Genomic DNA, 57,480 nt, shown 5'->3' with positions numbered 1-57,480 from the left:
TGATGTCGATCGTGGGCTGGGGCTACGGGCTGCTGCATCTGCTGCGCATTCTTCTGGCCGAACGCCGCGCGGGCAAGGGGCCCACATGGCACGCATGGTCATGCTTTGCCGGGCTTAGTTTTGGGTTGATCGGCCTGTTGCTGATGGCTGCATTCCTGCACGGTGCGGGGCCGTGGTCGGTCGTGGTGTCGATCAAGCTGGGCACCTTCGCCGTGCTGCTCCCGATCTACTCCACGGTGGCACACCGCATGTTCCCATTCTTTGCGGGCAACATTATCCCCGGCTACCGCGCGTGGCGGCCAATGCTGATGCTCAGCCTGATGTGGGTGCTGCTGCTGGCGCATTTAGTGCTGGAACTGGCGCACGCCAACCGTTGGCTGTGGCCGGTAGACGCGGCGATGGCGCTGGGCAGCGCCTATGTGCTGTGGCGCTGGTGGCCGCGCGGCAAAGCCCCCGGCATTTTGTGGGTGTTGTTTGCTGGTTTCGCGTGGCTGCCGATTGGCTTTGCGCTGTTTACTATTCAAAGCGCGGTGTACGCATTTGGCGGCGAATTTATCTTGGGCCGCGCCCCGCAGCACGCCATTTATATCGGCTTCTTCGGCAGCCTGCTGGTGGCGATGGTCACCCGCGTGACCCAAGGCCACTCGGGCCGCCCCATGTTGATGCCGGGTGTGGGCTGGTTTGCCTTTGCCCTGCTGCAGCTGGTGGTGATCACGCGCGTCGTAGCGGAAATAGCGCCCGATGGCTATTTCTGGCAGGTTGTGGCGGCGGCAGGCTGGCTGATCGCCTTCCTACCGTGGGTGCTGCGCTCACTGTCTATCTATTTGCATCCGCGCGCCGACGGGCGTCCGGGCTGAGGCTTTCCGCATGTCCCCTTTGATGGAGTTTTACCCGCAGATCAAGTGGGTGCATTACCACTCGGTGCTCTGTAGCGGCCTGATCTTCGCCCTGCGCGGCGGCGCCTCGCTATTGGGTGCGAAATGGCCGCAACACTGGCTGCCCAAATATGGCAGCTACACCATCGACACCATTTTGCTGACCTCGGCCACGATGCTGTTCTCGATGCTGCTACCGCTGGGTATGTTCGCCAACGGCTGGCTCACCGTGAAACTTGCACTGGTTGTGCTGTATGTGGTGCTGGGTGTGTTTGCCATGCGCCCCAAACGCACGCAAAAACAGCGTGCGGTGTTCTATGTTCTTGCCCTCGCCACGTTCGGGTTTATTTACGGCGTGGCGCGGATGCACCATCCGCTGGGCTGGCTGCTATTGCTGCGCTAACCCCCTTTCTCTCTCACATTAAAGACTCCTGTGGACGCCTTGACGCCCTCAAACATGCTGGATGCCTGCTTCCTTGGCCCGTACGGTGAAAACGACGGTTTATTAGAAAAACTTGTGGTGGAATTTTTGCGCGACCACGTGTACTGGCGGCGCAATTTCCACCCAGAAGACCCGCCAGCTATTTCCACAGCGGCAGCGCAGCACTCGGAGTATCAAGCATTCGAAGCCAAGATGCGGCGCGAACTGCACCAACTCTCGGCGGCGCTCAAAAAATCTGTCCCCTTCCATAGCCCACGCTATATCGGGCATATGACCTCGGACTTGCTGCTGCCGGGGATCGCCGCACAGATTTTGACCCTACCTTACAACCCCAATAACGTCACCGAAGACGCCGCACCGGTGACGGTTGAACTAGAGGTCAAAGTAGGCCTGCAGCTGGCCAAAATGCTGGGTTATGTCAGCGACCCGGATCAGCCTAACTGCGCGTTCGGCCACCTTAGCTCGGGTGGTACCGTGGCCAATTATCAAGCCCTGCGCCTAGCACTAGCACTCAAAGCCTTCCCTGTGGCACTGCTAGCTGCGGGTGTGCCGGAGCTTGCGCTACCCGAAGACGACTGGAGCGCATTCAACCTGCATCCCCACGCGGTTACCGCGCTGGTGGAGCAATGGCAGCAGTGGCTAGAAGCCGCCAGCCCCGCCGACCGCAAGCACTGGCAAGCGAAGGTGCGCGAAGCGCGCATCGAGCATCTGGGCCTTACCGCATTCTTTGCCGCGCACCCCACGCTGAAAGTTCCAAAGGTGCTGGTACCCATCACCGCACACTACTCGTGGAGCAAAGGCTGCAAGCTGCTGGGGCTTGGCCGCGCGCAGATGGAACTGCTGCCCGAGTGCGGTATGCGCATTGATACCGCCGCGCTGGAAGCTACGCTAAAGCGCTGCCAAGACGAACACCAGCCCGTGTTGCTTGCGGTGGGCGTAATGGGTACCACCGAGTACGGCACGATCGACCCGATTGATGCGCTTGTGGCCGCACGAGAGCGTTTTTCCGCACAAGGTTTTGGCTTCAGCGTGCACGTCGATGCCGCTTGGGGCGGTTATCTGGCCACGCTCTTCCGCAACGAAGATGGCAGCCTGCGCACACAGGCCGAAGTAGCCTCAGGCTTCAACGCCTTCCCCACCACCGAGGTGTACAACGCCATCGCGGCGATTGGTGAAACCGACTCGGTGACGGTGGACCCGCACAAACTGGGCTACCTGCCCTACGGCGCGGGCGCGTTTATCTGCCGCGATCACCGCGCCATTGGCCTGCTCTCGGAAGAGGCCGATTACGTTTTCCACGGTAGCGCCAAGCAAGACTACATGAGCCGCTACCGTGGGCTGGGGCAGTTCATACCGGAAGGCTCTAAATCTGGCGCTGCGGTAGCCGGCGTTTACGTCACGCATAAAGTCTTGCCGCTGGATCATGCGCATTTTGGCAAGCTGCCCGCGCAAACCATCCACTTCACTGAAATTTTCCACGCGCGCGCACTGCAGTTTGCACACGAGATGCGTGATGTGGTGCATGCGGTGGTGCCGTTTGCTCCCGATAGCAATCTGCTGTGCTTTGCGTTGAATCCTGTCGGCAACCACCGTGTGGCGCAGTCCAACGCGTTTGTCAGCCAACTGCACGATGAACTGCGTAGCGACCCCAGCCAACCGCTACAAAATAAGCAGTTCTTCGGCTCGGCCACCACACTGCGCCCAGACGTATTGGGCGAAACGGAAACGCAGCGCATTCTCAATGCACTCGGCCTAGACCCAGCCACGCTGCATGAAGACGGTGGTGAGAAGCTGATGATTTTGCGCCACACGTTGATGAATCCGTACCTGATCGACCACACCAACGGCATCAGCTATATCGACCTGTATTTCGAACACCTTGCCTCACGCATCCGCAGCCTACTGACGAAATGAAACAAATGCGTATCATGGGAAGGGAATTTACAAATAACCGTTCGCCATGACCGCATCATCAAATCGACTTTGGGTTCATAACGCGCTGGCCTTGCTGGAACAGGAGGCCACGCGCTCGGCTGATACACACCTGTTCCGCTTGGATTTTCCGGGCTTTCCGGGCATCGCGTTTTATTTCAAAGATGAGTCCAGCCACCCCACTGGCAGCCTAAAGCACCGCTTAGCACGTTCGCTGTATTTGTATGCGCTGTGCAATGGCAAGCTCACACCGGGGCAGACCGTGGTGGACGCCTCTTCCGGCAGTACAGCGATTTCAGAAGCATGGTTCGCACGCCTGCTAGGCCTACCGTTTATCGCAGTGATGCCTGCCTGCACCGCGCCGGAGAAAATCCACGCCGTACAAGCACTCGGTGGGCAGTGTGACCTCGTAGAAGACCCTCGCCAAGTCCACGCACGCGCTGCGCAGCACGCTACGAACGGAGCCTGCCACCTCGACCAATTTGGTCTTGCCGAACGCGCTACCGATTGGCGCGGCAATAACAACATCGCCGAATCCATCATCGGTCAGTTACGCCGCGAACCTCAGCCCATCCCCACGTGGATCGTCTGCGGCGCAGGCACCGGCGGCACTTCAGCCACCATCGGCCGCTATCTGCGCTATCGGCGGCTAGAAACCCAGCTCTGCGTGGCCGAGCCCACCGGAAGCAGTTATGTGCACGGTTGGCGCACGCGTGACCGCAGCGCCACGGCCAGCCAGCCTACGCTTATTGAAGGCATCGGCCGCCCCAAAGTGGAACCGGGGTTTTTATTCGATGTCGTGGACGCTGTGAGCGAAGTGGACGACGCGGCTGCAATCGCCGCTACGCTGGTGTTGGAAGATCACCTTGGCACACGCTACGGCGGCTCGTCGGGGGTGAACTTTATCGGCTGCTTGCAGCTGGCCGCACACATGCGCCAAAACGGCCAGCAGGGCAGCATCGTCACCCTGCTCTGTGATCGCGGCAAGCGCTATATGCAGACGCTATTCAACGCCGACTGGCGGCAGGCACACGGCGTGGATATTGCGCCGTGGCAAGAGCACTTAGCCACTACGCTTGTTACCGGCGAGTGGATGCCCGGTTAATCACGCGGGCATCCCCAATTCACAGCGCGGAGATTACTCCGCGTCGTCATCATTCCAAGTGGCGTCGTCAAACAGCTGCGGATAACGTGCCAGTGCCTGCTGCATGGGTGTCAGCTCGGCCCTGGTAAATTTGCCTTTGCGCGCCGCATCGGCACCGGCCATGAATTTTCCAAGCAGCCCATGCAGCGCTGCATCGGCGTCGGGCTTGAGCTTGCAATTCGCCACCATGTTTTTAATCGCGGCATCGATCTGTTCCACCGCGTTATCGCGCTGTGTAGCGTCGAGGTGCCCCATTTCGTAATGATTCAATAGCTCAGTGGCTTCGCGAATATCGCGCATACCTTCACGCAGCGGTGCATCGGTGGCCCAGCGCTGCGCGGGGGCTTTGGTTTCCGCCGCCTGTCTATGCGCCGCGTGATCGGCATGCTGCGCGTGTTGGGCATGCGCAGCGTGGTCTGCGGATTGCGCCAACACTGGCGTGGCCATCAGTGAAGCCGAAAGGATCAACAAGGGGGCAAGCAGATTTGTCGCCATTGCAGTTCTCCAAAACACGTTATGAAATTAATTGTTCCGATTGGTCCGCCAAAAAATGCGCACCAAGGCTTACCGTGCGGCGCTGTGCAGCGCGCAATAATTCTTGCGCCAACTCACCCTGCCAGCCTGCTTCTGCAAACGCGGCGCACTCTTGCAGCCCTTCTGCCAACCCTGCACGGGTTCGCAGCGGGCCCATAAACTGCATCATCAAACCACGCAGCGCCTCTAATTCTACTGCAGACAAGCTCTCGCGATGCCGCTGTGCACTCGTTGTTGCATCGGTTTCAGCCGGGTTAGACAGTTGTTGAAGCTGCGCGCCTAAGCGCCGCCCAAACACCACGCCTTCCAGCAATGAATTGCTGGCCAATCGGTTGGCACCGTGCACGCCATTGCAGGCCACTTCACCCACGGCGTACAGGCCCTCCACCGAGGTGCGGCTATCTGCATCCACCGCCACCCCGCCCATGTGGAAATGCGCCGCAGGTGTGACTGGAATCGGCTGCACGCGCGGGTCAATTCCGTGATCCATGCAGGCTTGAAACACGGTGGGGAATTTATGCAAAAACGCAGCGCCGACGGTATGCGCATCCAGCACCGCGCCGCCTGCTTGATTGGCCTTCCATACCTGCCGCGCCACGATATCGCGTGGTGCGAGGTCGCCTAGCGGGTGCACGCCCTGCATCAGTGAACGCCCCTTGCTATCACGCAGGGTTGCACCCGCGCCGCGCAGTGCTTCGGTAATTAGCGGAAGGCTGTGCAAGCCTGGCAGCGCCAGCGCAGTGGGGTGGAACTGCACAAATTCCACATCGCGCAGCGCCGCGCCTGCGGCCAATGCAATCGCTAGACCGCTGCCATCAGCATCGGGTGGATTACTGGTTTGTGCAAATAATCCGCCAATGCCGCCGGTGGCAAGCACAACGGCGCGCCCTGCAATTTCTTCACGCTGTCCATCGGCATTGATCATGGCGATGCCGCACACGCGGCCATCACGCAGCAGTACGCCATCCACCTCAACACCTGCACGGCGCGTGATATGCGAGGATGCACGCGCTTTAGCCACCAAGGCTTCCATCACCTTCGCGCCCGTGGCATCACCGCCTGCGTGCACGATGCGTGGGCGGTCGTGGCCGCCTTCACGCCCAAACTGCAGGCGGCCATCGGGGTTGCTATCAAACGCCACGCCAATGCTTTGCAGCCAGTGCACCGCATCCGCAGCACTTTGCGTGAGCAGATCCACAACCGCCGGGTCGTTGTGCTGGCTACCCGCCACTACTGTGTCGTGCGCGTGCGCCTGCGGCGTATCGCCTGTATCAAGCGCAGCCGCAATGCCGCCCTGCGCCATCGCGCTGGCAGCACCTTTCGCCCCCGGTGCACGCGTGAGCAGTAACACCGGCGCAGGCGCGGCAGCAAGGGCCGTGGCCAGCCCCGCAATTCCGCCGCCCACGATAATGATGGGCGAAGACGTGCTCACACTTTATCGCCGCGACCAACCGCCAACATGCGATCGAGCGAACGCCGTGCGCCAATCACATCTTGTTCGGAAACATGAATTTGATTGCTCATATTGAGCAAGACTTCATAAATCTTCGGCAGCGTGATCCGCTTCATATGCGGGCACAGGTTGCAGGGCTTGATGAATTCAATTTGCGGAAAATCATTGCGCAGATTATCGGCCATCGAGCACTCGGTAATCATCGCCACACGCTCGGGCTTTTCCTTCGCCAGCCATTTACCCATAGCACTGGTAGAGCCCACGAAGTCGGCTTCCGCCAGCACTTCTGGCGGACACTCGGGGTGCGCCACGATCTTGGCTTTGAACTGCTCGCGGGTATGTTTGGCTTCCATTCCGGTAAAGCGCTCATGCACTTCGCAGCAACCGTCCCACAGCACTAATTCGATATCGGTTTGCTTGGCCACCCACGAGCCAAGGTAACGGTCGGGAATGAAGATCACTTTATTGGTGCCAAATTCTTTCGCCATCGCCTCGGTGACCTGCACCGCATTGGCCGAAGTGCAGCACGAATCCGATTCTGCTTTCACCGCGGCCGAAGTATTGACGTAGGTCACCACCGGCACACCGGGGTGCTTGGCCTTCAGTGCGCGCACATCTTCAGCGGTAATGGACGAGGCCAGCGAGCAGCCTGCTTCCATATCCGGAATCAACACGGTTTTATTCGGTGCCAGCACCTTCACACTTTCCGCCATGAAATGCACGCCGCACATGATGACGATTTCGGCATCGCACTTGGCCGCCATCTGCGCCAGCGCCAGCGAGTCACCGGTGATATCGGCCACGCCATAGAAGATTTCTGGCGACTGATAGTTATGCGCCATAACCACCGCACCGCGCTCTTTCTTGAGCTTGTTGATCGCATCGATCCACGGCAGATGCAGCGGCACTTCCATGCACGGAATCAAACGCTCCAGCGTTTGGCTGAGTTCCGCATATTGGGTTTCAAATTCAGGTTGCCAAGCAGGTGCAAGAGAAGCGTTCATGTGTCTCGACGTTGGTGAACAAAAACAAGTTAAAACAAAAATATGGGGGCGATCATGCGCCCGAGGCTGCGTACTATACCTTGATCCAGATCAGCGCTTGTTCATACCCCTTGGCGCTGCTGCACAAACTGCCGCGCGCGCCAGCTAGGGCCGCACAGAACAGCCAGCGTTACCAGATACGCCAGCACCAGCCCCACGCCCGCCGCGTGTGCGGAAACAAAACCACTTAAGGCCATCAACAAAAGTAATGCTGCAAGCAGGTGTAGCGCCAGCGCAAGGGCCTTATCGCGCTGCGGCACCAAGAGCTGCACACCGGGCAAATGCACGCCGCGCCCGCAGCGCCGCTGTAGCTCGATCCAGCCCAAAAACGCGATGATCTCCAGCTGCATCCCCGTGATCAGCAGCGGAAGCCCAATCATCAGTGCTAAAACACCAACCCATAGTGCCGTGCCCTCCTCCACAAGCAGCACACAGCACGCAGCGGCTAGGCTTGCCTGCCCCGCCATCCAAAAATAGGTGAGCGGCGCTTTGCGCAGACGTGGCGCACGCAGCTGCCGCCATAGCCCACCCACCGCGAAATACAGGCCAATGCCACCCACCATAAAACGTAGCGCGGTATTGAGATAACGACTCTCCAACAAAAACAACGCCGACAGCAACGCGCCATACAACAGCCCCTGCCAGATGCCTTGACCGCGCTGCGAGGCAGGCGCAACGCCTTGAAACATCGGCCCTACCACACGCGACACAGCCGCGAGCAGCCCCAACACCCACCCCAACAGCCCCCAGCTCGCGTGTACATCGGTTAGTGCAACAAGTGACGGGCCGCCGCTAGCCCCGAGCAAACGTAACGTCAGCATTACACCAAGCAGCGCCGTGAAAAGACTGGCCAACACCGCAAAGAGCAGCCCTTGCCGTAAAAACCACTGCCCTGAGTCACACCGCACCCCGGGTATTACCAAAAAACAGAGCAGCAAAAAGGCGGCAAGCAGTAGCCCACCACCCCATATCGGGGGCAGCAGCGCAGGCCAGCGCAGCGCCACCACCAAACAAGCGGCCCCGACATTCAAGAGCGCATACAGGGCCAATGCGCCAACGCGGCCGCCGCGCACCGGCATTCCCGCCGCCACAGGCAAAAATTGCAGCAAGCTCCCCAGCATGGCATTTGCTAAAACGCCAAGCGTCATCATATGCACCAACGCCAAGGTGTTACCGCTCCAGCGCGATACCAACAGCGCAGCGCCATCAACAGCGACCAAAGTACCCGCCAGCACGCCCCACACCGAGGCGCTCAACAAGAACACCCGTGGCGCCCACGCTACCGGGGCTTGCTGCATCGCGAGTTTCGTCACGCTGCAACCTTCACGCGGGCGGGCCTATCAACAACACGCGCGCACTGCCATCGGCGCAGACTTCGGTCTGCCAACGCAAGCCGCGTGCTTGCAGCAATGGGAATAGCGGCTGCGGTACGAATGGCGTCAATACCAACACGCGCTGCCCCGGCTGCAGCGCATCGGCCGCCTGCAATGCGCGTTGCATGGGCTCTGGCGCAGGTAGATGACGCACGTCTAGCGTTTCGCACAACGGTTCGTTTTCGATCTCATTCATCCCAAGATTATCGTTCGTTCTTGTACGCAGTTCGCGCAGAGTGTGAAAACAATCAAGAACCACGGCTCAAATTAGCTGAACATTTGCCAACCTTGGGCCACAATAGGGGCTCGTTCCACCCCTGAAACCTTCGCCCTATTGATGCAAGTCAAGCAGTGCTGTCCTAACCGATTGGTTTCCTACGTATTTTGATCTGAATCAAAGTTTTCACCCACTTAGATCACGATCCTTGCCCCCGCATTCACAATTTAAATTCCAACCTAAAAAGGTACCCCCACGATGAAATCTGCAGTCCGGTACGCCACCCTTGCCCTGGCCGTTATGGCCACGCTTGGTCTGTCCGCCTGCCGCATCGAACAGCCGAACCCGGCGCCGAGCGGAGCTGTCCCTCACGAAGAAACCGGCGGCTCCGCCAAGGGCGACTTCGGCCCACCCGTTGGTGAGCCCATTGAGGCTATTTTGACCTCGCCGCCAAATGTGCCGCCGCCGACCGGCCGCAGCACTCCGGCCAAGGTCATCGTCACGCTCGACGTGATCGAAAAAGACATGGAAATCTCCGAAGGCGTGAGCTACACCTTCTGGACCTTCGGTGGCACCGTACCGGGCAACTTTATCCGCGTGCGTCAGGGCGACACGGTGGAATTCCACCTGCGCAATATGCCCGACAGCAAAATGCCGCATAACATCGACCTGCACAGCGTCACCGGCCCCGGTGGCGGCGCAGCGTCCAGCTTCACCGCGCCTGGCCACGTCAGCCGCTTCACCTTCAAGGCACTGAACGCCGGTATCTTCGTGTACCACTGCGCCACCGCGCCGGTGGGTATGCACATCGCCAACGGCATGTACGGCCTGATCTTGGTTGAGCCGCCGGAAGGCCTGCCGAAGGTGGATAAAGAGTTCTACGTGATGCAGGGCGACTTCTACACCACCGGTAAATACCGTGAAAAAGGCCATCAGGGCTTTGACATGGAAAAGGCCATCGACGAAAACCCCACCTACGTGCTGTTTAACGGCATGGAAGGCTCGATGACCGGCGATAAGGCGCTGAAGGTCAAGACCGGCGAGAAGGTGCGCTTGTACGTCGGCAACGGCGGCCCGAACCTCGTCTCCAGCTTCCACGTGATCGGCGAAATCTTCGATAAGGTTTGGTACGAAGGCGGTACCCGCTTCCAAGAAAACGTGCAGACCACGCTAATCCCGTCGGGCGGCGCAGCGATGATGGACTTCCATATGGAAGTGCCGGGCAGCTACGTGCTGGTGGATCACAGCATCTTCCGCGCGTTCAACAAGGGCGCCCTTGCCATCCTGCAAGCCGAAGGCAAGGAAAACAAAGCGATTTACTCTGGCAAGGAAGTGGATACGGTGTATCTGGGTGACCAGGCCGCTGGTACCGACCGTACCCCTGTGGCCGCTGCTGCTGCCGCTGCCGCCTCGGGCAAGCTGACCAAGGAAGAGCAGATCGCCGCCGGTAAGGTACTGTTCTCCGGCACCTGCTCCACCTGCCACCAGCCGGACGGCAAGGGTATGGAAGGCGTGTTCCCGCCGCTGGCTGGCTCGGACTACATCAAGGCCAATCCGGGCCGCGTGCCGGAAATCATCCTGCACGGCCTCGTAGGCCCGGTGAAGGTGAACGGCAAGGACTACAACTCCAACATGCCGCCGATGAGCCAGCTGACCGACGACGAAGTGGCTAACATCTCCACCTATGTGCTGAATAGCTGGGGCAACCCAGGTGGCCAAGTCTCCAAGGAGCAGGCGGCCAAGGCGCGCGCCACCAAGCCGGCAAACGCCTCGGACGGGCACTAAGCCATGCGCCGCGCCCTGTTTGCTCTGCTCATCGTCCTCCCTGCTGTCGGCCTCACCGCCGGCAGCACGGCAGCGCAATATGCAAGCCTACCGGGCGGCACGTTCAAATCGGTTCTGCGTTTTGAAGACGTCAAAACCGGGGTACGCATCAAGCCATTTGCAATGATGCGCACCCCGGTGACGAACGCGCAGTTCCTTGAATTCGTCAAAAAGAACCCAAAGTGGCAAAAAGGCAAAGCGCCAGGTGTCTTTACCGAATCGCGCTACTTAAACGACTGGGCAGGCCCTGTATCGCTAGGCCCCAAAGCCCTCCCTGACCGCCCCGTTGTGTGGGTGAGCTGGTTTGCCGCCAGCGCCTACTGCGAATCACAGGGCGCACGTCTGCCTACTTGGAATGAGTGGGAATACGCCGCCGCGGCCGATGAAACCCGCCGCGATGCGCGCCAAGACCCCGCGTGGCGGGAACGCATTTTGGCGTGGTATTCCAAATCGTCGAAATCCAACCTGCCACGCGTTGGCCTGCAGCCCGCAAACGCCTATGGCCTGCGCGACTTGCACGGCTTGGTGTGGGAGTGGGCCGAAGACGCCAATGCGTTGATGATGGACAGCGATAACCGCAATCAAGGCGACCCCAATAAAGCCAAATTCTGTGGCGCAGGGGCACTCTCCATGGACGACCGCGAAAACTACGCGGTGATGATGCGCGTGGCGATGCTGTCATCGCTAGAAGCCCACGACGCCACTGCCAATATGGGCTTTCGCTGTGCAAGGAGCACCCCATGAACCGTCTTTTCCGCGGCCTTGCTGCCGCAGCACTCCTTATTTTTGTTGGCTCGGTGAGCGCCGCACAACCGGCCAAACCCCTGCCTTCTGATTCTATCTATCAGCTTCCGCTACCGCTGACCACCAGCCAAGGACAAACCCGCGACTGGCGCAGTCTGCGCGGGAAACCGCAGCTGATTTCCATGTTTTACACCTCCTGCCAATTTGTTTGCCCGCTGATTATCGAAACCGGCAAAGCAGTAGAACGCCAGCTCACGCCCGACCAGCAAAAACGCCTTGGTATTACCTTTATCAGCATGGATCCCGCGCGCGATACGTCCGTCGCGCTGAAGAACATGGCGGACAAGCGCAAACTAGACCCCGCGCGCTGGACGCTTGCGTCACCAAAAGCCAGCGACGTTCGCGCTGCTGCTGGCGTGCTTGGCATCCGTTACCGCCAATTGGCCGATGGCGAGTTCAACCACACCAGCGTCGTTATCTTGGTGGATGCTGAAGGCCGCATCTTGGCGCGCAGCGAAAAAATTGGCAGTAAGCCCGACCCGGCCTTTGTGGCCGAGGTACGCAAAGCCATTGGCGGCTAATTGAAACGACCGATTACGCAGTGTTGCGGCGGCGCGGTTCCGGGCTAAGCCCACCGCCGCCGTTGGCGGCTAAGCACAGCGCTTCAGCATCAATAATACGCACGCGACGCCCGCGCACCTCGATGATACCGTCGTCATGCAGGCGGCTAAAGCCACGGCTTACCGTCTCTAGCACCAGCCCCAAATAGCGCGCGATCTCATCACGGCTCATCGGCAGCTGGAAATCATCCGCCGGGCGGCCAATGCGGCGATAGCGCTCACTTAGACCATGCACAAACATCGCGATGCGCTCACTGGCTTGGCGCCGCGACAATACGTCCAAATGATCGTGATCGCGGTCGGCGCTCTGCCCCAACACGCGCAGCAGCTGGGTTTGCAGGCTGGGGAGCTTGGTAGAAATCGTAGCTAATTGGGAATACGGCAACTCGCACACACGCGCATCAGACAGCGCCACTGCTTCGCAGCGGTGCTGGCCCGTGCCAATGGCGTCCAGCCCGAACAACTCGCCCGGCAAATGAAAGCCCAGTACGGATTCTTCGCCCGCGGCACTGATCATCACCGTCTTGAAGCTGCCCTCACTGGCCACGTATACCGCACGCAGAGGATCACCCACGCGAAACAGGCTTTCACCCTTCACCAGAGGCTTGCGTCGCTGCACGACGGTGTCCAAGCGCCCTAAATCTTCCGCATTCACACCCGTAGGCAAACACAACATTTGCAAGGAGCAATCCGCACAGGTTCGGCGCAACCGTGCAAGATTCAGCGGAATTGGTTCACTCATGCCCTGCACATCCGAAGAAGCCAAGGTTACAATTATCGCCGATACCGCTGAAAATTTCTTGCATCGTGTCGCTACTATAGGGCTCGATAGGCGGCGTCTATTTGATTTTGGTCAAGCTTTTCTTTGAAAAGTCCACCATTATGTGTTCGTTCACCCCCCGGAGACCCGTATGCAAGCCAACATCGGCACATACAACGACAAAGTCGTGCACCAGTTCGCAGTTGCCACCGCGTTCTGGGGCATCGTGGGCATGGCGGTCGGCGTTTTTTGCGCCGCCCAGCTGTATTGGCCCGCCCTTAATTTCGACATCCCTTGGCTGACATACAGCCGCCTGCGCCCACTGCACACCAACGGTGTGATTTTTGCGTTTGGTGGTTCGATCCTGTTTGCCACCTCGCTGTATGTGGTGCAGCGCACCTGCCACGTGCGCCTCATTTCCGACAAGCTGGCCGCCTTCGTGTTTTGGGGCTGGCAGGCCGCCATGGTCGGCGCGGTAATCACCTTGCCAATGGGCATTACCCAAAGTAAGGAGTACGCCGAGCTGGAATGGCCGCTGGATATCTTGATTGCGATCGTTTGGGTCGCCTACGGCTGGCTGTTCTTCCGCACCATTGCCATGCGCAAGGTCAAGCACATCTATGTAGCCAACTGGTTCTACGGCGCCTACATCATTGGCGTGGGCTTGCTGCATATCGTCAACAATATGGTGATCCCAGCCGGGATGTGGAAGTCGTACTCGCTGTATAGCGGTGCGGTCGATGCCATGGCGCAGTGGTGGTATGGGCATAACGCCGTGGCGTTCTTGCTCACCGTCGGCTACCTGTCGATGATGTACTACTTCGTACCGAAGCAAGCGCAGCGCCCGATCTACTCCTACCGCCTATCCATCGTCCACTTCTGGGCGCTGATCTCCATCTACATGTGGGCCGGCCCGCACCACCTGCACTACACCGCGCTGCCGGACTGGGCGCAGTCGGTGGGCATGGTGTTCTCGGTGATCCTGCTGGCGCCCAGCTGGGGCGGCGCGATGAACGGCATCCTCACGCTCTCGGGCGTGTGGCACAAGCTGCGCACCGACCCGATCCTGAAGTTCCTGATCGTGGCGATCAGCTTCTACATGATCGCCACCTTCGAAGGCCCGCTGCTGTCCATCAAGACGGTCAACTCGCTCTCGCACTACACCGACTGGACTGTGGGCCACGTGCACGCCGGCACCCTCGGCTGGGTGGCGATGATCTCGATCGGCTCGCTGTATCACCTGTACCCGCGCCTACTCGGCATGCAGAACATGTATTCCACCAAATGGATCGATGCACACTTCTGGATCCATACCATTGGCGTGGTGTTCTACATCGTATCGATGTGGATCGCGGGCATCACCCAAGGCCTGATGTGGCGCGCCACCAATGCCGACGGCACGCTGACCTACAGCTTTGTGGAAAGTTTGGTGGCCACCTATCCGTACTACTTGGGCCGCTTGGCCGGTGGTTTGCTGATCCTATCCGGTATGGGCCTGATGGCTTGGAATATGTGGCGTACTTGGCAGCAGGGACGCGGCGTCGTTCAGCATCCGGTTCTAGCCCCTGATACCGCCGACGTGGTTGCTTGAGGACGACATCATGGGAATTGCACACGAGAAAGTTGAAAAAAATATCGGCCTGATGGCCGTCTTGGTGGCCATCGCAGTGTCGCTGGGTGGTTTAGCTGAAATCGTTCCGCTGATGTTCCAAGCAGAAGCGATCCAACCGCTCCCGGGAATCAAACCCTACCCGGCATTGCAACTGGCTGGGCGCGACGTTTACATTCGCGAAGGCTGCTACGGCTGCCACTCGCAGATGGTGCGCACACTACGCTTTGAAACCGAGCGTTACGGCCACTATTCGATGGCGGGTGAGTCGGTCTATGACCGCCCGTTCCAGTGGGGCAGCAAGCGCACCGGGCCAGATTTGGCCCGCGTCGGTGGCCGTTATTCGGATGACTGGCACCGCGTTCACTTGAACAACCCGCGTGACGTAGTGCCGGAATCGAACATGCCCGGTTTCCCTTGGCTGTCGAAGAACCTGGTGGATGGCCCAACCATTCAGAAGCATATGAAGGCGCTGCAGCGTATTGGCGACCCCTATACCGACGCGGAAATTCAGGCGGCGTCGGCGGCTGTGAAGGGTAAAACCGAGATGGACGCAGTGGTGGCCTACTTGCAAGACCTTGGTAAACACGCGCCGCGTGGGGAGTAACGGGCATGATCTCAGGCATCGTGACAACCCTATTGCTGCTGATCTTTGTCGCCCTTTGGGCCTGGGCTTGGCAGCCGCGTCTGCGCAGCAGCTTTGATGCGGCCGCGCAATTGGCCGTGGATGATGAAATACCCGCTGGCGAGCAAATCGCCAGCAACGATGGGAGGAACAACGCATGACCACCGTATGGAATTGGTACGTCATCGCACTGATTTTGTTTAATCTGCTTGGCATCACATGGCTACTGTGGTGGACAGCCAAGCGCCGCCCCGGCGACCCCAAGCCGGAAGACACCAGCCACTACTGGGACGGCGATATCACCGAGTTCAACAAGCCGATGCCGCGCTGGTGGATCAACGGCTTCTACATCGCCATCGTGTTTGCCTTCGCCTATCTGTTCTGGTTCGGCGGCTGGGGTACCTACGACGGTTTTGGCAAGTGGAGCTCGAAGGCCGAACACGACAAGGAAGCGGCTCTAGCCACCCAGCAACTGGAAAAAACCTTCGCCCCGTATAAGGGCCAAGCGATCGACGTGCTGGCCGGTAATGCCAAGGCCGTTGCCTTGGGTAAATCGATCTTCGCCAATAACTGCGCCACCTGCCACGGCTCGTCGGCCAAGGGTGCGGTGGGCTATCCAAACCTCACCGATACCATCTGGCACTGGGGCAGCTCGCCCGAACAGATTCTGCACACAGTGAAAGATGGCCGCGAAGGCGTAATGCCGCCGTGGGGCACGGTGTTGGAAGGCATGGGCGGCCCGGACGCGGTCGATTACGTCATTGCGTATGTGCATCAGCTGGGTGAAAAAGACGGCGCAAACCGTACCGATTTCGCTGCGGCGCAGGGCAAGAAGCTGTACGAAGGCGTATGCGTGGCCTGCCACGGCAAGGAAGGCAAGGGTGACCCCAAAGTAGGCGCCCCCGACCTCACCGACAGCTATTGGCTGTATGGCGATAGCCGCGAGGCTCTACACGAGACGATTGCCAAGGGTCGTCACGGTGTCATGCCTGCATGGGGTACAGTATTGGGCGATACCCGTTCGCGTTTGGTGGCTGCGTATGTCTGGTCACTGTCGCATTCAACAAAATCAGGTAACCTAAACGCACAATGACCAACCCAGCCACTCCGGACTTCGACCATCCCCCGCGCCCTATGGCGCAACGGATTGGGGCCATCCTCTGGCCCAGTTTTTTCGCAGCCGGAGTGGCCACTATGGTCTTCTTTGCTTTCGTCGATCCGTTACAATTACGCGATCTGACGTTCCCACATTGGGACATCAGCCGAGGGTTGGGATACACCCTCGGCTTCTTTACTTTCTGGCTGGCGACAGCGTCGTCCAGTCTGTTCACCTGGATCCTGTTGCGGCCTGCCAGCCGCTTCAATGGGCCTAAGATCAAACGGTAACTGCTGTGAGTAAACGCATTGACATCGACCTGCTGGACACCGGCGGCGATTCCGTTTACGTGAGTGAACGTAAAGTTTACCCACGCGATATTTCTGGCCGCTTCGACCGCCTACGCAGGCTGGCCGTCTTCTGGCTATTGGGAATGTATTACATCTTCCCGTGGCTGAGCTGGGATGGGCGTCAGGCTATTCTGTTCGACCTTCCTGCACGTAAGTTCTACGTATTTGGCCTCATCTTCTGGCCGCAAGACTTCAGCCTGCTGGCATTGCTGCTGATCGTACTGGCCATGACCTTATTCTTTGCCACTGCGCTCGCTGGGCGTTTGTGGTGCGGCTACGCTTGCCCGCAAACGGTGTGGACCGAAACCTTCATGTGGATGGAGCGCTGGACCGAAGGCGACCGCGCCAAGCGCATGAAGCTCGATGCAGGCCCGTGGAACCGCGAGAAAGTGCTGCGCAAAGGCAGCAAACATTTCTTATGGCTGGTGTTCGCGCTGTGGACCGGGTTCACCTTCGTCGGTTTCTTCACCCCCATCGTGAGCCTGTTCCAACGCGGTCTTGCTTGGGATTGGAATGGCTGGGAAACCTTCTGGGTGTTCTTCTACGCCCTCGCCACTTGGGGCAATGCAGGCATTCTGCGCGAGCAGGTGTGCAAATACATGTGCCCCTACGCGCGCTTTCAAAGTGCGATGTTCGACCGCGACACTCTGATCATCGCCTATGACCCAATGCGCGGCGAGCCACGCGGCCCACGCAAGAAAGGCGTGCTCAGCGTACTCGAACGCGCACGCGGGCTGCTGGATATTCGCACCGCTTACGACTACGTCTTCCGCGCCAGCAAACACCCCAGTGCTGCGGCCTCGCGGCTACAAGCGGGCGGCACCGTGACGCTGGCGGAAGCCGGTGCCGACGCCGCGCCACTGCCCAAGTTTGAACAAGACGAACTGGGCGACTGCATCGACTGCGGTATGTGCGTGCAAGTGTGCCCGGTGGGGATCGATATTCGTAATGGCTTGCAATACGAATGTATTGCGTGCGGCCTGTGCATCGATGCCTGCGACGATGTGATGGACAAGATGGGCATGCCGCATGGCTTGATCCGTTACACCACCCAGCAAGCGCTGGATGGCCAACCCACCAAGGTGTTGCGCCCACGCATCATTTTCTACGGCGTGCTGCTCACCGCGCTGGTTTCGGCATGGACATGGGGCGTGTTCCATCGAAGCACCCTTATTGCCGACGTGCTGCGCGACCGCAATACCCTATTCCAACAAGTAGGTAACACCGTATCGAACGGTTACACCTTGAAACTGGCCAATAAGACGGAAGTGGACCGTTTTTACAAGGTGCATATCGTTTCTGCCGAAAAACTGCCGTTTACGCTAAAAGACGCACCGCTTGAAGTGCAGGTGCCCGCTGGCAGCGTCATTGCTCAAATCGTCGAAGTGGATATCCCCACCAGCGCAAATGTGAAGGGTCGTCACGACGTCACCTTCGTGGTGGAAGCCAGCGATGGCAGCACCAAGGTGAAGGTCGATACCACCTTCTTCGGCCCGATCTAACGCGTTAAGGACACAACAATGGAACAAAAATCTTCCCCATGGCGGCAGCCGGTCGTTTGGCTGATGATCGTGCTGGTGGGTGCCGTCGTCGTTGGCAGTGTAGTGATGCTGAAAGTCGCGGGTAATGGCGACAGTTTGGACGCGGTGCCAGACAAGGTGCAGCGCGTAGGCCAAATGCAACAAGCCGACGTAGCCCCTGACACCGTTGCCGCCAAACGCAAACTTGCCGCTATTTTGCATGTCGATGACGAACACGGTTTTCTTGAAATTTTCCCCGTGAATGGTGATTTCGACCGCAGCGCGCCGCTGCGCCTCAAACTGCATCACCCCATCCGGGCCGAACAGGACATGACCGTGGAGTTTGCGCCTACCGCCACCGGCTGGCGGGCCGACACCAAACTGGCCACCGATCACGATTGGCTGCTGCAACTGGAAGCCAGCAAAGACTCCGAATGGCGCCTGCGTGGCCGCCTTCCTTCCGGACAACTTGCAGCCCAGCTGCGCCCTGCGGTAGGCGATACCGCAGAGCCTTGATGCCGTGAACACCTCGGCAGGGAGCTGCCACCACTGCGGCGAAGCGCTGCCCCCCAACGCCGTTACTGCCACGCTGGACGGCACGCTTTACGGGTTTTGCTGCGACGGCTGCGCCGCCGCCTCGCGCTGGATTACCGAGGCGCACCTGCAAGACTATTACCGCCTGCGTAGTGCACCTGCTGCGCGTGTGGATACTGACGCGCCCTCGCTTGCGACATGGGATCGTGAAGACCTACTCGCCAGCCACACGCGCGATGTAGAAGGCGGCCGCGAGATCACCGTACTCACGGACGGCATGCGCTGCGCCGCCTGCGCGTGGCTGATCGACCGCGCACTGGCCAGCGAAACCGGCGTGCTGGATTCCACCGCCAATGCCATTACCGGGCGCATTCGGATTGCGTGGAATCCTGCCCAAACACCGCTTTCCAAATTACTCGCACGCTTGGCTGCGCTGGGCTATCGGCCCTACCTTGCCACCGGCGAAGCGCGCGAAGCCGCGCGGCGACGCGAACGCAACCGCGACCTGATCCGCATCGGCCTTGCCGGTATTGGCGCGATGCAAGCGATGATGTTTGCCGAAGCGTTGTACCTCGACACGCGTGGCGAAATGCCACTGCCCACCCGCGACTTTTTCCGCTGGATCACGTTTATGGTGTCCACGCCGGTGGTGTTCTGGGCAGGTTGGCCCTTTCTGCTAGGCGCGTGGAATGAACTGCGCGGCCGCCGCTTGGGGATGGACGTTCTCATTGCAGGCTCTACCCTGCTCGCTTGGGCAGTGAGCACGATTGAGACCATTCGCGGTGGCGTGCATGTTTGGTACGACGCCGCCGTGATGTTCATCTTTTTGCTCTTAGTCGCACGCCAGTTAGAACAGCGCGCGCGCGGCATTGCCAGCGCGCAAGTCGATGCTTTAGCACGCGCCAAACCTGCCTTCGCCACGCGTGAATTAGCCGACGGTGGGCGTGAATCGGTGCCTATCGATGCCCTCAATGTGGATGACATCGTGCGCGTGGCCGTGGGTGAGCCCGTTCCCGCCGATGGCGTACTGCTTGATGATGACGCCTACTTCGAAGAATCACTGCTCACCGGTGAAAGCGCTGCGGTTGCAAAACGTCACGGGGATGCCGTCTATGCTGGCACCGCCTGCCGCGAACACGCCGCGCGCATCCACGTTACTCGCGTGGGCAGCGGCACCCGCCTTGCCGAATTGGTGCGTCTGGTGGAAACCGCGCAAGCGCACCGCCCCGCGCTGGCGCAAGGCACCGAACGCATCGCCGGCTGGTTTGTAGCGGGCCTGCTGCTTGCCGCAACGGGCGTATACGCATGGTGGCGTGTGCACGACCCTTCGCGTGCGTTTGAGATCGTGCTTTCGCTGCTGGTGATCAGCTGTCCTTGCGCGTTGTCGCTTGCGGTTCCCGCTGCGCTGGCCGCAGCACACGGCGCACTGGCGAAAATTGGCGTGCTGGCGGTGCAACCCGACGCACTCGACCGCCTTGCGCAAGCGAGCGATCTCGTGTTCGATAAAACCGGCACGCTCAGCGACGGTAAGCCCAGCCTGCAATCCATCGACGCCTGCGCAGGGCTCACGTCAGAACAAGCGCTGCATATCGCCGCCGCGCTGGAACGCGATAGCAGCCACCCCCTCGCGATTGCCTTTGCGCATGTCGATACACCACGCGATGCCGGCAACGTGCGCGCCGTGGCGGGCCAAGGCGTTGAAGGCGTTATCGACGGTGAACGCTGGCGCATTGGCACCGCGCCTTTTGCCATCGCCACCACCGACGACGGTGCGATCTGGCTTGGTGGTGAACACGGCCAGCGCGCGCGCTTTCACTTTTCCGAACAAGAGCGCCAAGGGGCCAGCAAGGCCACGCAATTACTGCAGCAGCAAGGCTTGACGCTGCATCTCGCCAGCGGTGATGCATCTGCAGCCGTCACGCGCTTCGCCCACAGTTTGAATATCGCCAATGCGCACGCACGCCAGTCGCCTGCCGATAAGCTCGCACTGGCGCAGCGCCTGCAAGTCGAAGGAAAATTGGTGGCGATGGTGGGTGACGGCTTGAACGACGCCCCCGTACTCGCCGGTGCCGATGTCTCACTGGCTATCGGCGACGGTGCCGCACTCGCGCAGCGTTCCGCAGACTTCGTGCTCTCGGGGCGTTCGCTGGTCAACGTCCCCGTTGCCATCGCCATCGCGCGACGCACCCGCCGCATCATCCATGAAAACCTCGGCTGGGCGATTGGCTATAACCTCCTTGCACTACCGCTGGCCGCTGCGGGTCTTGTTACCCCTTGGATCGCCGCGCTGGGAATGGCGCTGTCTTCCCTACTCGTCACCGCCAACGCGCTGCGCCTCACCCGAGTTCCTACGCCATGACTATCTTGCTGTTTCTTATCCCGATCAGTTTGATCATGATTGGTGCGGCCGCATTGATCTTCGTTTGGGCGGTGCGCCACGGCCAGTTTGAAGATTTGGATACGCCCGCGCTCGATGTACTGCGCGACGACGACCCCGCCCCCAAACAGCACAACACCGCGGCCACGCCCACGGAAAAACCCGATGCCGATTGATAGCCTCGTGCTGGGCGCCGCACTGCTCACGGGCATTTTAGGCGGCGCGCACTGCGTAGCGATGTGCGGCGGGATCGCCACCAGCTTCTCGGTGGGCTCGCGCGGCTGGTGGGCAGCGATGCAGCCCAACTTCGGCCGCGTAGCAGGTTATATGGTGGCCGGCGCGATTGTTGGAGGGCTTGGCGGCACCCTGCTTGGCCTCGCCAAAACACCATGGCTAGGCACCGCCATGCGCGCCGCGGTAGGCATCGTGTTGATCCTTGCTGGCCTGCGCATGCTGGATGGGAAAAACCGCCTACCGCGCTTTTTTGGCGGCCCGGCCAACCGCTTCTGGCGGCTGCTGCAACCCCTGCAGCGTCGCCTACTCCCAGCCAACACAGGGCCGCGCCGGTTTCTGCTCGGCATGGTCTGGGGCTGGATGCCCTGCGGCCTTTCTTCTACGATGCTCGCCGCCGCGTGGCTCTCCGCCAGCCCCGTGCACGGCGCGCTCACTATGGCCGCCTTCGGGCTGGGCACGCTGCCGGTGATGGTCTCGCTGACGTGGGCCGGGCAGCGTATTGGGCAAAGATTACAGCGCGGTTCATTTCGCATTACCGCAGGCATATTGGTGATCTTATCTGGCGTTTTAACGCTCGCCGCGCCGTGGCTGATGCAAATGCCGATTGCGCACACCATATTGACCAATTTAGGCTGCCGTAGCCTGCACTAGCTCAAACATTAGGCACGGGAAACTTGACGCACTTCATGTTTACAATGCGTTAGCCGTCACGGTTTGCGCGTTATGACCATTATTACCGATTCGATTTTTGGCCAGTACTCGGCGCAAACCCCGCCGGGCAACCGGATATTGCTGCTGGAAAATTCCCGCACCTATACCGCGATGCTGCACGAGGCGATTGAACAGCGCACCGACTTAAAAGTCAGCGTTGCGCATACGCTGGCCGAAGCCAATGCCCTACTTGAGCAGCATAGTGATTGGTTTATGGCGCTCACCGGCCTTGTTGTCGCCGACGCTTCGCGCAGCGAAATTCTGCACACATTTTCGCGCCGCAATCTGCCGGCGATTATCGTCAGCGGTGTCTATGACGAAGACCTGCGTCAACACTTGCTGCAGAAAGAAGTGATCGACTATGTGCTCAAGAATGCACCCGATAGCCTCGATTATTTAATCTGGTTGGTGAAACGGCTGGAGCGTAACCGCCATATCTCCGCGCTTGTGGTAGATGACTCCCTCTCGGCGCGCTCGTATATCGCTGCGCTTCTGCGCGGGCAAGGCTACCGCGTAGCGCACGTAGAAAATGGTGACGAAGCGATTGCAGCGGTTGAAGGGGACCCCAATATCCGCCTTGCCATCATCGACCAAGAAATGCCGAATATGGATGGCGTTGAACTCACCCGCCGCCTGCGCCAACTGCGTACGCGTGACCGCATGGCCATCATCGGTTTTTCAGGCCGTACCAATGCCACCTTCGCCCCACGTTTTTTGAAAAGTGGCGCAAACGATTACGTGCGCAAACCTTTTTCGCGCGAAGAATTTTTCTGCCGCGTGTCGCAAAACATCGAGCAGCTCGAATTGATCGGCTCGTTGCAAGACTTAGCCGCGCGCGACTACCTCACCGACCTGCCCAACCGCAGAAGTTTTATCGAACGCACCGAAGCCTTGATGCAAGGCGACGCTGACCAGCCCGTCACCATCGCCATGATCGACGTCGATCATTTCAAGCGCATCAATGACCAATTCGGCCACGCCTCTGGCGACCGCGCACTCCGCATGATGGCCGAGGTGCTACAAAACCACACCCGCAGCGGCGATATCAGCGGCCGCTTGGGCGGTGAAGAGTTTGGCATGGCGCTTATTGGGCTAAGCCCAGCACAGGCACACCAACACTTGGATGGCCTACGCCAAGCCGTGGAAGCGCTGCACATGGAAGCCGATGGAAAGCCGCTGCAGTTCACTGTGAGCATCGGCGCGTGTTGTCGTTCGGCAGAGCATCCCGACTTGCACAAACTGCTCTCAGAAGCCGACCGCCACCTGTATCTTGCCAAAGCTGGCGGCCGCAACCAGCTGCAGGGCATCTAACCCGCAAGAACTGTGACGCGGTTCACGATGACATACTGCTAAATGCTTTCATAACGGTCATAATCGAGCGTTGATCTATCTGCGTTGGTAGGGGAGTACCGAATGCAGTTTGGCACCGCCACGGCACCTTCAAACCTACTCGGCACCGCGCTGCCGCAGCGGGTCTTGCTGGTGGAAAATTCACGCGCCTATACCAGCATGCTCCGTGCCTCGATCGAGCAACGCGTGGAGCTGCCGGTGAGCGTGGCCTCTACCTTGGCCGAAGCCAAACAACTTCTGGAAGCACAAGACGACTGGTTCCTTGTGCTCACTGGCATGGTGCTGGCCGACGGTGACCGCGACACCATCCTCGACTTCTTCACCACGCGTGGGCTGCCCACCATCGTGGTCAGCGGCGTGTATGACGAAGAGCTGCGCAAACGCGCGCTACAGCAGCAAATTATTGACTATGTACTAAAAAGCACGCCCGACAGCATTGACTACTTGGTCTGGCTGGTACAACGGCTAGAACGCAACCGCCGCATCACCGCACTGGTGGTAGATGACTCACTTTCAGCGCGCTCATTTATCGCGTCACTGCTTGAAAACCAAGGCTTTCAAGTGAAACACGTTGCCGATGGTGCCTCGGCGCTACGCTTGGTGGAAGCCGACTCCAGCATCCGCCTGTGCATCGTCGATCAAGAAATGCCGATGATGGACGGCATCGAACTGACCCGCCGCCTGCGTCAGCTGCGTGCGCGTGATCGTATGGCGGTGATCGGTGTTTCTGGAAGTAAAGACCCTTCGCTGATTCCGCGCTTCTTGAAAGGCGGTGCCAACGATTTTCTGCACAAGCCCTTTTCCCGCGAAGAGTTCTTCTGCCGTGTTTCGCAAAACGTCGATCAGCTTGAACTGATCGGCACGTTGCAAGACCTCGCCACCCGCGACTTCCTCACTGGCCTGCCTAACCGCCGCAATTTCCTTGAGCAAAGCGAACGCGCGCTGGCCAAGCAAACGAACGAAGAAATCACGGTAGCGATGCTGGATATTGACCACTTCAAACACGTCAACGATAGCTATGGCCACGAAGCCGGTGACCAAGCGCTGCGCGCTATGGCGCAAACGTTGCACCAATACACACGCAGCGGTGACTACAGCGGGCGCTTCGGTGGTGAAGAGTTTTGCATGCTGCTGCGCGGGCTCGATCCGCACGCGGCATTTGCGCACTTAGAAGCGCTGCGCAAAGCGGTAGAAGCACTCGAGATCGATATCGACGGTCGCCCGCTGAAGATCACGGTCAGCATCGGTGCGTGCATGCGCTCGCCGCTATTTCCCAACCTACATAAGCTCTTGGGTGAAGCCGACCGCCACCTTTATTTGGCCAAAGCAGGCGGGCGCAATCAGGTGCGCGGGCTCGCTGCCAGCAAAATTGCCGCCGCCTGAATTGGCAGAACCCGGTAGCAGCCCACCAGATTCTGCCACGACTTCACCGTTTTAGACGGCCGCCACCGCCTGCGCGTGCACACCCGCAACGGCGCGTCCAGACGGGTCGGCCATGCTGGCAAAACTGGCGTCCCAAGCAATCGCTGCGGGTGATGAACACGCAATCGACTTACCCCCCGGCACGGTATCGGCCGCTGCAGCGCTGGGGTAGAAGCGTTCAAAAATCGTGCGATAGAAATACGCTTCCTTAGTTTGCGGCGGGTTCACCGGAAACCGCATCGCGGCGGCGGCCAGTTCGCGGTCAGAGACCTGTGCACTGGCATGCGCTTTTAAGCCATCGATCCAACCATAGCCCACGCCATCGCTGAACTGTTCTTTTTGCCGCCACAAAATTTCCTGCGGCAAATAGCCTTCAAACGCGGCACGCAAAATCCCTTTCTCCATGCGCTGCATTCCGCTACTAGATGCTTGCACCATTTTGAATTTCGCATCCATACGCAGTGCCACATCCAAAAACTCACGGTCGAGGAACGGCACGCGCGGCTCCACGCCCCAGGCCATCATCGACTTGTTGGCGCGCAGACAGTCATAGTTGTAAAGCGCGTCGATCTTGCGCACCAGCTCTTCATGGAACTCGCGTGCGTTGGGGGCTTTATGGAAGTACAAATAGCCACCAAATACTTCGTCGCTACCTTCACCCGAGAGCACCATCTTCACCCCCATCGCCTTGATCCGTCGCGCCAGCAGGAACATCGGGGTGGATGCGCGAATAGTGGTGACGTCATAGGTTTCGATATGACGAATCACCTCCGGAAGAGCATCGAGACCTTCTTCAAACGTGTATTCAAACCCATGGTGCACAGTGCCCAGCATCTCCGCCGCGACTTTGGCCGCCGCCAAATCCGGTGAGCCTTTCAGGCCAATGGCGAAGCTGTGCAGGCGCGGCCACCACGCCTCGCTTTTGTCGCCGTCTTCAATTCGATGCCGCGCGTAGCGCGCCGCTACCGCCGCCACCAGCGAAGAATCTAGACCACCGGAGAGCAATACACCGTAAGGCACGTCGGTCATCAGTTGGCGGTGCACCGCCGCTTCGAATGCTTCGCGCAATTCGGTTAGATCTACCTCCACTCCTTGCACTGCGTCATAGTCGCGCCACGGCCTTTGGTAATACTGGGTCAGCTCGCCGGTTGCGCTGTCGTACCAATGTCCCGGCGGAAACTGCGCCACATCGGCGCAGTCGTCGGCCAGCGCCTTCATCTCCGACGCTACGCGCAAGCGCCCTTGCGCGTCATGCCCCCAATACAGCGGCACCACGCCAATAGGATCGCGGGCAATGATGGCGCGGCCTTTGGCCTTGTCCCACAGTGCGAACGCAAAGATGCCGTTCAAACGGTTGAGAAAACTGGCTGGCGCATCTTCGCGGTACAGTGCATTGATCACCTCGCAGTCGGATTCCGTTTGAAACACATACGGTTGCTGCAGCTCTCGCTTCAATATGCGGTGGTTATAGATTTCACCATTCACTGCCAATGCCAGTGCACCGTCTTCCGAGAGCAGCGGCTGCGAGCCTCCGGCTGGATCGACGATGGCCAAGCGTTCGTGGACAAGGATCGCACCTGCGTCTAGGTACACGCCACTCCAATCGGGCCCACGGTGGCGTTGCCGCCCGGAGCGTTCCAGCGCCTCGCAGCGCAACTGTTGGCTTTCTTCCACCGATTGCAGGTCAAAAATTCCGAAGATGGAGCACATGCTAGGGTTCCTTGGGAGTGAGTGGGCAAACGAAAAAGCCCGCATCTTTCGATGCGGGCCTTGGGATTTTTCAGTTCTCTTTCGCTTTCGCCTATACGCGGGCCCGCAGCCGCGCACGAGAATTCGTGCCGCGATTATTATTGCGGTTGCGATTATTGAAATTGACGGAAGTGGTGCGCATGGGTTGATCCTGCACCAACTCCCTGCCATCTTGCAAGTCATGATTTTGCATAAGCCGCAAAATCGCATCAGGGGGAACGATGGGCAAATGGGTATTACGGGGCGTGATCGCCCTATTGATCGTGCTTGCAGCACTTGTTGCAGGTACGTGGTTGCTGCTGCGCGGCAGTCTGCCGCAGCTGGATGGGCAGCTGACCTTGGGCGGCCTTAGCGCGCCGGTGACACTGCAGCGCGACGCCAACGGCACCGTTACCATCGACGCGGCCAATGAATCCGACGCCCTGCGCGCACTGGGCTATGTGCACGCGCAGGAGCGTTTTTTCGAAATGGACCTGATGCGCCGTAGCGCGGGTGGTGGGCTGGCTGCGCTCGTGGGCCCCAAGGCGCTGGAGGTTGATAAACAACGCCGCGTACACCGTCTGCGTGACCGCGTGCGCCAGCACCTGCGGCTGATCACCGGCGACAAACGTGCCCAGCTTGACGCTTATGTGGAAGGCGTCAATGCGGGCCTAAACAGTCTGAGCATCACCCCTTGGCAATACCTATTACTGCGCACCCACCCCAGCCCGTGGCGCGCCGAGGACACTCCGCTAGCTGCCTTCGCCATGTATTTCGATCTACAGGGCGGAGAAGACAAGAGTGAGCTTGCGCTATGGAAGATCAAGCCCCACATTCCACCCGCGCTGTTCGCCCTTCTCACTCATAGCGGCACGCGCTGGGACGCGCCGCTAGAAGGCGCACCCTATGGTGATGCAGCGCTGCCCACGGCCGAGCAAGTGAATCTGCGCAGCCTCCCAGGCGACAACCAAGGCCAAGCCGCGCCAGAGGCCAAAGGCACACCGGGCAGCAATAATTTTGCCGTTGATGGAAGCCTCACCCGCGACGGCCGCGCGATCGTGGCCGACGATATGCACCTCACCCTACGTGCGCCCAATATCTGGTTCCGCGCGCGTCTGCGCTACGCCGACCCAAAAGCTCCCAACGGCAAGGTGGATGTGCAGGGCGTCACCCTCCCCGGTCTGCCTTTGGTTATTGCGGGCAGCAATGGCCATATCGCTTGGGGCTTCACCAATAGCTATATCGACACCATGGATTGGAAGCTGGAAACCCCGTGCGGTGTTGCAGACACTGAAGACTGCTCGCCCGTTTCCACCTATACCAAGCGCCTCTACGTTGCACACGGAAACGTGGTGAAAATGCCGGTGGAAGAAACCGACTGGGGCCCCGTATTGCACCGCCTGCCCGATGGCCGCGTGCTCACCCTGCGCTGGGCCGCGCACTTACCCGATGCCATCAATTTAGGGCTGAGCCACCTGGCCGCAGCGGGCAGCCTAGAGGAAGCGCTGAAATTTGCGCAAACCGTGGGCATGCCCACGCAGAACTTGCTCATTGCCGATGACAAGGGGCGTATTGCTTGGCGCTTGTTGGGACCAGTGCCGCAGCGTGCAAGCACCTGCACGCTCTCTACGAGTGTAGAAGACCGGCCGCAAGCGAGCTGCCCGCCTTGGTCGCTGTCGGGCCGTGACAACCCCGTTTTAGGATCACCCGCTTACCCTCGCCTTTGGACGGCCAACGCCCGTGTGCTAAGTGGTGCCGCGCTCGCCAAAGTGGGGGATGGCGGCTATACGCTGGGCACACGGCAAGCGCAGATTCGCGACGATCTGCAAGACAAACAGCAATTTAACGAGCGCAGTCTCTTGTCTATCCAGCTAGACGATCGCGCCTTGCTGCTCACCCCTTGGCAGCAGCTATTGCAAGAACGCGCCAAAGCCGACGCCACGCCCGCGCTACAGGCACTGGCGAAAGCAGCGGCACATTGGGAAGGCCGCGCCGCAGTGGATTCGGTGAGTTATCGCTTGGTGCGCGAATGGCGATTGGCGGTGCACAAGCGTATTGCCGATGGCCTCACCGCACCGGCACGCGCAGCACTTGGCAAGGACTTCTTGATGCCCGATCTACCACAGCTTGAAGGCGTGGTATGGCCACTTGTCACCCAACGTCCAGAACACCTACTACCGCGCAAATTCGCCAGCTGGAGCGCGCTGTTTGAAGACGCGGCCAACGACGTGCGTACCACACTGGCGCCGCTTGGTCCCTTACACGAGCGCACATGGGGCGAACGCAATACCGCCGCCATTTGCCACCCACTGGCAGGGGCCATTTCTTTCGCCAAACGCTGGCTCTGTATGCCGCCGCAACAACTGGCAGGCGATGGCAATATGCCGCGCGTCGTGGGCCCCGCATTTGGTGCATCGGAGCGCATGGTGGTGTCGCCCGGGCACGAAGCCGAAGGCATCATGCACATGCCCGGCGGACAAAGCGGGCACCCACTCTCGCCGTTCTGGGGTGCGGGGCATCAGGATTGGGTCGAAGGTAAGCCTTCCCCCTTCCTACCCGGCCCAACGCGCTATCGCTTGCAGTTGACCCCTTCTCAACCGTAACTTTTTTCAAGGATTGATATGCGAATTTCCCTCTTAGCGGCATCCCTGTTTATCGCCAGCCTTGCCTGTAGTGCAGTGGCCAGCGACACCCCGCACGCCCCTCAAGTGATGGGCTGGGTGCCTGCCTACGGTGTGGAGGCCAGCATGGAAGCCCTTAACGCCAACCCAAAAATTGGCCAAGCATTAACCCGCATTGGCCTGCAATTTTGGAACCCCAGCGCCGACGGCCGCAGCCTTGTGCTCGCACCGGCGGGTAAAGACGGAAGCGCGCTATCACCCGACGCGATCGCCCGCGTGCGTGACTGGGCGCATGCGCGCGGCATCAAGGTGCTGCTCACCGTGTACAACAATTCTGAAACCACACTGGTATGGGATTGGCCGCTGGCGCTGCGCGCGTTTCGCGACAACCGTGATGCATTTGCCGATGCCATGGTGCAAGAAATGCAGCGCCACCAGCTCGACGGCATCGACCTTGATTTTGAAGGCAACGGCGATTTCAGCGCCGACCGCGCCGCGTTTGCAGATTTCGTTCGCACACTGTCGGCCAAGCTACGCCCAAGCGGCAAACTGCTCACCATCGACTCGTTCCACAGCCCCTGCTACAACGCGCCCAATATGGCGTGGTGGGAAGACTGGAAAGAACACGTCGATAGCATCCACAGCATGGGCTACCAAGACCTCTACGAAGCCAGCACCACCACCTTCACTCCCGAAGGCGGCAGCATCTGCGCCAAGGGCGCTGCCCTGTTCAAATACAGCTGGCAGCTAGGCTGGGGGCAAAAGCACGGTTATCGTGTGGATCAAATTATTCTTGGCCAGCCCACATGGGCCGACCGCTGGGGGGATGCGGGCAAAGAAACTGATGCGGCCTCTCATATCGAAGAAGCGCACAAGCTCGGTGCGGGCGTTGCCCTCTGGGATCTTCAGCTTCCCGCCCCCGGCTGGCGCAGCGATGCTACGTGGGATGCGATGCTGAAGCTGCGTGGGAAGCAGGCTACGCAGTAGCCAACAACCGTTCCATCAACTGCAGATACAGCATCGGCAGGCGCTCCAGATCGGCCACGCGCACGTTTTCATCTACTTTGTGGATGCTGGCGTTGACCGGGCCGATCTCGATGCAGTGCGCGCCCAATGGAGCAATGAAGCGCGCATCCGAGGTGCCACCGCCAGTACTCTCTTCCGGTGCGTTGCCGGAAAATTCTGCCAACACCGCGCGCGCCGCGCTACGCAGTGGGCCTTCTGGGGTGTAGAACGGCTCGCCGCTGCGATGCCAATGGATGGCGTAGTCCAGCCCGTGTGCGCGCAGGATCGCCTCGCATTCGGCTTCCAATTTTTCTGCCGTCCAGTGCGGGTTGTAGCGCAGGTTGAACAACACCTGCAGCTCGCCCGGGATCACATTATTCGCGCCGGTGCCGGCATGGATATTGGAGATTTGCAGACTGGTGGGCGGGAAGCTTTCATAGCCTGCATCCCACTGCCGCGCGGTCAGGGCCGCCAATGCTGGTGCCGCCTGATGGATCGGGTTGCGCGCTTTTTCCGGATAAGCCACATGCCCCTGCACGCCGTGCACAGTGAGCGTAGCCGACAGGCTGCCGCGCCGTCCCACCCGCAGCAGATCGCCTAAAACTTCTTTCGACGAAGGCTCGCCGGTGATGCACCAATCGATGCGCTCACCGCGCACGCGAAACGCATCGGCCACCTTACGCACGCCGTCGAGCGCATCGCCTTCTTCATCCGAGGTCAGCAGCAGGGCGACCTTGCCCGGGTGCTGCGGATGCGCGGTGACGAACTGCTCCAGCGCCACCACAAACGCGGCCACGCCGGACTTCATATCCGCCGCGCCGCGCCCGTACAGCACACCATCGCGTACTTCGGGCACAAATGGATCAGACGCCCACGCCTCACGCGGCCCCGGTGGCACCACGTCGGTATGCCCCAGCAGCACCAGCACCGGGCCGTCGCCCTCGCCATGGGTGGCCCAAAGATTGTCCACATCGCCAAAGCGTAGGTGTTCGATGGCAAAGCCCGCCGCCTGCAAGCGCTGCGCGATCATTGCTTGGCAGCCAGCATCGTCCGGCGTGATCGACGGCCGCGCAATCAGCGCGCAGGTCAACTGAACCACCTCACTCACGCGCCCACTCCAAATAATTTTTTGAACCCATTATCGCTAAACCCTTGCGACACGCGGCCATCATCAAGTACCACCACCGGGCGGCGGATCAACTGCGGATATTCTTTTAGAAGTAGTTTCCATTCGGCATCGCTGCCCGGTGTTTTGCGGTTGGGCGGCAACTGCCGCCACGTCGTTGAGGATTTGTTGATCAAGCTCTCCCAGCCACCCGCCGCATCCTTCCAGGCCAGTAGTGTTTCCGGCGTTTGGCGCTCGTCGCGATAATCCACAAAGCGGTATTCCACGCCGAAGCGCTTCAACCAGTTCTGCGCTTTTTTACAGGTATCGCAATTTTTTAATCCGTACAGCGTGGTCATTAGCGTTTCACTACTGGTAGTTCGATATAGCTCGCTGCATCGGGCGAATGGTGCACGGCGTTGTCAGCGATTCGGCCCACTTTTTCGGTTTCATTTGCGCCGCCAGTATTGAGATTGCGCGCAAATTTAGGGAAGTTTGAACTGGTGATTTCCACCCGAATACGGTGGCCTTTGCCGAACTGGATCGAGGTGGTCATCGGCGTGGGTTTCAGCGTATAGACCTTGCCCGCTTCCATCAACTCTGGCTTGACGTAACTATCGCGATAACGCGCACGCAACATGGTGTCACCGATGATCCACGCCGTGCCGTCGGTATCCACGTCCACCAGCTTCACCGCAAAATCGGTGTCCGGGGCACTGGATGAAATATGCAGCACCGCGTTAACAAAACCGGTGACTTCCATGGGCTCTTTCAGCGGCTCACTGGTGTACACCAAGACGTCATTACGCACCTCAATCGGGCGCTGATCAAACGCACCAGCCACCACCAACCCACCGTTGCAGCAGTCGCCGCCACCGATGGTTTGCACTGGGTTGGCGGGGTCGTAGCGGTAGCGGTCTTCCACCTCACCGCCGGTAGGCGCGGCGAAGCTCAGCGTGCCGTCACCATACAGCGAGTTGGCCTTACCATCCGAATGCAGGTACATCCGCACCTGTTTGACCGCTTTCGGCGGCCACTGCGTGTCCGACTGCCAGCGGTTGGCACCCATGGTGAAATAGCGCACCGGCGGTGTGTTGGCGGGGAACGCCTTGGGCTGGTTTTTCAGCCAACGGTCGAAGAACGCAAAAATTTGTTGATCGACTGGGAAGCGCGCATCGCCCATATCGCGATCGCCTACTTTGTAGTTTTCCGACAGCCGCTGAAACGCGCAGTGCGGGTTCGGGCCGATGACCGCGTATTGGTTCGCGCTGGCCTCCGCATCCGAATTTACGCTGCGCGCGTGGTTATACAGCGCCATGTTCGGGCCGATAGAAACGTCGTACCAGCTATTGAACCAAAGCGCCGGAACGCCCCAGCCCATGCTGTCGTCATACAGGCCACCGGTTTTCCACGCCGGGTCGCCGGGGCCGCGTTTGATCAACGCATCAAACGTCCCTGCCGGTTCGCCCAGCGAAGAAATCAGATCGGCATAGGGAAGGTCCCAAATATGTTTCTGCCAATTCACCGCAGGCTTCTTGGCATCCAACGTGTTGTACTGCGCAACGCGCGCGCGCATCGGCCCGGTCAGGTTTTGCGGCAACTCGGCACGCATGGGGTTATCCACGCCGTACATCCACACGCCAAACAGAGTGCGCGGCACACCGCCGGTGTAGAAATTACCCTGTTCCCAGAACGGCCCTACTTTACCGATCCCTGCACCTGCGGCCATCGGCACCATCGCCGCATGCGCGGGGTGATTCATCGCCGCAAGTGCGAGCTGCCATTCTGCGGACGAGGAACACCCCAGCGTACCCACTTTCCCATTCGACCACGGCTGTTTGGCGATCCAGCTCAGCGTGTCGTAGCCGTCGGTTTGTGGGTAACCCAAAATTTCATATTTGCCTTGGCTGAAGTAGCGACCGCGTTCGTTTTGCACAATAAATGCATAGCCATTGCGCACCGCTTCTAATGCAAAGCGCGCGGTCATACCGCCGATCACATGCTCGTTATATGGCGTCTTCCACAAAATTGTGGGTAGCGGGCCTGTGGCACCTTTGGGCCGCCAGATATTGGTGGACAAACCAATGCCGTCGCGCATAGGCATCAGCAGCGCAGTATCTACTTGCGAAATTTCAGCAAGCTCAGCGCGAATACCGTCATCGCTATAGCGTGAATAATCCGGCGCAGAATGCGCGGCGGTGGCAGCAAGCGCTGCAGTTAACGCCAAGACCAGCAATGGTGTTTTCATGTCGCCCAATCCCCAAGGGTATCCCCGTATGGTGCACGCTAAAAGAATACAGGCTTCTGCCGGAAGTCATGCTCCCGACCAGTCACTGCCGCCCCACGCACTCACTCGACACGCCGCAAGTACATCCATGTAGGCTCCTCGGCGGCATCCATGCCACCGAAGGTCGATTGAGTGCGTGGGGCGGCAGTGACTCTGCGAGTTTGTTGGCGTGGGGCTTAATCCGCCAAGCCGCGCAGCAACTCGTTGACCGAAGTTTTGCTGCGGGTCTTCTCGTCCACCTGCTTAACGATCACTGCGCAATACAGCGAATGGCTGCCATCGGCGGCCGGTAGCGAGCCAGACACCACCACGCTGTATGGCGGCACGCTGCCGTAGCTCACTTCACCCGTAGCGCGATTGTAGATGCGGGTGCTCTGGCCGAGGAACACGCCCATGCCGACCACGCTGTGATGGCCCACCACGAAGCCTTCCACCACTTCCGAACGCGCACCGATGAAGCAGTGGTCTTCAATAATCGTGGGGCCAGCCTGCAACGGCTCCAGCACGCCGCCGATGCCGACGCCACCGGACAGGTGTACGCCCTTACCGATCTGCGCGCAGCTGCCCACCGTGGCCCAGGTATCCACCATCGTGCCCTCGCCAACATACGCACCGATGTTGACGAAGCTGGGCATCAGCACCACGTCGCGGCCGATATGGCTGCCCGCGCGCGCCACCGCGCCCGGCACCACGCGCACGCCCTGCGCACGGAACGCGGCCTCATCAAAACCAGCAAAGCGCGACGGCACCTTGTCCCAGTACGGCGACGGCGCGGCATCGATCAGGGCCATATCTTGGGTGCGAAAATACAGCAGCACCGCTTTTTTCAACCACTGGTTGACCTGCCAACCGCCACTGCCATCCGGTTCGGCTACACGCAGGCTACCTTGCTCTAAGCCTGCAATAGCCTGATCCACTGCCGGGCGCACACGCGTGGCGATATCGTCTGCGGTGAGGTCGGCGCGGCGCTCCCACGCGTCTTCAAGCGTGTGGCGCAGCGCATCAAGATTGGTATCCGTCATTTTTGTTCTCCATCAAGAGTGGCCAGTAAAGCAGTGCGCAACGCGGCGCATTGCTCAGGCGTAAGGGGTTGGTTGTGTTCGTCGCTGACCAGCAGCAAGTCTTCCGCGCGCTCGCCGAAGGTGGCGATGCGCGCATCGTGCACACGCAACCGTTGTTCACGCAGCACGCGTGCCACGTCGGCCAGCAGGCCGGGGCGGTCGTTGCAAATCAGCCCGATGCGGGTACCGCCCGCAATGTCGGTAAAGTCCAATTGCGGAGGAATGCGAAAGTGGCGCATGTGGCGCGGCTGGCTCCGCTTGGCCGGCCGCATATGCGCCACATCACCCGCCAAGGCGCGCGCCAGCGACTGCGCCAGATGCGTTGGCTCTGGGGCTTGTCGTGCATCCACCGGCAGAACGTGGAAAGTATCGAAAATTGTGCCGTTAGGCCCGTCCAGCACACGCGCCTGCAGCACGCTCATACCCAAACGATCCAGCGCAATGACTATGGCCGCAAACAGGCCGTCTTGGTCGGGCATATGCACCAGTAAATCCAGCCCATCGCGACCATCGCGTCCCGGCATAGCGCGCACCGCAACAACGGCATCGCCTTCGTCGGCCGTATGCAGCGCTGTGGCCTGCCAAGCGATCTGATCCGGACGGCTGCGCAAGAAGGTCTCTTGCGGCATGCGCGCAAATAGTGCGGTGATGCTGGCCTCTTCCTCACCCGCCGCTTGCAGCAAAATACGCGCCGCTTCGCGGTTTTCTTCGATGCGCTCATTCGCGGCCACCGGATGCCCAAGCCCGCGCCGCAATGCAAGACGCGTTGCCGTGTGCAGGTCTGCGAGCAGCCGGTCTTTCCAGCTATTCCAGAGCTTCGGTGAAGTCCCCGCAATATCGGCGCAGGTGAGCAGATAGAGGTAATCCAAGCGCTGCCGATCGGCAACGGTTTCTGCAAACCGATGGATCACGTCGGGGTCGGTAATATCTTGCTTTTGTGCGGTTGAAGACATGAGCAAGTGCTGCTGCACCAGCCATTCCACCAGCGCGGTATCGGCTTCAGACAACCCATGGGCTTCGCAAAACGCACGCGCATCCACCGCGCCCAACTGCGAATGATCGCCACCGCGGCCCTTGCCAATATCGTGAAATAACCCCGCCAGCAGCAATAATTCCGGCTTACGCAATGATGGCCACACTTGCTGCGCAATGGAAAAACGTGCATCTGAATCTGTGCTGGAAAAGCTCGCCATATTGCGCAGCACCGCCAGCGTGTGCTGATCGACGGTGAAGACATGGAATAAGTCGAACTGCATGCGCCCGGAGACTTTTTGAAACGCCGGAATCCAGCGTGCCAGCACGCCCGCGCGCGCCATACGCTCAAGTGTCAGTACCGGCTGTGGGCCGCGCAAAAGCTGTAAAAATGCATCGCGTAACTCTGCACTCGCCTGCTCGTAGGCGGGCACTTGCTCCAACTCTTGTGCAAGCTCGCGCGCCGTTTCTGAGTGCAGCCCGCGCAGCTCCGGGTGCGCCGCCCATGCGGCATAAAGTGCAAAGACATGGGCAGGGTTTTGCTGCAGCCAACCCGTTGCGCTTGCCGCTAGATAGCCGCCACGGCTTTCAAAATGCCCATCGATCAGCTCTGGTTTTGAAGCGCCTTCAAAGTATTCGTCAAACCGCTGCAACAGCCGATCACCGATCCTGCGCACCAGCGCCGCGCTGCGGTAAAAGCCCTGCATCATGCGCTCAACCGCAAGCGCGTCTGCATCATCGCAATAGCCTAAGCGCTCGGCCAAAAGTTTTTGGTAATCAAAGCGCAGCCGCTCTTCGCGGCGCCCTGCAACCAGATGCAAACCAAAACGCAGGCGGCACAGCGCGCGGCGCTCACGTTCCAATGCCGCAGCCTCGTCCCAGCCGATCCGCCCAAGTTCAATGAGCTTATCCAGATGGCGCACGCCAAAGCTACGCAGCGCGAGCCAACCCAGTGTGTGCAGATCACGCAACCCACCCGGCCCGTCTTTCAAATTCGGTTCAAGATTGTCCGACGTATCGCCAAAGCGCACGTGCCGCAGCCGCTGTTCTTCACACTTCGCGTCAAAATAGGCCTTCGCAGGCCACACGCGCTCTGCTGCGATGGCCTGCTGAAGCTGTTGCGCTATTGTCTCGCCCGCACACAGCGCGCGCGCCTCCATCAGCGCGGTGAGCACAGTAAGATCACCCGCAGCCTCCGTGCACTCCTGCAAGGAACGCACAGCTTGGCTGGCGGCAAGCCCTGCATTCCACAGCATGGCCACGAAACGCTCAAGCTGATCGCGCCAGAGATGCTGCTCGTGCGGCTCGGCCAAAACGAGAAGATCAATATCCGACTGCGGAAACAGTTCGCCGCGCCCATAGCCGCCAACGGCAAACAACGCTAACGGTGCATCATTTGGAAAACAGCACCACCATGCGGCGCGCACCTGCACATCTACCGCACGCGCACGCAGCGCAACTAAGCGGTCGGCGGGAGCCCCGGCATCAAACCGGCGCGCCAATTTGGCATCCGTTGCCGCCAGAGCCTGCCGCGCCGCAACAGCCCAAGCGGCGTCGTCACATGCGGGCGCGGCATCTCCCGGCTGCGTACTCACAGATCGTTATCGTCACCCGGCACGCGGGTCAAAATTTCAGCCCCATCACGGGTCACAACGATCATGTGCTCCCACTGCGCCGACAACTTGCGGTCTTTGGTGACCACCGTCCAACCATCGGGCAGCAACCGCGTATGCCGCGCGCCTTCGTTGATCATCGGCTCGATGGTGAATGTCATGCCTTCTTTGAGCACCAAACCTTCGCCCGGCTTGCCGTAATGCAGCACTTGCGGGTCATCGTGATAGACCTTGCCAATGCCGTGGCCGCAGTATTCGCGCACCACAGAAAACCGGTTTTCTTCCGCATAGCTTTGAATGGCGTGGCCGATATCCCCCAGCGTTGCACCGGGCTTTACCGCACGGATACCACGGAACATGGCTTCGCGGGTCACTTCAACCAGCCGTTTAGCCATTACCGACGGTGTGCCAACGTAGTACATGCGGCTGGTATCACCGTGCCAACCGTCTTTGATCACGGTCACGTCGATGTTCATGATATCGCCGTCTTTAAGCACCTTGGCTTCGCTGGGGATGCCATGGCAGATCACATTATTGACGGAGGTGCACAGCGTCTTCGGATAGCCGCGGTAGCCAACGTTGGCCGGAATCGCGCCCTGCACGTTGACGATGTAGTCATAGCAGATGCGATCGAGCTCTTCGGTGGTCACGCCGGGTTTGACGTGTTCCGTGATCATTTGCAGCACCTCGGCGGCCAAACGGCCAGAGATGCGCATTTTTTCGATTTCAGCCGGGGTTTTCAGATTGATAGTCATTTGCGGATTATCGCGCATTCTGGGCCGCGCGGCTTCACATCCCGGCCACGCATTCACTCTTCGCGGAGCACGCGATAAATAAGCTCCAGCGCAAACCCACGCCGCAGCAGAAAATCGATGGCTTTGCGCTGCACCTCGCGCGACTCCGCGGCCTGCGGGTAGCGGCGCTCAAGCAGGTGCCGCATATTCTCCAGCCAGTCGCCCTCATAGGCCTCCAGCGCTTCATCAATCTGCGCCGAAGGCAGACCGTGGGTTTTCAGCTCAGCACGGACATACAGTGGCCCGTAACCGCTTTCCGCGCGACTGCGCACCAAGGACGCGGCAAACCGCGCATCGTTTTGCCAACCAGCCTCGGTAAGCCGGTTGATCGCCTCCATCGCAAGCCCGGCCTCTACGCCACGTTGCAGTAGCTTGCGTTCTAATTCAACGCGGGAGTGTTCGCGCCTAGTCAGCAAAGATAGTGCGCGCTGGGTTGGTGTGGGTTCCGGACGGCGACGACGACGCCCCACTGACGAGGTGTCTGCATCGCCATCGCCGTCCGTTGCCATCATTCGTCGCTGCCCTCGCCTTCATCGCGCGAGGCTTCTTGTGGCACAAACTTCTCGCGCAGCGCGGCTTCTAGGCGCTTTGCGGCTTCCGGGTTTTCTTTGAAGTATTGGCGCGCATTTTCTTTACCCTGGCCAATTTTCTCGCCGTCGTAGCTGTACCAAGCACCGGCTTTTTCTACCAGTTTGGCGTCCACGCCCATGTCGATCAGCTCGCCTTCGCGCGAGATGCCTTCGCCGTACAAAATCTCCGTGACAACCTGCTTGAACGGAGGCGCCAGCTTGTTTTTGACCACTTTGATGCGGGTCTGATTGCCGATGATTTCATCGCCCTTTTTGATCGAGCCAATACGCCGAATATCCAGGCGCACCGAGGCGTAGAACTTCAGCGCATTGCCGCCGGTGGTCACTTCCGGGCTTTGCCCCGGCATCATCACGCCGATCTTCATGCGCAGCTGGTTGATGAAGATCACCAGCGTATTGCTGCGCTTGATATTGCCGGTCAGCTTACGCAGTGCTTGGCTCATCAGGCGGGCCTGCAGGCCGGGCAGTTGGTCGCCCATCTCGCCTTCAATTTCAGCCTTGGGTGTAAGTGCGGCTACCGAGTCCACCACCACCATATCCACCGCGTTGGAGCGCACCAGCATGTCGGCGATTTCCAGCGCCTGCTCGCCAGTATCGGGCTGCGACAGATACAGGTCATCTAGATTGACGCCCAGCTTCTGCGCATACACAGGGTCTAGCGCGTGCTCGGCATCGATAAAGGCGCAAGTACCGCCCAGCTTTTGGCATTCGGCAATCGCCTGCAGGGTAAGTGTGGTTTTACCTGAAGATTCCGGCCCGTAGATTTCCACCACGCGCCCCTTCGGCAGGCCACCAATGCCGAGGGCAATATCGAGCATCAACGAGCCGGTGCCCACGGTTTCTACCGCTTCAACCGTGCGGTCGCCCATGCGCATCACCGAGCCCTTGCCGAACTGGCGTTCGATTTGGCCTAGGGCGGCAGCAAGCGCGCGCTTTTTGTTCTCGTCCATTGTGTGCTCCTTGGGTAATGCAAATTGGGAAAAGTAGATGTGGTGTTTCAGTACGAAAGCAGGTTAACCACCTGCCGTCTCACAGACTGCGACGCAGCATGGCTGCAGTGAAAAAATTGCATATTGATGTGGCCAAAGGCATCGGGAAATGCCGCATGCGGCCTTCAGCCCACTACGCATTGGGCCGTACCAAGCCGCAGTACAGGCCTTCGATGGCAAACTCCTGCCCCGGCCGCACTTCAATGGGTGCGTAATCGGGGTTGCGTGGCAGCAGGCGCACTTTGCCTTGGCCAATACGCAACAGCTTGACGGTAATTTCATCGTCGATCCGCGCAATTACAATCTGCCCACTGCGTGCCTCGGCGGTGCGGTGCACGCCGATCAAGTCGCCGTCAAAGATGCCTTCATCGCGCATGGAATCGCCCTTGACCTTCAGCAGATAGTCTGGCTTGGGCGAAAACAGCGCGCGATCCATCAGCAGCACTTGGTCTGAACCAATATCCGCGCCAATAGGCACACCGGCCGCCACCTGCCCCAGTACTGGTAGGTGCAGGGCGTCATCATTCGCGGCCAGCGCCAGTTGCTGCGGGCGGTCTTCCGGTGCACGCAGCAAGCGCAGGCTGCGCGCGCGACCGGGGCTACGCTCGATCACCCCTGCGGCTTCTAAGGCCTCCAAGTGGTACTGCGCGGCACGCACGCCCTTGAACCCAAAGGCGCGAGCGATTTCCGTCTGTGACGGTGCAAAGCCGTCTGCTTCAATGCGATCGGCCAAATAGGCGTGTATAGCGCGCTGGGTGTCGGTGATGTCCATGGTTAGTAGTAGTATTACTACTAACAAACATCCTCGTCAACACTTTTACTCAACCAAGTTGCGCCGCAAGCCCCTGCAATGCTTTGGTCACGGTTTGTCGCCGTACCGCGTCGCGGTCGCCTGCGAAATGGAAGACTTCCGCGCGGGCATAGCCACCACGCCGTTTCCAGCCGATCCACACCGTCCCTACCGGCTTGTCGTCACTACCGCCACCCGGCCCCGCGATGCCCGTCACCGCCACCGCAATTGTGGCACCGGAATGCACCAGCGCGCCGGACACCATTTCCACCACGGTTTCGCGGCTCACCGCGCCGAATTGCTCCAAGGTTTCCGGACGCACGCCCAATAGCGCCTGTTTGGCTTCATAGCTATAGGCGGCCATGCCGCAGTCGAACCAGCCCGACGAGCCCGGCACATCGGTCATGCATTTGGCGATCCACCCACCGGTGCAGCTTTCCGCCGTCACCAGCATTTGTCGCGCCGCCAAAAGCTGCTGCCCAAGGGCTTCTGCCAGTGCTTCTAGTTCTTGATCGGTGGGGCCGTTCATGCGCGTGCCTGCTCAATACCAGAGGGCGTTGTAGCGCATATAGCGTGAAAACGAAACCGCCCCATCACGCTGAGGCGGCTTGTTTCACCTGTTTAGAATTGAAAGCGCAGCGTTGCCCCATACATTGCAGGTGCCCCCAAAAACGCGTCGTAGGTGTTTTTGGGGTTGCCCGGGTCAGGCGTTCCAAGCGCCTGTAGTGGGCCATCGAACCCTACCTGCACATAGTTTTGGTTGAAGATATTGGTGCCCCATAGCTCAACCTGCCAGCGCCGGTCACGCCTGCCAATACCAATACGTGCATTCGCCACGGTATAGGCTTTTTGCAGCTTTTCGGTGTCGAGATCGGAGCCGGTGTTGTACTCCGACATATATTTCGCGCCAATATTGAAACGCGCTTCCAGATTCGAACCAATATCCCACTCATAAGTCACCGACGCCGAACCCGACAGGCGCGGCGCGAAGCTCATGCGTGCACCCGGCAGCTTGTACAGCGCGCCCGGAAACACGAAATCACCCCCGGGAATATCGCGGCCATATTTGGTGTCGGCATACATCAAGCCCGCCTGTAGCATCAGCCCCGGCGCGGCTTTTGGTTGCCACAGCAGCTCTGAATCCAAACCTTTGGAAACAACTTCGGGAATAGAACGCACCACAAAGCTCGTGCCTAGGAAGCTATTGAGCTGGAAGTCGCTATATGTTTGGTGGAATAAAGTGGCGTTGAGTAGAAGATTACCGTCGGCCCACGTCGTTTTTGCGCCCAACTCCCAACTATCAACAAACTCACCGGGGAAGCTGGTGTCATTGACTGGCGTAATGCCCGACCCGCCGCTAGACAAACCGTTGGACGACTGCACCCGGTCCATATTGAAGCCACCGGCCTTGTAGCCGCGTGCATACGAGAGATACGTCATGGCGTGCGCATTCCAGCGATACGCCGCCTTGAGCGTGCCTGACCATTCGTTTTCACTGCGCGACTGGTCAGTTACCCGTCCGTTGTGCTGCACATTCGCCCAAGGCAAGCAGCTATACCCCACGATATTGCTGATCAGTGCCTGTTGATTGGCGGCGGGCAGTGACGCAAACGGCACCCCGCGCGCGGTGAGCGCCGCAGCAATGCGGCCAATCGCCGCTGGGCTCACACCACCGGGGCCGAAGTACGACAGACACCCGGCGCTGCCATTGGGGTTGCTATACGCCGAGTGCAGGTCTTTGGTTTCGCGAGTGTAGCGCAGGCCAAGCGTGAGATCGAAGGCATCGGTGGCATGCCACGTGTTATTGGTAAACAGTGCCGTACTCTTGGCCGATTGCGCATAACGATCGAGTGCGCCAAGGCCCGCAAACGCCGTACCGAACGGCCGCCCAGTGGCATCGGCCATAAACGTCGCGGCATTGGGCAACGCTGCCAGCGCTGGGTTGATCATCGATAGAAGGCCAATGGAAAGATACGGCTCATAAGCCGCGCCAATGCGGTAGCTTTCATTGCGATCAATGGATTCATCGCTATAGAACAGCCCAAACAGCCAATCGAAACGTTCACGGCTACCGGAAAGGTGCAGCTCTTGACTGAAGGTTTTGAAGCGCGCGTAGGACTCATCCTGCTGCGGATTCATGTAGATCAAATCCGCCGTTGTGAAGTCGAAGTCACGCCCGTTGATGGCGTCCCAATCGCGCCCTGCGGTAATCGACGTCAAGCGGCTTCCACCAAACGCATCGAGGTCAAGATTCACCTCTGCCTGCACGCCCTTATCGGAAATTTTCTGCTGGGTGCTGCGGTTGCTATACGCCACGCGTGCCCATGGGTCTGCGGGCCGCGCAATGGCATTTCCGCCCCCAAGTGCATTGATTAAGACGGACGTATCTCCGCTCACCAATTGCACCGCCGTGCAGCAGTTTTCATCGCGCTTGGTGACATCTGCAGAGAGGATGATCTCCGCCCAATCTGCCGGTGCAATGAGCAGCTTAGCGCGGAAGGTGTTGAAGTCTTGGTCGTAGTCGCGGTCTTGCGTGCGTGGGCCTGCGCCGGTTTTTACCTGCATCCAGCCATCACGGTTGCGATGCGCGGCATACACCCGCAGCGCCGCGTAATCGCCCAGCGGTGCATTGAGCGAGCCTGCCAGCCCCAGCGCGCTGTAATTCCCAAACGTCACTTCGCCATCTGCAGCAAACTCGTGATCGGGTTTACGGGTCACGACGTTGATCACGCCCGCCGAGGTATTTTTACCGAACAGCGTTCCCTGTGGCCCTTTCAGCACCTCGATGCGCTCAAGTTCGCCCAGATCACCGAAACCCACCGAATTACGCGGCCGGTACACGCCATCGATCACGATCCCCACCGACGATTCCAGCCCGATGTTATCGCCCACAGTGCCAATGCCGCGCAGGCGCGCCACGGTAATGGTTTCGCTCTGGGTGCTGGTGACCGTGAGCCCCGGCACCAAAATTTGCAGGTCTTTGATGTCGCGCACGCCGGTGTCTTGCAGCGTTTGCTGCGACAGTGCAGTGACCGCAATGGGCACATCCTGCGCCACCTCCTCGCGCTTCTGCGCCGTCACCACCAACGCATCCAGCGTTTTTGCGACTTTCTTTCCTGCCTCCTGCGCCCCTGCAGGTACAGCAAACAGGCCAAAAGCGATTGCAACAGACAGCGTCGTGCACGGCAATGACTTGCGAAGCATGGCGTTCTCCCCAGAATCCCATCGGGGTAAACGCAGAAACCATGAAAAGTCGGCCACTGCTGCAACAGTGCAAGGCTAGAATAGGCCATTGGCCCCGCGCCTGTGCGGCCACAAACGTCATGTATCCACAAAGCGGTGTTACAAGAAGACGCGCAGGCTTCTTGGCTACGCCGGAGCTTGCCCATTGAACAACAAAACCAACACCGCCGAACACACCCCCCTGATGAAGCAATTCTTCGCCGCTAAGGCGGAGCATCCGGACGTGCTGCTGTTCTTCCGCATGGGCGATTTCTACGAGCTGTTTTACGACGATGCGCGCAAGGCAGCGCGGCTTTTGGACATCACCCTGACCCAGCGCGGCAATTCCGCCGGGCAACCGATCCCGATGGCAGGCGTGCCCTACCACGCCGCCGAAGGCTATCTGGCGCGGCTGGTGGCGCTGGGCGAGTCGGTGGCGATTTGCGAGCAGATCGGCGACCCGGCCGCCAGCAAGGGGCTGGTGGAACGCAAGGTGGTGCGCATCGTCACCCCCGGCACCGTCACCGATGAAGCCCTGCTGGACGAACGCCGCGACACCCTGCTGCTGGCGATCAGCCGCGGCAAGCATGGCTATGGCCTGGCCTGGGCGGATCTGGCCAGCGGCCGGCTGCGCGCGAATGAAGTGGGTGGCGAGGACGCGCTGGAAGCCGAGCTGGCGCGGCTGCAACCGGCGGAAACCCTGCTGGCCGACGAAGACGGCTGGCCGGCCTGCGCGCTGGAGTCGCGCGGCCTGCGTCGGCGCGCACCGTGGCTGTTCGATCCTGATTCCGGCCGCCGCCAGCTGCTGCAGTTCTTCGCCGTGCACGACCTCACCGCGTTCGGCATCGACGACAAGCCGCTGGCCACCGCCGCATCCGCAGCACTATTGGGCTATATCGAAGAAACCCAAAAGCAGCGCCTGCCGCATCTGCGCGCGATCGCGCTGGAAACCAGCGACGAAGCGGTGGCGATGAATGCCGCCACCCGCCGCCACCTGGAGCTGGATTCCCGCGTCGATGGCGATATCAAAGCCACCTTGTTGGGCGTGCTGGACTCCACCGTCACGCCGATGGGCGGCCGCCTGCTGCGGCGCTGGCTGCATCGCCCGCTGCGCGATCGCCGCATCGTCGGTGAGCGCCACCACGCGGTGCAAAGTTTGATCGAGGCCCGCGCCGATGACGCCCTGCGCGAGGCGTTCCGCGGGCTGGGCGATCTGGAGCGCATCCTCTCCCGCGTGGCCCTGCGCAGCGCGCGCCCGCGCGATCTGTCCACCCTGCGCGATGGCTTGGCCCTGCTGCCCGCGATGCGCGCGGTGCTGGCACCACTGGATTCGCCACGCCTTACCGCGCTGCACGCCGAGCTGGGCGAACACGCCGACAGCGCCGCCCTGCTGCGCGCCGCCATCGTCGAACAGCCGCCGCTGCTGGCCCGCGACGGCGGCGTGATCGCGCAAGGCTTCGATGCCGAACTCGACGAGCTGCGCCAGCTTTCGACCAATGCCGACCAGTTCCTGATCGACCTAGAAGCCCGCGAACGCGCCGCCACCGGCATCGCCACGCTGAAGGTCGGTTACAACCGCGTGCACGGCTATTTCATCGAGATCAGCAAGGGCCAGGCCGACAAGGCGCCGGTGCACTACACCCGCCGCCAGACCCTGACCAGCGCCGAGCGCTACATCACCGAAGAGTTGAAGGCGTTTGAAGACAAGGTCTTGTCGGCGCGCGAACGTTCGCTTGCGCGTGAAAAACTGCTGTACGAAGACCTGATCGACCAGCTCAACGCGGTGCTGGAACCGCTGCGCCGCTGCGCGCTGGCGCTGTGTGAGCTGGACGTCTTCGCCTGCTTTGCCGAGCGCGCACAAACCCTGGACTGGAGCCAGCCGCAGCTGCGCGAGGAGCCCGGCATCAAGATTGAACGCGGCCGCCACCCGGTGGTGGAGGCGCTGCGCGACGCCCCGTTCGAGCCGAACGACCTCGTCTTCGACGACGCCACGCGCATGTACGTCATCACCGGCCCCAACATGGGCGGCAAGTCCACCTTCATGCGCCAGAACGCGTTGATCGTGCTCTTGGCCTGCATCGGCAGCTTCGTGCCCGCCGCGCGCGCGCAGATCGGCCCGATCGACCGCATCCTCACCCGCATCGGTGCCGGCGATGATCTTGCCCGCGGGCAGTCCACCTTCATGGTCGAGATGAGCGAAACCGCCTACATCCTGCACCACGCCAGCGAACACTCGCTGGTGCTGATGGATGAAATCGGCCGCGGCACGTCCACCTACGACGGCCTTGCTCTGGCCGATGCGGTGGCGCGCCAGCTCGCCGCCAGCAATCGCAGCTACACCCTGTTTGCCACGCACTATTTCGAACTGACCCAACTGGCCGAACCCGGCAGCGGCATTGCCAATCTGCATCTGGATGCGGTCGAACACGGCGACGCGCTCGTCTTCATGCACGCGGTGCGGCCCGGCCCTGCCAACCGCAGCTTCGGCCTGCAGGTGGCGGCGCTGGCCGGCCTGCCCAAGGCCGCGCTGCAACAAGCACGCGCACGGCTTGCAGAGCTGGAAGCGCATAGTCGCGATACGCCCGTCGCGCCACTGAGCGCGCCGGCACTGGATACCCCGCAGCAGTTCGGTTTGTTCGCATCCAGCTCTGCCGCACTCGACGCGCTGGCCGGGATTGATCCCGATGACCTCACCCCGAAACAGGCACTGGAAGCGCTGTACCGGCTGAAGGCGCTGGCATGAACAGCTTCCCACTCCACGCCCTGCTCACCGGCAGCGTGCAGCCCTACACGCGTCCCGGCAGCCGCAGCGGCATTGCCAAGCAACCGCGACTCGACAAAGTGTGGATCAGCCCACTGGGCCTAGAAGGCGACGCCCAAGGTGACCTGCGCGTACACGGCGGCCCCGACAAAGCCGTGCACCACTACGACTACGCGCACTACGCCAACTGGCTAAACGAACTTGGCCCACTTCCGGTGCTGCAACAGCCCGGTGCGTTTGGTGAAAACTTGAGCACCGCCGGGCTATCGGAAAGCAACATTTGTTTGGGCGACCGGTTTCAATTGGGCGGTGCGCTGCTGGAAGTGAGCCAAAGCCGCCAACCCTGCTGGAAACTCAACGACCGCTTCAACGTGCCGAACATGGCCAAGCGCGTGCAAGACAGCGGCCGCACCGGCTGGTACTACCGCGTGCTGCGCCCCGGCCTTGTTCACGTATCGGACGTACTTACGTTAGTCGAACGCCCGCACCCCGCATGGCCACTGCAGCGCATCAACCACATTCTCTACACCCCCACCCTAGACCCCGACCAACTTCGCCCCATGCTCGAACTGCCGCTGGTGCCCTCGCACCACAAACTCGCATTGCGCAGGCTAGAGCAAGGGCAGGTAGAAGATTGGACGAAGCGGATTGAGGGGCCGGAAAAGTAGCCTAACGCTACACCACCGGCAATTTATCGCCTGAAAGCATTAAATCAGCCTGAAGTGTGCTTAACGCGAAGGCGAGCAACGACATCGGCCACAGGTTTAACCCTGCCAGCGGCCACATCCTGATCACCTAGCGCAAGAATCTTTAGCAAAGCCACCGTTTCCTGCACTTCTTCGAACGAAGCAACATTCTGCAAGGTCGCCTTCGCTTCATCGTTTTTGGTGATCACCAGCGGTTTACGCTGCTCTGCAATGCGCGTCAGAACTTCGGCTGCATTGGCTTTGAGATGACTGACCGGTTTCATCTGTGAAGAGTAGTGCACACCCCCTCTACAAACTAATGAGACCAGCCCCCTTTTTCAATAGGCTGCACATATCAACAAAATCACACCTTTCGATTTCCCTTGTCCGCAGAAAACACCTATCGTCGTTAGTAACTCAGCACTACCCACGAAATGGAGTGATCATGCGCAAGCCCACCGATAGCCCGACCTACCTCACCACCGACTTCGGCGCGCCCGTGCCGGACAACCAGAACAGCCTGACCGCCGGCCCGCGCGGCCCGCTGCTGGCGCAGGACGTGTGGCTGAACGAGAAACTGGCCAACTTCGTGCGCGAAGTGATCCCGGAGCGACGCATGCACGCCAAGGGCTCCGGCGCGTTCGGCACATTCACCGTCACCCATGACATCACCCGCTACACGCGCGCCAAGATCTTCAGCGCGGTCGGCAAGAAGACCGAGATGTTCGCCCGCTTCACCACCGTCGCCGGCGAGCGCGGTGCGGCCGATGCCGAGCGCGACATCCGCGGCTTCGCACTGAAGTTCTACACCGAGGAAGGCAACTGGGACATGGTGGGCAACAACACGCCGGTGTTCTTCATCCGCGATCCGCTCAAGTTCCCCGACCTCAACAAGGCGGTGAAGCGCTGCCCGCACACCAACCTGCGCAGCGCCACCTACAACTGGGACTACTGGACGCTGCTGCCCGAGGCGCTGCATCAGGTGACGGTGGTGATGAGCGACCGCGGCATCCCCGCCAGCTACCGCCATATGCACGGCTTCGGCTCGCACACCTACAGCTTCTGGAACGCAGCCGGCGAGCGCTTCTGGGTCAAGTTCCACTTCAAGACCCAGCAAGGCATCAAGAACCTCAGCGATGCCGAGGCCGAGGCCACCATCGGCCGTGATCGCGAAAGCCACCAGCGCGACCTGTTCGAGGCGATCGAACGCGGCGATTTCCCCAAGTGGACGATGTACGTGCAGGTAATGCCCGAGGCCGATGCGGAAAAGGTCAGCTACCACCCGTTCGACCTGACCAAGGTCTGGCCGCATGCCGACTACCCGCTGATCGAGGTCGGCGTGTTCGAGCTCAACAAAAACGCCGAAAACTTCTTCGCCGATGTCGAGCAAAGCGCGTTCGCGCCCTCCAACCTAGTGCCGGGGATTGGCGTCTCGCCCGACCGCATGCTGCAGGCGCGGTTGTTCAACTACGCCGATGCACAGCGCTACCGGCTGGGCACCAACTACCAGCAGATCCCGGTGAACAAGGCGCGCTGCCCGGTGTCCAGCAACCACCGCGACGGCATCGGCCGCAGCGATGGCAACTACGGCGCCGCCCTGCACTACGAGCCCAACAGCTTCCAGCAGTGGCAGCAGCAGCCGCAGTACCGCGAGCCGCCGCTGAAGATCAACGGCGCGGCCGATCACTGGGACTTCCGCCAGGACGATGCCGACTACTACAAGCAACCCGGCGACCTGTTCCGGCTGATGACCCCAGCCCAGCAGCAGGCGCTATTCGACAACACCGCCCGCGCCATGGGCGATGCGCCGGACTTCATCAAGCAGCGCCACATCGACAACTGCACTAAGGCCGACCCAGCCTACGGCGCAGGCGTGGCGGCCGCGTTGGCGAAGCTGGCGGGTTAAGCGCCCAGCTGACTCACTTAAAAACATAAAAGCAGCAGGCACCAAAGCAAAATGCTAGGTGCCTGTTTGCACAGCAATTATGAGGTGCACTTGAGCATCGAGGTACTGGAGGCCCTGCCTGCAGAGAACGATTAGCCCCCTGTGCTGGACTGGGCAAATAGTTCAGGCTCCGATTTGATCACGTCAATAATTACCGCCATCCTGTCCTCCATTTCTGGTGTTGCATTAGGCACGGCTCCATACGCCCCTCCAATCGCCTCCTGCGCATCACCAGATTCTTTATAGGCAACTAATCCCGCAGCAAGGGCAGCAGCCTCATCCTTGAGTCCGAATGCGGAATAACAGGCAATAATCGCATCCATTTTTTCTGGACCAGCATTTTCTACCGCACCCCAGCCATTGAACTGGCAGTCATCCTCAAAACCTAGGATGAGGAACAGCGGCTTATAGTCTGGCGGAAGGTGCTCAAATTGCTCAGCCGATATTCCGCTGGACAAGTTCGTCGTGGTCGGCAATAGCCCAGAACTTCCGTTCTTGCTCGCTGAGCTCCAGTGGCTTGGTTAGGAATATCCCTTTCTCGTTCTTCCGATGTATCGAAAGTCGAAAGTCGATGATGGCCCGTTCAAGTGACTCCGGAATAACCAGACTTTCTTTCACGTACTCCCCCCAAAGGCATTAAGGCCAAGGCTAAAGCTCAACGCCGCACATGGTGGCGGCTACGTCGAAGAACTTCAATCCGCTCTGGCTTACATCTCAAAAAACGCGACATCGCGAGTGCCGCGCTCCCACCATTGTTGGGCAAACTTGGCCGACCCGGCCCACGCCCGCGTATCTTGCAAACTCAGTTTGCAGCATGAACAAGCCGCGGCGAGTAAAAGCGCTCAACGCCTTCCTGCAGCAACAGCGCACCAGCGATATAAGCCATCGTTGTGCCTACATAGAGCGATACCCACTGACTGAAGTTCGCCACCCAACCTGCAAACGTCGGCGCAGGCACATAACCGCTCAGCCAATAGAACGTGACGTTAGTTAACCAGAATGCAGCAAGGGTGAGCATCGAGCCAACCACAAATGAAACCAGCTTGGGCTTCCTATGTACTGCGCACCACGCGCCACCAAACCAGAGGCCCGCATAAGCAACAGGCTCAGACAAACTTGCCCAGCTAATACCGAGCGCGTTAGGGGTGAGGCCCGCCCACAACATCGTGCCTAAGTCGGTCATCACTGCCAGCAGGAAGAAACCAAAAAATGCTACGTGCTTACGCAGGTACAGCCCACCCAAGAAAAACACAGCCATCGAAGCGTTCGCACAGACCACCGAAAGACCAAGTAAGTAGCACCGCGTTGACACTAAGAGCACGGCCAAAAGAACGGCCACCAGCCAAGCATTTTTACGGGTGAGATTTGTCATACAAGCACTCCTTTAGGCATGTTGAACATCACTTGGAAGGACGCCAGTTCAGCGTCAGCATGAAATTGCGACGGGGTTGATTGAAGTACCAAGCTGTTTCGTAATTTTTGTCGAGCACATTGTCAACGGAAAGTTGTAGCTGCCAATCCGTATTGAGCTTCCAACCGGCACGTAGATCCAGTAACCCGTACCCCCCCAGCGAATGCTGGTTACCGATATCGTCAAAACGGCGCGAGGCCACGCTCCAGCCGCCGCCCAACGTGAAGGCACCCAGTGTCCGATCAACATCCAATCGCGCACTCCGCTCAGGCCGCCGTGGCAGCAGCTTGTTATCGTTCACACCACTGGAAGAATCGTTGCGTGACCGCATCACGGTTGCGGTAGCGCGCACGTCAAACCCACCGAGCTTGGCACCCAACACGGCTTCAATCCCTTGAATGTGGGCGCGTCCGATATTGGCAGGCTTATAGGTCGCCGCATCGAACGTAATCATGTCGCGAATATCGTTGCGATACGCCTCAACGGACCAATAGCCAAATGCCTTCGTGCCACGCAGGCCAAACTGCACATTGCGTGAAGTTTCCGGCATCAAATTCGGATTGGCATAGCCCGGATAGTAGAGATCGTTGAACGTTGGCGCGCGGAATGCAGTACCGTAATTCGCGGTAAGGCGCAGCGCCTCCGAAAGATCCAAACCCCAAAGTAGACTGCCCGTGGTTTTGTGTCCGTATTGACTATTGTCATCACGGCGTAAATTGGCCTGCAGCGACTGCGCGCCAAAACCCGCCTGCCACTGCGCAAAAGCACCGCGAATAGTACGCCCAGTGAAGCTATACGCCACGTTACTGTCGAGCTTTTGCTGCTCCCAATCGTAACCCAGCGTCACTAGTCCATTGCCCGTATCGATATCCGTCTGCAGTGAGCCTAAATTGCGCCTGCTATTGATATGCCCGCTCTCCACCTTACCCAGCGCGCCCTTCAGCATATAGGTGCTGGAGTCCATGCTAGAGCCTCCGCGCAAACTGAACTTAACACGCTGATTCAGCGCAAAGCGAAGCTGCCCGCCTACGGATTGAGTAATGAACTCGTCACCTTTGTAATCTAGGCCGGTTGCGTAATCTAAGCCGTCGTAATCACTCCAACCTTCACTGCGCATCGCCACACCATCAACAGACCATGCTTCGTTGAAGCGGTATCCCGCGGTTAGCGACAGCGCGTTATCCAGAAAACCATCGCGGTCTGGCTGGTCGGCATAACAACCTGCAAAGGCCGAAGCGGCCCCCATACGGCAAGCGTTGATACCATCGGTACGGTGATGACTTGCTTGAACGGAAATCCACCCATTGTCGGTCGAGCTTGAAAGCCCAGCCGAGGCTTTACGCGTTGCCCAACTCCCCGTTGTTACGCTCACGTTGGGAACGAAACTCCCCGCAGCGTGACGCATAAAAATTTGCACGACGCCGCCAATAGCATCAGAGCCGTACAAGCTTGAAAACGGCCCACGCACGATCTCAACGCGCTCCACTTGGTCGAGTGGGATATACGAAAATGCCACCGCCCCTGCACTCACTAAACCGATACGCACGCCATCCACCAACACGGCCAACTGGCTAGCCGACGTGCCGCGCAAATAGAGTCCCGCCGACTTCCCAGGACCACCGGTATCGCTCATCGACATACCGGGCGTCGCGACCAAAAGGTCCATCAACGATGCCGGTTGCAACAGATCGATGTCCTCGCGGGTGATTACCGTCATCGAAGCCAAGGTTTGATCCTGCGTTTGCGCCGTGCGCGTGGCGGTCACCACAACGTGCGGCAAATCAGTTGCGGCCTCATCGGCCGAGGCAACAAACGAAACAAGCGACAACGCAGCCGCGATCGCGCAACTGATTACAGACTTAGACAACATAAATACTCCTGCCCGCACCTACCCGCACGGAATAACGGCGATATAAACAGGAGACGAAATGAGACGACGGCGCGAGCGCGCCGACCGCACTCATGCCCGCCGCATGTTCGGTTTACGCCTAAGGCCGGTCTCCGGGCTTGTGAGTGAAGAAAACGCCTCCCGGGCCGCGCCTTCCCGTGCAAAGCACAGTGGCTAAATGCGAACCCTGACTCACCTACCGTTGCGGGGGCAGCTCCGGAATTGCAATCAATCGCGCACCGGATTCCCGTTTCAATTCATCGCTTACACGACAAATCACCCTGGGCAGTGCGCATGATAGCGGATCGAAACCAATTACGCTCACTGACTGGGCAAGCATGTGGCTTACACCACAGCAGCAATCGCCTCACGCAAAATGCGATACCCCTCAACCAACCGCGGCCCTGGGCGTCCTAGCAAAGATTCAGTAACGGCAAGAATGCGGTTGTTGGCTACCGCCGGGATAACATCCCATCCGGGCCGCCCGCGCACCACATCGGCGCGGTATTTTTCCTGTTTGACGCCACACCAGCTCATCACAATGATGTCCGGCATCTCCGCAAGTGCGGTGCTGTTTTCCATCGGCACACTTTTGGCATCCACGTCGGCCCACGGGTTCACGCCACCGGCAAGTGTGATCATATCGGTTGTCCAAGAACGTTTCGCAGGCGCGATTACCGGCTTCGGCCACCACTCCACCAAGACCTTTGGACGTACCCCTTGCGGTTGTACCGCTGGCATTGCAGCGCTCATTTCAGAAGTCAGCTGCACGCCACGCTCAGGCACACCAAGCACTTCCGCGATGCGCTGGATATTGGCATAGACCTCCTCCAGCGAGGTTGGATCGGAAACCAAAACCGCAAGCCCCGCTTGCTGCAAACGCGCAACCACTTTCTCATGCCCCGGCACCGTGTTTGAAGTCAGTACAAGGTCGGGGGCAAGCTCGCGCACGATACCTTCGTCCAGATCTAAATCGCGTCCAGCCTTGGGCAATGTGTCAACGACTGCGCTTGGATAATCCGAATCCGCATCAATGCCCACCAATAAATCCGCGCACCCCAACGCACAGACAATTTCAGTATTGGATGGGGTATGGGAGAACACACGCATGCCTGACACCTCAAAACAGAAAGGCGACACGGTAACCGACTCCCCCTTAAACGTCGATACTCACCACTCCAGCCGTGCGGGTGCCGCGCAACCACAGGGCGCGGAGGCGGCGCAGGTGGCGACCTTCTAAGCTCACTTTTAGATCAAGACGGTGACGGCAAGCTTGGCCTTGGTGATGCCCTCAAAATTGGCAACTCGCTGTTTGGTGGGAAGCGCTGAGCGACCACTAAGATCAACCGTCAATAGTAGCTGTTGCTACGTCGGATGTAGCGCACTGGCGAATCTTACGAAGACGCTCAGAGCTCACTGACTTAAGAGTTTCACAACTTGAATTTGTGCAATAGCTGCACAATACTGCACGTATGCCAACTATTCACCGCATCGGCTCCGCAAGCATTCGTGTCAATGTTCCGGATCACCGTCCGGCCCACGTGCACGTGGTACTAACCGATCGCCGCGATGCGTTGGTGATGCTGACACGCTAACAGTAGTCAGCCGCACATTAACTGCACGAGACATTGCAGAGGCGCTGGCGTGGATAGCCGATAACCGTGCAACCTGTTACAAGCTCTTTGAGGAGCGCAACCCATGATCCACGATCCGCAGCACACCATCACCGCTGCCAAGCCGCTGACTGGCCAAAGGCTGACGCTAACCTTTGCCGACGGCTATCAGGCTACCGTGGATTTAAGTGAGTGGAGCCGCCGCAAGCCGTTACGGTCGCTGGCCGATGCCGCCGTATTCAAGCGTGCCAAGGTAGATGCGCGGGGCGGCTATGTCGTATTTATAGAAGACGATCTGGAGCTGGCTGCCGATAACCTGCGCAACCTCGCAATTGAGCAAGCGGGAGGGATAGGCCACGAACGCATCTGGAATTGGATGCAGCGCAACAGTTTGACGCAAGAGCGCGCCGCGACGGCCATTGGCATCAGCCGCCGCATGCTGAACTACTACCTCTCTGGTGCAAAGCCTATTCCGTTAACGGTGTGGTTGGCTTGTGTGGGCTGGGAAGCACAGCAAGCGCTGGCAGCTTAACTCCCGCCACGTCAAAAATAGCTGCTGCCACGCCAGAGATAGCGCATACAAACAAACATTCCCACGGGCGTGGGGAATACTCGATCTAGTCATCATCGATGAATGTCACCTCGGAAACGCTCCCCACCGATAGGCGCAGCAGGCCTTAGCGATGCCCTCAAAATTGGCAGCTCACTATTCGGCGGTCGCTGAAAACGCCGAGTGGTAGGTCACGCTGCCTTCGGGGAGCGTGACGCCAAAGGCCAGTGCTTGAAAATACTCTTGCGGTACGCCGGGCAGGGTGAGCGCTGGCTGCTGGGTGAACCCAAAGCGGGCGTAATACTGCGGGTCGCCCAGCACCACGCAGCCCTCTGCGCCTAATGCGCGCAACGCCGCAAGCGCCTGCTGCATCAGCTGCGTACCCACGCCCTGCCCTTGCCGCTGCGGCAGCACGGAAATGGGGCCAAGCCCATACCAGTGCGCCGCACCACCCGAAATACTCACCGGCGAGATGGCCACATGCCCTACGATCTCGCCATCGTCTTCGGCCACCAACGATACGCTGAGCGCATGCGCACGCCGCAGCGCACGCACGATGAAGTGCTCGGTGTGGTCGGTATGCGGGGCATGTTCAAACGCCGCAATCGTCACGGCTTCAATGGCCCCTGCATCGGCGGGAATTTCGTTACGAATCTGCATTAGCCAAGGGCCTGCGCCAAATCTTCCCAAAGGTCTTCTACATCTTCGATCCCCACCGATAGGCGCAGCAGGCCATCGGTGATGCCGGTTGCAGCTTTTACGGCCGGGTCCACCATGCGGTGGGTCAGCCCAGCCGGGTGCTGGATCAATGAATCGGTTGAACCCAAACTCACTGCTGCAGTAAGCACTTTCACCTTGGCCATGACACTGGCTGCTGCGGCATGCCCGCCTTTCACCTCGAATGCCATCAACGCGCCCGGCCCCGCCATTTGCGTGCCGACCAAGTGCCCATTCACCGCACCCGGGAGACCGGGGTAATAGACCTTGGCCACAGCGGGGTGCTCTACAAGGCGCTGCGCCAGCACCTGCGCATTGGCTTGCGCTGCTTCCACACGCAGTTTCAACGTGGGCAGGCCACGGTGCAGCAGATACGCGGCCAGTGGATGCAGCAACGCGCCGGTGGCGGCGCGCATGGTGCGCAGCGGGCCTGCGTGCGCCTCGTCGCAGCACACCACCCCGGCAATCACATCCCCGTGCCCGCCGAGGAACTTGGTGGCGCTATGCCACACATATGTGGCGCCAAATTCTGCAGGGCGCTGCAGCACCGGCGAAGCGAAGGTGGAATCTACCAGCACCGGCACCTTGCCCGCCGCCTGCACCACCGCGCGAATATCGATCAAATTCAGCGTGGGGTTGGACGGTGTTTCAATGATCACCAACGCGGTATCGGCGCGCAGCCGCGCGGAAATCTCCGCCGCGTCGGTAACGAACTCAGCTTCCAGCCCACAGATGCCACTATGCAGAAGATGATCGGAGGTGCCATACAAAGGCCGCACCACCAGCACATGCTTGCCGTGCTGGGCGCGCTCCAACAGCACTGCGGTAAGTGCGGCCATACCCGAACCGTAAGCCACGCAGGCTTCGGTACCTTCAAGCGCAGCAATTGCATCCTCAACTCGCGCTACCGTGGGGTTGTACAGGCGCGCATAAATTGGGTTATGCGCGTGCGCTTCGCCCTTGATCAACGCATCAAAACTGGCCGTTCCCACATCGAGGTCGGCAATGGGATAGGTGGTGGATAGATCCAACGGCGGCGCATGCACGCATAGCTTAGAAAAATCCTCACGACCGGCGTGGACGGCCTTGGTCTGAAAGCGTGACATGGCGAACTCCTATGTGACAGATAGCCCCATCCTAGAACCCTGTTCGCCTACGCGCTACAGTAGCGAAGGATATTTTGATATGACCTACTTCTAACATGCTCGATCGAATTGACTACGCGCTTCTGCGTTTATTACGGAAGAATGCTCGTCTTCCGAATAAGGATTTGGCCGAAAAAGTGGGCATTGCGCCATCCACCGCGCTAGAACGGGTGCGCAAAATGCGCGAAGACAAAGTGCTCTTGGGCTATCACGCCGAAATTGCGCCAGAGGCGATGGGCATTGGCCTTCAGGCGATGGTGTCGGTTCGCCTTGCCAAACACTCACGCGCGTTGGTGGATGGGTTTCATCAGCATTTACTCAGCCTGCCAGAGGTGCTGGCCTGCTATCACGTCGCCGGGGCCGATGATTTTTTGGCGCATATCGGCGTACGCGATAGCGACCACCTACGCAATTTCACGCTCAGTGCGTTGACCGAACGTGCCGAAGTGGCGCATATCGAAACGCGGCTGATTTTTGAATTTCAGCGCAATGTGGAATTACCGCCACTGCTATAACGCGTCCAAATCACCCAGTGCACGAATTAGCCTGCGTGCGCGTTTATCGGGTTTGGTGTCGGGTGGGTGGTAGCCTGAGCGCTCGGCGGCGCGTTGTGCGCGCGCCTGTTCACGCGCCTGCTTCGATGTTTCGGATTCTTGATACAAGGTCTGCGCCACGCTGGCTGGGCCACGCACGTTAGACAGCACGCGCACTTCAATCTCGAACACTTCATCTAGGCGCGTTACGCGCAGCGCGTCCCCCACCCGTACCGCGCGCGATGGTTTAGCGCGTTGCCCCGCAACGTCCACTTTGCCGGTCTCGATGGCGTGTTTGGCCAGCGCGCGCGTTTTGAAAAACCGCGCAGCCCATAGCCACAGATCAAGGCGCACACTCGCGCTCGCTTCGGTCATCTTTAGTCAGCTCAAAACGCAAACGGCCACCCGGAGGTGGCCGCTGCGTATTTTTTTGCGAAAGCTCGGCTTACTCGGCAGCAGCGGCTTCGGCAGCGGCCTTGGCACGCGCCTTGGCGTTGCCGGCCAAGTCTTCCTTGATGCGTGCCTTCTTGCCTTCCAAGCCACGCAGGTAGTACAGCTTGCTGGCGCGCACGGCGCCACGGCGCTTCACTTCCACCGAGTCGATGGTGGCGCTGTGGGTCTGGAACACGCGCTCCACGCCGAAGCCGTAAGAAATCTTGCGCACG

The 57,480-nt window shown here is 59.7% G+C and carries 55 protein-coding genes, 1 pseudogene and 1 riboswitch (1 of these 57 only partly in view); of the genes and pseudogenes, 29 read left to right on the top strand and 27 right to left on the bottom strand.

The features are described 5' to 3' along the window. The 4 genes in view from KUL77_RS06765 to KUL77_RS06750 are tightly spaced (at most 46 nt apart) and all read left to right on the top strand, a layout consistent with a single transcriptional unit that may run on beyond the window. Positions 1-857: the 3' portion of an NnrS family protein gene (locus tag KUL77_RS06765; RefSeq protein WP_297144857.1), read on the top strand. It extends 406 nt beyond the left edge of the window; 857 of the gene's 1,263 nt are visible here — the last part of the coding sequence; the start codon falls outside the window, past its left edge; the stop codon is at positions 855-857. A gap of 10 nt (positions 858-867) precedes the next feature. After that, the gene (locus KUL77_RS06760) at positions 868-1,278 is read left to right on the top strand and encodes a SirB2 family protein (protein WP_343231542.1); all 411 of its coding nucleotides are present in this window, start codon (positions 868-870) and stop codon (positions 1,276-1,278) included. 39 nt (positions 1,279-1,317) lie between these two features. Next, the gene (locus KUL77_RS06755; protein ID WP_297144854.1) at positions 1,318-3,231 is read left to right on the top strand and encodes a pyridoxal-dependent decarboxylase; all 1,914 of its coding nucleotides are present in this window, start codon (positions 1,318-1,320) and stop codon (positions 3,229-3,231) included. Between the two features lie 46 nt (positions 3,232-3,277). Continuing rightward, the gene (locus KUL77_RS06750; RefSeq protein WP_297144850.1) at positions 3,278-4,354 is read left to right on the top strand and encodes a PLP-dependent cysteine synthase family protein; all 1,077 of its coding nucleotides are present in this window, start codon (positions 3,278-3,280) and stop codon (positions 4,352-4,354) included. 33 nt (positions 4,355-4,387) lie between these two features. Here the strand turns inward: KUL77_RS06750 and KUL77_RS06745 are convergent, their stop codons facing one another. The 5 genes from KUL77_RS06745 to KUL77_RS06725 form a co-directional block, all read right to left on the bottom strand. After that, positions 4,388-4,888: a DnrO protein gene (locus KUL77_RS06745; protein ID WP_297144847.1), complete on the bottom strand. Its 501-nt coding sequence runs from the start codon at positions 4,886-4,888 to the stop codon at positions 4,388-4,390. Positions 4,889-4,907: 19 nt separating this feature from the next. Beyond that, the gene (locus tag KUL77_RS06740; protein ID WP_297144843.1) at positions 4,908-6,359 is read right to left on the bottom strand and encodes an FAD-dependent oxidoreductase; all 1,452 of its coding nucleotides are present in this window, start codon (positions 6,357-6,359) and stop codon (positions 4,908-4,910) included. Continuing rightward, on the bottom strand, positions 6,356-7,384 hold the full coding sequence (gene nadA / locus KUL77_RS06735; protein ID WP_297144840.1) for a quinolinate synthase NadA: 1,029 nt from the start codon (positions 7,382-7,384) through the stop codon (positions 6,356-6,358). Before nadA ends, KUL77_RS06740 begins: the two co-directional genes overlap by 4 nt. Before the next feature lie 101 nt (positions 7,385-7,485). Further along, entirely contained in the window at positions 7,486-8,736 is a 1,251-nt protein-coding gene (locus KUL77_RS06730; protein ID WP_297144837.1) for a hypothetical protein, read from the bottom strand. Between the two features lie 10 nt (positions 8,737-8,746). Then, entirely contained in the window at positions 8,747-8,992 is a 246-nt protein-coding gene (locus KUL77_RS06725; RefSeq protein ID WP_297144834.1) for a DUF2249 domain-containing protein, read from the bottom strand. A 279-nt stretch (positions 8,993-9,271) separates the two neighbouring features. Here KUL77_RS06725 and nirK point away from each other — a divergent pair, with 279 nt between their 5' ends. From nirK to KUL77_RS06710, 3 genes are read left to right on the top strand one after another with little or no spacing between them, the layout of a single operon-like run. Next, positions 9,272-10,798 carry a copper-containing nitrite reductase gene (gene nirK / locus KUL77_RS06720; RefSeq protein WP_297144832.1) on the top strand — a complete coding sequence of 509 codons (1,527 nt, stop codon included), beginning with the start codon at positions 9,272-9,274 and terminating at the stop codon, positions 10,796-10,798. Positions 10,799-10,801: 3 nt separating this feature from the next. Next, entirely contained in the window at positions 10,802-11,581 is a 780-nt protein-coding gene (locus KUL77_RS06715; RefSeq protein ID WP_297144829.1) for a formylglycine-generating enzyme family protein, read from the top strand. Beyond that, the gene (locus KUL77_RS06710; protein WP_297144827.1) at positions 11,578-12,162 is read left to right on the top strand and encodes an SCO family protein; all 585 of its coding nucleotides are present in this window, start codon (positions 11,578-11,580) and stop codon (positions 12,160-12,162) included. Before KUL77_RS06715 ends, KUL77_RS06710 begins: the two co-directional genes overlap by 4 nt. A gap of 13 nt (positions 12,163-12,175) precedes the next feature. On the opposite strand, the gene KUL77_RS06705 is transcribed toward KUL77_RS06710, so the two are convergent. Then, positions 12,176-12,856, bottom strand: coding sequence for a helix-turn-helix domain-containing protein (locus KUL77_RS06705; protein WP_297144824.1), 681 nt, complete (start codon positions 12,854-12,856; stop codon positions 12,176-12,178). Positions 12,857-13,112: 256 nt separating this feature from the next. Here KUL77_RS06705 and ccoN point away from each other — a divergent pair, with 256 nt between their 5' ends. The 12 genes from ccoN to KUL77_RS06645 all read left to right on the top strand — a co-directional run bounded on the left by ccoN (position 13,113) and on the right by KUL77_RS06645 (position 24,750). Continuing rightward, positions 13,113-14,552: a cytochrome-c oxidase, cbb3-type subunit I gene (gene ccoN, locus KUL77_RS06700; RefSeq protein ID WP_297144823.1), complete on the top strand. Its 1,440-nt coding sequence runs from the start codon at positions 13,113-13,115 to the stop codon at positions 14,550-14,552. Positions 14,553-14,562: 10 nt separating this feature from the next. Further along, positions 14,563-15,177: a cytochrome-c oxidase, cbb3-type subunit II gene (ccoO, locus tag KUL77_RS06695; RefSeq protein WP_297144820.1), complete on the top strand. Its 615-nt coding sequence runs from the start codon at positions 14,563-14,565 to the stop codon at positions 15,175-15,177. 5 nt (positions 15,178-15,182) lie between these two features. Then, the gene (locus KUL77_RS06690) at positions 15,183-15,356 is read left to right on the top strand and encodes a cbb3-type cytochrome c oxidase subunit 3 (RefSeq protein WP_297144818.1); all 174 of its coding nucleotides are present in this window, start codon (positions 15,183-15,185) and stop codon (positions 15,354-15,356) included. After that, entirely contained in the window at positions 15,353-16,288 is a 936-nt protein-coding gene (gene ccoP / locus KUL77_RS06685) for a cytochrome-c oxidase, cbb3-type subunit III (protein ID WP_297144815.1), read from the top strand. The genes KUL77_RS06690 and ccoP overlap by 4 nt, the downstream gene beginning before the upstream one ends. Beyond that, positions 16,285-16,581, top strand: a complete 297-nt coding sequence (locus tag KUL77_RS06680; protein ID WP_297144812.1) for a hypothetical protein — start codon at positions 16,285-16,287, stop codon at positions 16,579-16,581. Before ccoP ends, KUL77_RS06680 begins: the two co-directional genes overlap by 4 nt. A 5-nt stretch (positions 16,582-16,586) precedes the next feature. Then, positions 16,587-18,143: a 4Fe-4S dicluster domain-containing protein gene (locus tag KUL77_RS06675; protein WP_297144809.1), complete on the top strand. Its 1,557-nt coding sequence runs from the start codon at positions 16,587-16,589 to the stop codon at positions 18,141-18,143. Between the two features lie 18 nt (positions 18,144-18,161). Then, positions 18,162-18,677 carry a FixH family protein gene (locus KUL77_RS06670; RefSeq protein WP_297144805.1) on the top strand — a complete coding sequence of 172 codons (516 nt, stop codon included), beginning with the start codon at positions 18,162-18,164 and terminating at the stop codon, positions 18,675-18,677. Between the two features lie 4 nt (positions 18,678-18,681). Further along, entirely contained in the window at positions 18,682-21,054 is a 2,373-nt protein-coding gene (locus KUL77_RS06665; protein ID WP_297144801.1) for a heavy metal translocating P-type ATPase, read from the top strand. After that, complete coding sequence (ccoS, locus tag KUL77_RS06660; protein ID WP_297144798.1) at positions 21,051-21,248, top strand: cbb3-type cytochrome oxidase assembly protein CcoS; 198 nt, start codon at positions 21,051-21,053, stop codon at positions 21,246-21,248. The genes KUL77_RS06665 and ccoS overlap by 4 nt, the downstream gene beginning before the upstream one ends. Next, positions 21,238-21,957 (top strand): sulfite exporter TauE/SafE family protein, encoded by a 720-nt coding sequence (locus tag KUL77_RS06655; RefSeq protein WP_297144796.1) that lies wholly within the window; start codon positions 21,238-21,240, stop codon positions 21,955-21,957. Before ccoS ends, KUL77_RS06655 begins: the two co-directional genes overlap by 11 nt. A 72-nt stretch (positions 21,958-22,029) precedes the next feature. Then, positions 22,030-23,328 (top strand): diguanylate cyclase, encoded by a 1,299-nt coding sequence (locus tag KUL77_RS06650; RefSeq protein ID WP_297144793.1) that lies wholly within the window; start codon positions 22,030-22,032, stop codon positions 23,326-23,328. 102 nt (positions 23,329-23,430) lie between these two features. Continuing rightward, a complete protein-coding gene (locus KUL77_RS06645) occupies positions 23,431-24,750 on the top strand; it encodes a diguanylate cyclase (protein ID WP_297144790.1) in 1,320 nt (439 codons plus the stop codon). Between the two features lie 51 nt (positions 24,751-24,801). Here KUL77_RS06645 and asnB read toward each other — a convergent pair whose 3' ends face one another. After that, a complete protein-coding gene (asnB, locus tag KUL77_RS06640) occupies positions 24,802-26,499 on the bottom strand; it encodes an asparagine synthase B (RefSeq protein WP_297144787.1) in 1,698 nt (565 codons plus the stop codon). Between the two features lie 260 nt (positions 26,500-26,759). Here asnB and KUL77_RS06635 point away from each other — a divergent pair, with 260 nt between their 5' ends. Then, the gene (locus KUL77_RS06635) at positions 26,760-29,120 is read left to right on the top strand and encodes a penicillin acylase family protein (protein WP_297144784.1); all 2,361 of its coding nucleotides are present in this window, start codon (positions 26,760-26,762) and stop codon (positions 29,118-29,120) included. Between the two features lie 18 nt (positions 29,121-29,138). Further along, entirely contained in the window at positions 29,139-30,125 is a 987-nt protein-coding gene (locus tag KUL77_RS06630; protein WP_297144782.1) for a glycosyl hydrolase family 18 protein, read from the top strand. On the opposite strand, the gene dapE is transcribed toward KUL77_RS06630, so the two are convergent. From dapE to KUL77_RS06575, 11 genes are all read right to left on the bottom strand, one after another. Next, on the bottom strand, positions 30,115-31,251 hold the full coding sequence (dapE, locus tag KUL77_RS06625) for a succinyl-diaminopimelate desuccinylase (RefSeq protein WP_297144779.1): 1,137 nt from the start codon (positions 31,249-31,251) through the stop codon (positions 30,115-30,117). The genes KUL77_RS06630 and dapE overlap by 11 nt on opposite strands. After that, on the bottom strand, positions 31,248-31,607 hold the full coding sequence (locus KUL77_RS06620) for a Spx/MgsR family RNA polymerase-binding regulatory protein (RefSeq protein WP_297144777.1): 360 nt from the start codon (positions 31,605-31,607) through the stop codon (positions 31,248-31,250). Before KUL77_RS06620 ends, dapE begins: the two co-directional genes overlap by 4 nt. After that, complete coding sequence (locus KUL77_RS06615; RefSeq protein ID WP_297144775.1) at positions 31,607-33,496, bottom strand: CocE/NonD family hydrolase; 1,890 nt, start codon at positions 33,494-33,496, stop codon at positions 31,607-31,609. Before KUL77_RS06615 ends, KUL77_RS06620 begins: the two co-directional genes overlap by 1 nt. Before the next feature lie 215 nt (positions 33,497-33,711). After that, positions 33,712-34,557: a 2,3,4,5-tetrahydropyridine-2,6-dicarboxylate N-succinyltransferase gene (gene dapD / locus KUL77_RS06610; RefSeq protein WP_297144772.1), complete on the bottom strand. Its 846-nt coding sequence runs from the start codon at positions 34,555-34,557 to the stop codon at positions 33,712-33,714. Further along, the gene (glnD, locus tag KUL77_RS06605; protein ID WP_297144770.1) at positions 34,554-37,163 is read right to left on the bottom strand and encodes a [protein-PII] uridylyltransferase; all 2,610 of its coding nucleotides are present in this window, start codon (positions 37,161-37,163) and stop codon (positions 34,554-34,556) included. The genes dapD and glnD overlap by 4 nt, the downstream gene beginning before the upstream one ends. After that, positions 37,160-37,936 (bottom strand): type I methionyl aminopeptidase, encoded by a 777-nt coding sequence (gene map / locus KUL77_RS06600; protein WP_297144767.1) that lies wholly within the window; start codon positions 37,934-37,936, stop codon positions 37,160-37,162. Before map ends, glnD begins: the two co-directional genes overlap by 4 nt. Positions 37,937-37,989: 53 nt before the next feature. Beyond that, a complete protein-coding gene (locus tag KUL77_RS06595; protein ID WP_297144874.1) occupies positions 37,990-38,484 on the bottom strand; it encodes a regulatory protein RecX in 495 nt (164 codons plus the stop codon). Then, on the bottom strand, positions 38,484-39,515 hold the full coding sequence (gene recA / locus KUL77_RS06590) for a recombinase RecA (protein ID WP_297144764.1): 1,032 nt from the start codon (positions 39,513-39,515) through the stop codon (positions 38,484-38,486). The genes KUL77_RS06595 and recA overlap by 1 nt, the downstream gene beginning before the upstream one ends. Positions 39,516-39,687: 172 nt before the next feature. After that, on the bottom strand, positions 39,688-40,326 hold the full coding sequence (gene lexA, locus KUL77_RS06585) for a transcriptional repressor LexA (protein WP_297144760.1): 639 nt from the start codon (positions 40,324-40,326) through the stop codon (positions 39,688-39,690). A 49-nt stretch (positions 40,327-40,375) separates the two neighbouring features. Next, positions 40,376-40,873, bottom strand: coding sequence for a CinA family protein (locus KUL77_RS06580; RefSeq protein WP_297144758.1), 498 nt, complete (start codon positions 40,871-40,873; stop codon positions 40,376-40,378). Between the two features lie 92 nt (positions 40,874-40,965). After that, positions 40,966-43,548 (bottom strand): TonB-dependent receptor, encoded by a 2,583-nt coding sequence (locus KUL77_RS06575; RefSeq protein ID WP_297144754.1) that lies wholly within the window; start codon positions 43,546-43,548, stop codon positions 40,966-40,968. 223 nt (positions 43,549-43,771) lie between these two features. Between KUL77_RS06575 and mutS the strand changes: the two genes are divergently transcribed. Next, on the top strand, positions 43,772-46,309 hold the full coding sequence (mutS, locus tag KUL77_RS06570) for a DNA mismatch repair protein MutS (protein ID WP_297144871.1): 2,538 nt from the start codon (positions 43,772-43,774) through the stop codon (positions 46,307-46,309). Further along, positions 46,306-46,995, top strand: coding sequence for an MOSC domain-containing protein (locus tag KUL77_RS06565; RefSeq protein WP_297144751.1), 690 nt, complete (start codon positions 46,306-46,308; stop codon positions 46,993-46,995). The genes mutS and KUL77_RS06565 overlap by 4 nt, the downstream gene beginning before the upstream one ends. Before the next feature lie 44 nt (positions 46,996-47,039). Here KUL77_RS06565 and KUL77_RS06560 read toward each other — a convergent pair whose 3' ends face one another. Next, positions 47,040-47,297, bottom strand: a complete 258-nt coding sequence (locus KUL77_RS06560) for a type II toxin-antitoxin system prevent-host-death family antitoxin (protein WP_297144747.1) — start codon at positions 47,295-47,297, stop codon at positions 47,040-47,042. A 161-nt stretch (positions 47,298-47,458) separates the two neighbouring features. Between KUL77_RS06560 and KUL77_RS06555 the strand changes: the two genes are divergently transcribed. Next, a complete protein-coding gene (locus KUL77_RS06555) occupies positions 47,459-48,919 on the top strand; it encodes a catalase (RefSeq protein WP_297144745.1) in 1,461 nt (486 codons plus the stop codon). 131 nt (positions 48,920-49,050) lie between these two features. Here the strand turns inward: KUL77_RS06555 and KUL77_RS06550 are convergent, their stop codons facing one another. The 4 genes from KUL77_RS06550 to KUL77_RS06535 all read right to left on the bottom strand — a co-directional run bounded on the left by KUL77_RS06550 (position 49,051) and on the right by KUL77_RS06535 (position 53,367). Beyond that, positions 49,051-49,434, bottom strand: a complete 384-nt coding sequence (locus KUL77_RS06550) for a hypothetical protein (RefSeq protein WP_297144743.1) — start codon at positions 49,432-49,434, stop codon at positions 49,051-49,053. 326 nt (positions 49,435-49,760) lie between these two features. After that, positions 49,761-50,330, bottom strand: coding sequence for a hypothetical protein (locus tag KUL77_RS06545; RefSeq protein ID WP_297144740.1), 570 nt, complete (start codon positions 50,328-50,330; stop codon positions 49,761-49,763). A gap of 28 nt (positions 50,331-50,358) precedes the next feature. Continuing rightward, on the bottom strand, positions 50,359-52,239 hold the full coding sequence (btuB, locus tag KUL77_RS06540; protein WP_297144737.1) for a TonB-dependent vitamin B12 receptor: 1,881 nt from the start codon (positions 52,237-52,239) through the stop codon (positions 50,359-50,361). Between the two features lie 104 nt (positions 52,240-52,343). Next, positions 52,344-52,556: riboswitch (cobalamin riboswitch) on the bottom strand. Positions 52,557-52,602: 46 nt separating this feature from the next. After that, positions 52,603-53,367, bottom strand: coding sequence for a helical backbone metal receptor (locus KUL77_RS06535; RefSeq protein WP_297144734.1), 765 nt, complete (start codon positions 53,365-53,367; stop codon positions 52,603-52,605). Between KUL77_RS06535 and KUL77_RS06530 the strand changes: the two genes are divergently transcribed. The 4 genes and pseudogenes from KUL77_RS06530 (at position 53,366) to KUL77_RS06515 (ending at position 54,402) form a co-directional block, all read left to right on the top strand. Then, on the top strand, positions 53,366-53,497 hold the full coding sequence (locus tag KUL77_RS06530; RefSeq protein ID WP_297144731.1) for a hypothetical protein: 132 nt from the start codon (positions 53,366-53,368) through the stop codon (positions 53,495-53,497). The two genes, KUL77_RS06535 and KUL77_RS06530, sit on opposite strands and share 2 nt — an antisense overlap. Continuing rightward, positions 53,485-53,586, top strand: a pseudogene (locus KUL77_RS06525) (calcium-binding protein); the annotation flags it as partial. The gene KUL77_RS06530 and the pseudogene KUL77_RS06525, both read left to right, overlap by 13 nt. 143 nt (positions 53,587-53,729) lie before the next feature. After that, a complete protein-coding gene (locus KUL77_RS06520) occupies positions 53,730-53,852 on the top strand; it encodes a hypothetical protein (RefSeq protein ID WP_297144728.1) in 123 nt (40 codons plus the stop codon). 103 nt (positions 53,853-53,955) lie between these two features. After that, entirely contained in the window at positions 53,956-54,402 is a 447-nt protein-coding gene (locus KUL77_RS06515; protein ID WP_297144726.1) for a DUF2442 domain-containing protein, read from the top strand. A gap of 174 nt (positions 54,403-54,576) precedes the next feature. On the opposite strand, the gene KUL77_RS06510 is transcribed toward KUL77_RS06515, so the two are convergent. Next, positions 54,577-55,080, bottom strand: a complete 504-nt coding sequence (locus tag KUL77_RS06510; protein WP_297144724.1) for an N-acetyltransferase — start codon at positions 55,078-55,080, stop codon at positions 54,577-54,579. Continuing rightward, positions 55,080-56,243, bottom strand: coding sequence for an aminotransferase class I/II-fold pyridoxal phosphate-dependent enzyme (locus KUL77_RS06505; RefSeq protein WP_297144722.1), 1,164 nt, complete (start codon positions 56,241-56,243; stop codon positions 55,080-55,082). Before KUL77_RS06505 ends, KUL77_RS06510 begins: the two co-directional genes overlap by 1 nt. A 95-nt stretch (positions 56,244-56,338) precedes the next feature. Here KUL77_RS06505 and KUL77_RS06500 point away from each other — a divergent pair, with 95 nt between their 5' ends. Further along, positions 56,339-56,797 carry an Lrp/AsnC family transcriptional regulator gene (locus tag KUL77_RS06500; RefSeq protein WP_297144719.1) on the top strand — a complete coding sequence of 153 codons (459 nt, stop codon included), beginning with the start codon at positions 56,339-56,341 and terminating at the stop codon, positions 56,795-56,797. Here the strand turns inward: KUL77_RS06500 and KUL77_RS06495 are convergent. Further along, the gene (locus KUL77_RS06495; protein WP_297144715.1) at positions 56,792-57,190 is read right to left on the bottom strand and encodes an RNA-binding S4 domain-containing protein; all 399 of its coding nucleotides are present in this window, start codon (positions 57,188-57,190) and stop codon (positions 56,792-56,794) included. The two genes, KUL77_RS06500 and KUL77_RS06495, sit on opposite strands and share 6 nt — an antisense overlap. A gap of 70 nt (positions 57,191-57,260) precedes the next feature. Then, the coding region (locus KUL77_RS06490; protein WP_297144710.1) for a 50S ribosomal protein L19 at positions 57,261-57,480 on the bottom strand (220 nt) is incomplete at its 5' end.

Source organism: Thermomonas sp. (assembly GCF_019104945.1).
GTDB lineage: Bacteria > Pseudomonadota > Gammaproteobacteria > Xanthomonadales > Xanthomonadaceae > Thermomonas.
The sequence above is the reverse complement of the archived record's forward strand: the minus strand, read 5'-3'. Positions and strand labels throughout refer to the sequence as shown.

Bases quoted from the DNA above. Each gene is read 5' to 3' on its own strand.
- KUL77_RS06650 (WP_297144793.1), top strand. From the start codon at position 22,030: ATGACCATTATTACCGATTCGATTTTTGGCCAGTACTCGGCGCAAACC.
- KUL77_RS06530 (WP_297144731.1), top strand. From the start codon at position 53,366: ATGCCTGACACCTCAAAACAGAAAGGCGACACGGTAACCGACTCCCCC.
- KUL77_RS06630 (WP_297144782.1), top strand. From the start codon at position 29,139: ATGCGAATTTCCCTCTTAGCGGCATCCCTGTTTATCGCCAGCCTTGCC.
- asnB (WP_297144787.1), bottom strand. From the start codon at position 26,499: ATGTGCTCCATCTTCGGAATTTTTGACCTGCAATCGGTGGAAGAAAGC.
- KUL77_RS06690 (WP_297144818.1), top strand. From the start codon at position 15,183: ATGATCTCAGGCATCGTGACAACCCTATTGCTGCTGATCTTTGTCGCC.
- KUL77_RS06535 (WP_297144734.1), bottom strand. From the start codon at position 53,367: ATGCGTGTGTTCTCCCATACCCCATCCAATACTGAAATTGTCTGTGCG.
- KUL77_RS06745 (WP_297144847.1), bottom strand. From the start codon at position 4,888: ATGGCGACAAATCTGCTTGCCCCCTTGTTGATCCTTTCGGCTTCACTG.
- KUL77_RS06595 (WP_297144874.1), bottom strand. From the start codon at position 38,484: ATGGCAACGGACGGCGATGGCGATGCAGACACCTCGTCAGTGGGGCGT.
- KUL77_RS06645 (WP_297144790.1), top strand. From the start codon at position 23,431: ATGCAGTTTGGCACCGCCACGGCACCTTCAAACCTACTCGGCACCGCG.
- dapD (WP_297144772.1), bottom strand. From the start codon at position 34,557: ATGACGGATACCAATCTTGATGCGCTGCGCCACACGCTTGAAGACGCG.
- ccoS (WP_297144798.1), top strand. From the start codon at position 21,051: ATGACTATCTTGCTGTTTCTTATCCCGATCAGTTTGATCATGATTGGT.
- KUL77_RS06495 (WP_297144715.1), bottom strand. From the start codon at position 57,190: ATGACCGAAGCGAGCGCGAGTGTGCGCCTTGATCTGTGGCTATGGGCT.
- KUL77_RS06680 (WP_297144812.1), top strand. From the start codon at position 16,285: ATGACCAACCCAGCCACTCCGGACTTCGACCATCCCCCGCGCCCTATG.
- ccoO (WP_297144820.1), top strand. From the start codon at position 14,563: ATGGGAATTGCACACGAGAAAGTTGAAAAAAATATCGGCCTGATGGCC.
- map (WP_297144767.1), bottom strand. From the start codon at position 37,936: ATGACTATCAATCTGAAAACCCCGGCTGAAATCGAAAAAATGCGCATC.
- ccoP (WP_297144815.1), top strand. From the start codon at position 15,353: ATGACCACCGTATGGAATTGGTACGTCATCGCACTGATTTTGTTTAAT.
- KUL77_RS06505 (WP_297144722.1), bottom strand. From the start codon at position 56,243: ATGTCACGCTTTCAGACCAAGGCCGTCCACGCCGGTCGTGAGGATTTT.
- KUL77_RS06560 (WP_297144747.1), bottom strand. From the start codon at position 47,297: ATGAAACCGGTCAGTCATCTCAAAGCCAATGCAGCCGAAGTTCTGACG.
- KUL77_RS06555 (WP_297144745.1), top strand. From the start codon at position 47,459: ATGCGCAAGCCCACCGATAGCCCGACCTACCTCACCACCGACTTCGGC.
- KUL77_RS06620 (WP_297144777.1), bottom strand. From the start codon at position 31,607: ATGACCACGCTGTACGGATTAAAAAATTGCGATACCTGTAAAAAAGCG.
- KUL77_RS06635 (WP_297144784.1), top strand. From the start codon at position 26,760: ATGGGCAAATGGGTATTACGGGGCGTGATCGCCCTATTGATCGTGCTT.
- KUL77_RS06500 (WP_297144719.1), top strand. From the start codon at position 56,339: ATGCTCGATCGAATTGACTACGCGCTTCTGCGTTTATTACGGAAGAAT.
- btuB (WP_297144737.1), bottom strand. From the start codon at position 52,239: ATGTTGTCTAAGTCTGTAATCAGTTGCGCGATCGCGGCTGCGTTGTCG.
- nirK (WP_297144832.1), top strand. From the start codon at position 9,272: ATGAAATCTGCAGTCCGGTACGCCACCCTTGCCCTGGCCGTTATGGCC.
- mutS (WP_297144871.1), top strand. From the start codon at position 43,772: ATGAAGCAATTCTTCGCCGCTAAGGCGGAGCATCCGGACGTGCTGCTG.
- KUL77_RS06510 (WP_297144724.1), bottom strand. From the start codon at position 55,080: ATGCAGATTCGTAACGAAATTCCCGCCGATGCAGGGGCCATTGAAGCC.
- lexA (WP_297144760.1), bottom strand. From the start codon at position 40,326: ATGGACATCACCGACACCCAGCGCGCTATACACGCCTATTTGGCCGAT.
- KUL77_RS06670 (WP_297144805.1), top strand. From the start codon at position 18,162: ATGGAACAAAAATCTTCCCCATGGCGGCAGCCGGTCGTTTGGCTGATG.
- KUL77_RS06545 (WP_297144740.1), bottom strand. From the start codon at position 50,330: ATGACAAATCTCACCCGTAAAAATGCTTGGCTGGTGGCCGTTCTTTTG.
- recA (WP_297144764.1), bottom strand. From the start codon at position 39,515: ATGGACGAGAACAAAAAGCGCGCGCTTGCTGCCGCCCTAGGCCAAATC.
- KUL77_RS06760 (WP_343231542.1), top strand. From the start codon at position 868: ATGTCCCCTTTGATGGAGTTTTACCCGCAGATCAAGTGGGTGCATTAC.
- KUL77_RS06710 (WP_297144827.1), top strand. From the start codon at position 11,578: ATGAACCGTCTTTTCCGCGGCCTTGCTGCCGCAGCACTCCTTATTTTT.
- KUL77_RS06515 (WP_297144726.1), top strand. From the start codon at position 53,956: ATGATCCACGATCCGCAGCACACCATCACCGCTGCCAAGCCGCTGACT.
- KUL77_RS06580 (WP_297144758.1), bottom strand. From the start codon at position 40,873: ATGAACGGCCCCACCGATCAAGAACTAGAAGCACTGGCAGAAGCCCTT.
- KUL77_RS06520 (WP_297144728.1), top strand. From the start codon at position 53,730: ATGCCAACTATTCACCGCATCGGCTCCGCAAGCATTCGTGTCAATGTT.
- KUL77_RS06655 (WP_297144796.1), top strand. From the start codon at position 21,238: ATGCCGATTGATAGCCTCGTGCTGGGCGCCGCACTGCTCACGGGCATT.
- KUL77_RS06750 (WP_297144850.1), top strand. From the start codon at position 3,278: ATGACCGCATCATCAAATCGACTTTGGGTTCATAACGCGCTGGCCTTG.
- KUL77_RS06715 (WP_297144829.1), top strand. From the start codon at position 10,802: ATGCGCCGCGCCCTGTTTGCTCTGCTCATCGTCCTCCCTGCTGTCGGC.
- KUL77_RS06565 (WP_297144751.1), top strand. From the start codon at position 46,306: ATGAACAGCTTCCCACTCCACGCCCTGCTCACCGGCAGCGTGCAGCCC.
- ccoN (WP_297144823.1), top strand. From the start codon at position 13,113: ATGCAAGCCAACATCGGCACATACAACGACAAAGTCGTGCACCAGTTC.
- nadA (WP_297144840.1), bottom strand. From the start codon at position 7,384: ATGAACGCTTCTCTTGCACCTGCTTGGCAACCTGAATTTGAAACCCAA.
- KUL77_RS06575 (WP_297144754.1), bottom strand. From the start codon at position 43,548: ATGCTTCGCAAGTCATTGCCGTGCACGACGCTGTCTGTTGCAATCGCT.
- KUL77_RS06725 (WP_297144834.1), bottom strand. From the start codon at position 8,992: ATGAATGAGATCGAAAACGAACCGTTGTGCGAAACGCTAGACGTGCGT.
- KUL77_RS06615 (WP_297144775.1), bottom strand. From the start codon at position 33,496: ATGAAAACACCATTGCTGGTCTTGGCGTTAACTGCAGCGCTTGCTGCC.